36 protein-coding genes and 4 pseudogenes are annotated in these 49,449 nt (G+C 72.9%); 25 read left to right on the top strand and 15 right to left on the bottom strand.

The features are described from left to right. Positions 1–219 precede the first annotated feature (219 nt). Positions 220–1,425: a hypothetical protein gene (locus ACGF12_RS22365; protein WP_393032717.1), complete on the bottom strand. Its 1,206-nt coding sequence runs from the start codon at positions 1,423–1,425 to the stop codon at positions 220–222. Then, positions 1,422–1,694: a hypothetical protein gene (locus ACGF12_RS22370; RefSeq protein WP_393032720.1), complete on the bottom strand. Its 273-nt coding sequence runs from the start codon at positions 1,692–1,694 to the stop codon at positions 1,422–1,424. Before ACGF12_RS22370 ends, ACGF12_RS22365 begins: the two co-directional genes overlap by 4 nt. 210 nt (positions 1,695–1,904) lie before the next feature. Between ACGF12_RS22370 and ACGF12_RS22375 the strand changes: the two genes are divergently transcribed. Beyond that, positions 1,905–2,504, top strand: a complete 600-nt coding sequence (locus tag ACGF12_RS22375; RefSeq protein ID WP_393032723.1) for a hypothetical protein — start codon at positions 1,905–1,907, stop codon at positions 2,502–2,504. 10 nt (positions 2,505–2,514) lie between these two features. On the opposite strand, the gene ACGF12_RS22380 is transcribed toward ACGF12_RS22375, so the two are convergent. After that, on the bottom strand, positions 2,515–5,277 hold the full coding sequence (locus tag ACGF12_RS22380; RefSeq protein ID WP_393032726.1) for a BTAD domain-containing putative transcriptional regulator: 2,763 nt from the start codon (positions 5,275–5,277) through the stop codon (positions 2,515–2,517). Positions 5,278–5,415: 138 nt separating this feature from the next. Here ACGF12_RS22380 and ACGF12_RS22385 point away from each other — a divergent pair, with 138 nt between their 5' ends. Further along, complete coding sequence (locus tag ACGF12_RS22385) at positions 5,416–6,756, top strand: GH1 family beta-glucosidase (protein WP_393032729.1); 1,341 nt, start codon at positions 5,416–5,418, stop codon at positions 6,754–6,756. A gap of 137 nt (positions 6,757–6,893) precedes the next feature. Continuing rightward, positions 6,894–7,130: a hypothetical protein gene (locus tag ACGF12_RS22390; protein ID WP_393032732.1), complete on the top strand. Its 237-nt coding sequence runs from the start codon at positions 6,894–6,896 to the stop codon at positions 7,128–7,130. A gap of 331 nt (positions 7,131–7,461) precedes the next feature. Here the strand turns inward: ACGF12_RS22390 and ACGF12_RS22395 are convergent, their stop codons facing one another. Continuing rightward, a complete protein-coding gene (locus ACGF12_RS22395; protein WP_393032735.1) occupies positions 7,462–8,073 on the bottom strand; it encodes a GntR family transcriptional regulator in 612 nt (203 codons plus the stop codon). 224 nt (positions 8,074–8,297) lie between these two features. Next, on the bottom strand, positions 8,298–9,056 hold the full coding sequence (locus ACGF12_RS22400) for an oleate hydratase (protein WP_393032806.1): 759 nt from the start codon (positions 9,054–9,056) through the stop codon (positions 8,298–8,300). 43 nt (positions 9,057–9,099) lie between these two features. On the opposite strand from ACGF12_RS22400, the pseudogene ACGF12_RS22405 reads away from it, so the two are divergent. The 3 genes and pseudogenes from ACGF12_RS22405 to ACGF12_RS22415 all read left to right on the top strand — a co-directional run. Then, positions 9,100–9,288, top strand: a pseudogene (locus ACGF12_RS22405) (hypothetical protein); the annotation flags it as partial. Between the two features lie 38 nt (positions 9,289–9,326). Continuing rightward, complete coding sequence (locus tag ACGF12_RS22410) at positions 9,327–9,455, top strand: hypothetical protein (RefSeq protein WP_393032738.1); 129 nt, start codon at positions 9,327–9,329, stop codon at positions 9,453–9,455. A 256-nt stretch (positions 9,456–9,711) separates the two neighbouring features. Then, positions 9,712–9,948: pseudogene (locus ACGF12_RS22415) on the top strand (universal stress protein); the annotation flags it as partial. An 84-nt stretch (positions 9,949–10,032) separates the two neighbouring features. On the opposite strand, the gene ACGF12_RS22420 reads toward ACGF12_RS22415, so the two are convergent. After that, positions 10,033–10,890 (bottom strand): helix-turn-helix transcriptional regulator, encoded by an 858-nt coding sequence (locus tag ACGF12_RS22420; protein ID WP_393032740.1) that lies wholly within the window; start codon positions 10,888–10,890, stop codon positions 10,033–10,035. A gap of 146 nt (positions 10,891–11,036) precedes the next feature. Between ACGF12_RS22420 and ACGF12_RS22425 the strand changes: the two genes are divergently transcribed. The 4 genes and pseudogenes from ACGF12_RS22425 to ACGF12_RS22440 all read left to right on the top strand — a co-directional run bounded on the left by ACGF12_RS22425 (position 11,037) and on the right by ACGF12_RS22440 (position 14,779). Beyond that, positions 11,037–11,963: an NAD-dependent epimerase/dehydratase family protein gene (locus ACGF12_RS22425; RefSeq protein ID WP_393032743.1), complete on the top strand. Its 927-nt coding sequence runs from the start codon at positions 11,037–11,039 to the stop codon at positions 11,961–11,963. Between the two features lie 150 nt (positions 11,964–12,113). Beyond that, a complete protein-coding gene (locus ACGF12_RS22430) occupies positions 12,114–12,950 on the top strand; it encodes a polysaccharide lyase family 7 protein (protein WP_393032746.1) in 837 nt (278 codons plus the stop codon). A gap of 86 nt (positions 12,951–13,036) precedes the next feature. Beyond that, positions 13,037–13,348 (top strand): annotated as a pseudogene (locus ACGF12_RS22435) (FAD-dependent oxidoreductase); the annotation flags it as partial. Between the two features lie 150 nt (positions 13,349–13,498). Further along, complete coding sequence (locus tag ACGF12_RS22440; RefSeq protein WP_393032809.1) at positions 13,499–14,779, top strand: FAD-dependent oxidoreductase; 1,281 nt, start codon at positions 13,499–13,501, stop codon at positions 14,777–14,779. A 32-nt stretch (positions 14,780–14,811) separates the two neighbouring features. Here the strand turns inward: ACGF12_RS22440 and ACGF12_RS22445 are convergent, their stop codons facing one another. The 6 genes from ACGF12_RS22445 to ACGF12_RS22470 form a co-directional block, all read right to left on the bottom strand. Next, positions 14,812–15,843: a polyprenyl synthetase family protein gene (locus ACGF12_RS22445; protein WP_393032812.1), complete on the bottom strand. Its 1,032-nt coding sequence runs from the start codon at positions 15,841–15,843 to the stop codon at positions 14,812–14,814. A gap of 12 nt (positions 15,844–15,855) precedes the next feature. Further along, positions 15,856–16,533, bottom strand: a complete 678-nt coding sequence (locus ACGF12_RS22450) for a YbhB/YbcL family Raf kinase inhibitor-like protein (protein WP_393032749.1) — start codon at positions 16,531–16,533, stop codon at positions 15,856–15,858. 420 nt (positions 16,534–16,953) lie between these two features. Continuing rightward, positions 16,954–17,379, bottom strand: coding sequence for an SRPBCC domain-containing protein (locus tag ACGF12_RS22455; RefSeq protein ID WP_393032752.1), 426 nt, complete (start codon positions 17,377–17,379; stop codon positions 16,954–16,956). Positions 17,380–17,389: 10 nt separating this feature from the next. Beyond that, positions 17,390–17,839, bottom strand: coding sequence for an SRPBCC family protein (locus ACGF12_RS22460; RefSeq protein WP_393032755.1), 450 nt, complete (start codon positions 17,837–17,839; stop codon positions 17,390–17,392). A 35-nt stretch (positions 17,840–17,874) separates the two neighbouring features. After that, positions 17,875–18,417 (bottom strand): TIGR03086 family metal-binding protein, encoded by a 543-nt coding sequence (locus ACGF12_RS22465; RefSeq protein ID WP_393032758.1) that lies wholly within the window; start codon positions 18,415–18,417, stop codon positions 17,875–17,877. 45 nt (positions 18,418–18,462) lie between these two features. Beyond that, complete coding sequence (locus ACGF12_RS22470) at positions 18,463–18,885, bottom strand: SRPBCC domain-containing protein (RefSeq protein WP_393032761.1); 423 nt, start codon at positions 18,883–18,885, stop codon at positions 18,463–18,465. 87 nt (positions 18,886–18,972) lie between these two features. Here ACGF12_RS22470 and ACGF12_RS22475 point away from each other — a divergent pair, with 87 nt between their 5' ends. Together ACGF12_RS22475 and ACGF12_RS22480 are read left to right on the top strand one after the other, a co-directional pair. Then, complete coding sequence (locus ACGF12_RS22475; RefSeq protein ID WP_393032764.1) at positions 18,973–19,305, top strand: ArsR/SmtB family transcription factor; 333 nt, start codon at positions 18,973–18,975, stop codon at positions 19,303–19,305. Further along, complete coding sequence (locus ACGF12_RS22480) at positions 19,302–19,751, top strand: SRPBCC domain-containing protein (RefSeq protein ID WP_393032767.1); 450 nt, start codon at positions 19,302–19,304, stop codon at positions 19,749–19,751. The genes ACGF12_RS22475 and ACGF12_RS22480 overlap by 4 nt, the downstream gene beginning before the upstream one ends. Positions 19,752–19,871: 120 nt before the next feature. On the opposite strand, the gene ACGF12_RS22485 is transcribed toward ACGF12_RS22480, so the two are convergent. Continuing rightward, entirely contained in the window at positions 19,872–20,879 is a 1,008-nt protein-coding gene (locus ACGF12_RS22485) for a chitosanase (RefSeq protein WP_393032815.1), read from the bottom strand. Between the two features lie 552 nt (positions 20,880–21,431). Between ACGF12_RS22485 and ddaH the strand changes: the two genes are divergently transcribed. The 11 genes from ddaH to ACGF12_RS22540 all read left to right on the top strand — a co-directional run bounded on the left by ddaH (position 21,432) and on the right by ACGF12_RS22540 (position 38,983). After that, on the top strand, positions 21,432–22,250 hold the full coding sequence (ddaH, locus tag ACGF12_RS22490; RefSeq protein WP_393032770.1) for a dimethylargininase: 819 nt from the start codon (positions 21,432–21,434) through the stop codon (positions 22,248–22,250). Positions 22,251–23,045: 795 nt separating this feature from the next. Next, positions 23,046–24,140 carry a BTAD domain-containing putative transcriptional regulator gene (locus ACGF12_RS22495; RefSeq protein WP_393032772.1) on the top strand — a complete coding sequence of 365 codons (1,095 nt, stop codon included), beginning with the start codon at positions 23,046–23,048 and terminating at the stop codon, positions 24,138–24,140. Between the two features lie 5 nt (positions 24,141–24,145). Further along, positions 24,146–26,371: a TOMM precursor leader peptide-binding protein gene (locus ACGF12_RS22500; RefSeq protein ID WP_393032818.1), complete on the top strand. Its 2,226-nt coding sequence runs from the start codon at positions 24,146–24,148 to the stop codon at positions 26,369–26,371. After that, entirely contained in the window at positions 26,364–28,364 is a 2,001-nt protein-coding gene (locus ACGF12_RS22505; RefSeq protein ID WP_393032774.1) for a TOMM precursor leader peptide-binding protein, read from the top strand. Before ACGF12_RS22500 ends, ACGF12_RS22505 begins: the two co-directional genes overlap by 8 nt. Positions 28,365–28,435: 71 nt before the next feature. Then, the gene (locus tag ACGF12_RS22510; protein WP_393032777.1) at positions 28,436–30,046 is read left to right on the top strand and encodes a nitroreductase family protein; all 1,611 of its coding nucleotides are present in this window, start codon (positions 28,436–28,438) and stop codon (positions 30,044–30,046) included. Between the two features lie 15 nt (positions 30,047–30,061). Next, positions 30,062–32,932 carry a lantibiotic dehydratase gene (locus tag ACGF12_RS22515; RefSeq protein WP_393032780.1) on the top strand — a complete coding sequence of 957 codons (2,871 nt, stop codon included), beginning with the start codon at positions 30,062–30,064 and terminating at the stop codon, positions 32,930–32,932. Next, on the top strand, positions 32,925–33,992 hold the full coding sequence (locus tag ACGF12_RS22520) for a lantibiotic dehydratase C-terminal domain-containing protein (RefSeq protein ID WP_393032783.1): 1,068 nt from the start codon (positions 32,925–32,927) through the stop codon (positions 33,990–33,992). Before ACGF12_RS22515 ends, ACGF12_RS22520 begins: the two co-directional genes overlap by 8 nt. Further along, the gene (locus tag ACGF12_RS22525; protein WP_393032786.1) at positions 33,989–35,212 is read left to right on the top strand and encodes a peptidase M50; all 1,224 of its coding nucleotides are present in this window, start codon (positions 33,989–33,991) and stop codon (positions 35,210–35,212) included. Before ACGF12_RS22520 ends, ACGF12_RS22525 begins: the two co-directional genes overlap by 4 nt. Positions 35,213–35,258: 46 nt before the next feature. Continuing rightward, positions 35,259–36,176 (top strand): ABC transporter ATP-binding protein, encoded by a 918-nt coding sequence (locus tag ACGF12_RS22530; RefSeq protein WP_393032789.1) that lies wholly within the window; start codon positions 35,259–35,261, stop codon positions 36,174–36,176. Positions 36,177–36,178: 2 nt separating this feature from the next. Continuing rightward, complete coding sequence (locus tag ACGF12_RS22535; protein WP_393032792.1) at positions 36,179–36,928, top strand: ABC transporter permease; 750 nt, start codon at positions 36,179–36,181, stop codon at positions 36,926–36,928. 114 nt (positions 36,929–37,042) lie between these two features. Further along, entirely contained in the window at positions 37,043–38,983 is a 1,941-nt protein-coding gene (locus ACGF12_RS22540) for a TOMM precursor leader peptide-binding protein (RefSeq protein ID WP_393032795.1), read from the top strand. 81 nt (positions 38,984–39,064) lie between these two features. On the opposite strand, the gene ACGF12_RS22545 is transcribed toward ACGF12_RS22540, so the two are convergent. Further along, a complete protein-coding gene (locus tag ACGF12_RS22545; protein ID WP_035858840.1) occupies positions 39,065–39,238 on the bottom strand; it encodes a thiazolylpeptide-type bacteriocin in 174 nt (57 codons plus the stop codon). Positions 39,239–39,426: 188 nt separating this feature from the next. Between ACGF12_RS22545 and ACGF12_RS22550 the strand changes: the two genes are divergently transcribed. Next, entirely contained in the window at positions 39,427–40,701 is a 1,275-nt protein-coding gene (locus tag ACGF12_RS22550; protein WP_393032800.1) for an amidohydrolase, read from the top strand. A gap of 140 nt (positions 40,702–40,841) precedes the next feature. On the opposite strand, the gene ACGF12_RS22555 is transcribed toward ACGF12_RS22550, so the two are convergent. Then, positions 40,842–48,464, bottom strand: coding sequence for a LamG-like jellyroll fold domain-containing protein (locus ACGF12_RS22555; protein WP_393032803.1), 7,623 nt, complete (start codon positions 48,462–48,464; stop codon positions 40,842–40,844). Between the two features lie 491 nt (positions 48,465–48,955). On the opposite strand from ACGF12_RS22555, the pseudogene ACGF12_RS22560 reads away from it, so the two are divergent. Further along, positions 48,956–49,084, top strand: a pseudogene (locus tag ACGF12_RS22560) (family 1 glycosylhydrolase); the annotation flags it as partial. Between the last annotated feature and the right edge of the window lie 365 nt (positions 49,085–49,449).

The following is a 49,449-nucleotide window of genomic DNA, read 5'->3' on the forward strand; positions in this document are numbered from 1 at the left end:
GCCGCCCCCCCGCCGGCCCCCCCCGGGCGGCCCGGGGCCCCCCCCCCCCCGTGGGGGGGGGGGGGGGCGGCCGGGGGGGCCCCCGGCCCCCCCCACGGCCCCGGTCGGGTGCGCAGACCTCGCGCGTCGGCGGGCAACCCCGCGCCGGGACCATCTGACCTGATACGACAAGGCGAACCGCCCCGGCCGGCCGGGGCGGTTCGCCTTGGTGCGGGAGCGTCAGGGGCGGCAGGTGAGGCGGATGGGGGCGGCCGCGATGTGGGCGTGGGTGGGTTGGCCGGAGCCGGTCCAGTCCTGGCCGCGGTTGTGGAGGCGGACGACCAGCGGGCCGCCCGTCGGTCGGAAGGTGCCGGCGTCGACCCAGCTGCCGGGGTGGCCGACCTGGTCGACGGTGAAGGAGCCCAGGTCGGCGCCGGAGGCCCCGGCCACCGTGTAGTAGGCGGGCGCGCCGCCGACCTGCTGGATCGAGCCGGAGGCGGGGACGTACACCGAGACACCGCAACTCGCCGGGCCCGCGCCGACGTCGAAGGTCCACAGGGCGTAGGTACTGGAGTCGTCCTTGTTCTTGTCGCCGGACATCGGCACGGCCTCGTAGCGACCGTCGCAGGAGTCGCCGGTGTCGCCACCGCTGTTGACGGTCACCCAGCCGTCCGTGCCCTGACGGAACGCCCCCACCTCCTGGAAGTGGCCGCCCGGTCCCGAGCAGCCGAACCCGGCCACCGCCTGGAAGACGGGCTGCGGGGCCGGCGGAGCGGGCGCAGGCTGCGCCGGTGCGGTGGATGGTGCGGCGGGCGGTGCGGACGGAGCCGGGGCGGGAGCGGCCGGGGCCGTGGTGGGCGTGGCCCGGGCGGCGGTGGGTGTGGCCGTGGTGCGGTCGGCCGCGGGGGAGGGCGGCGTCGACTCGGTGGCCGTCGCGGTGGGGCCGGCGGACTCCGACGGCGTGGCGCTCGCCGAGGACGGCTGGTCGGTCGGCGAGTCCGTGGCCGTGGGGCGGTGCCGGCCGTGGGTGCCCAGCGGCGAACGGCCGTCGGGGGCCGTCGCGGCGGCCGGATCACCGGGGGCGGCGTCCGGCTTCAGGAACGGCGCGAGCAGTAGGAGCACCGCGCCGCAGCCCATCGCCGCCACCATGGTGATGCGCCGGGCGTCCCAGCGCGCCCGGGCGCCCGGTCCGAGCCGACGGCGGGCCGGGAGCCGGATGCCGCCGCCGCGCGGGAACGCCGGCCGGGCGGCGACCCGACGGGCGGCCGCCGCACGAGCGGTCGCGCCCAGCACGGTGGCGCGCGCCCGGGCCCGGCGCAGGGCCGTCCGCAGCCGCTCGGCGGCGCCCGGCGCCGAGGGGAGGACCGGTTCGGCGCTCACCCAGGGCAGTTGCAGGCCGGTGGCGGGCTGCGGGGCGTCGGGCGAGCCGCCCTGCTGCTCGGTCACCGCAGGTCCTGCCCGTCCGCCAGCAGGGCCGCATCGGCCGGCGCGGCCGCGCCGGGCAGCAGCAGCCGGATCCCGCTGCGCGAGGTGTCCGACGGCCGCAGGGCAGGCTCGTACGCCACCGCGGGCCGCGTCCGCTCCACCGGGTGTGCCCGGACGGGGCTGTGCGCGGGCGGTGGGACCCACACCGTGAGTGCTCCCGCCGCGACGAGCCCGAGGGCCGCCGCGGTGCAGACCAGAGCCGTCCGCCGCCGTGTCGCCGTGCTGGTCACGTGGGTCTCTCCCAGGAGCTGTCGCCGGTTCGGGCCGGATGCGGACGGCCGCAGCGGTGTGCGGGCCGAGAATCGCCCCGTTGAACGGATGCCGTGCGCCGAGGGGTTCAGACCGGGCCCGGACGGGTCGAACCCCGGGGGGTGTGCCGTCCGTGCTACCTGCCGAGGTCGGCCGGCAGCCGGCCCGAGGACGGATGCGGGAGGACAGCGATGGCCTGGTACCAGGGGCCGAGCCGGATCACGGTGACGGCGGTGGAGGGGCGGTTGCCGCAGCGGGTGGTGGTGACCGCCCGGGGCGCCGCGCCAGTGGAGATCCCCGGCGAGGTCGGCGTGGTCCACATCGTCGAGGCGGAGCGCTGGCAGCTCGACCTGGAGCACCGAGACCAGGCCCAGTGGTTCCCCAACGTGCGTGCCGTGCAGGGCCGTTGGCAGGAGATCCGGGGTGTGCTGACGCAGGTCGTGCACAGCCGCAACCGCGACCGGGCCGGCGACCGCCAGGACCGCAACCTGGTGCTGCGGATCGAGCGGGTCCTGCCGGACGGTGACGGGCCCCCGGCCGTGACCGCCGCCCCCGCCGCGCGCCGGACCACCGTCGCGCACGACGTTCCGGCGGTCTCGACGGGCCCGGCCGCGCCGCGCACCTCGGCCGGACCGGCGGGCGGCACGGCGGCCCCGGGCGTGCGGACGACCGTCTCGGGCGCCCGGTCCGACTTCCTGCGGCCCGCCGCCCCGGGTGGCCGGCTCACCGGGTCGGGCGGTGCGACCCGGACGACCGTCTCGACCACCTCGACCACCTCCTGGAGCGGCTGACCGGGGCCGGTCACGTCGGACAGCGCGCCAGCCGGGCCTGCACCAGCTCCACCTGGCGGGTCATCCGCCCCTGCTCGGCGGCGATCTCCACGGCCCGCTCCCAGTGCCTGCGTGCCTCGGCCGCCAGCCCCCGGTCGTACATCACCTGACCGATGAAGTCGGCGAAGTCGAACTCCGCGTGGGCCTGGTTGCCCTGCGCCCGGCCGAGCTCCAGCACCCGGTGGATCTGCTCCACGGCCGCGTCGGTGCGGCCCAGCGCGCGCAGGACCTGGGCGTGGGTCTTGGTGGAGATCACCAGGTAGGGATCCGACTCGCGCCCGGCCAGCAGGGCCAGTGACTCCTCGATCGGCGCCAGCCCCTCCGCGGCCCGGCCCGCCCGGTACAGGGTGTGCGCCAGGTTGTTGAGCGCCTGGGAGAGCAGCCGGGGATCGCCCAGCTCCCGCGCGTGGGCCACCGTCTCGGCGAAGCCCTCCAGGGCTCTGCCGGGCTCCCCGTAGTCGTCCGCGAAGCTCGTCCGCATGCTGAGGTAGCGGTGTCTCAGGACCGGCAGGCTCTCCGGGTCGGCGACGGCGACGGCGCGCTCGGACTGCTCCAGGGCCTCCCCGCGCCGGCCCAGCCAGCCCAGCGAGAGGCTGTGGTTGGAGTACAGGTGCGGCCAGTGCGCGGCGGTGCCGGCGGCCTCGGCGGCTGTCAGCGCCTGCCGGGCCGCCTCCTCCCAGGCACGGAACAGGCCCGCGTCGAGGTAGAGGTAGCCGGCGTTCTCGACCATCCGGCAGGCGTGTTCGTGGGCGCCCCACTGGCAGGCCAGGGCGATCAGGGCACGGACGGTCGGCTCCTCGGCCCGGAACCAGGCCAGGGCGTCCGTCGGGGTCGCGAACTCCGGTGTGCCGCCGGCCGGTCGGTGGGCCGGGCGGTGGTGGCGGGCCTCCGGCCGGGCGAGGACGAGCCCGGCGGCGGTCGCCGCCAGGTAGTGGTCGAAGAGCCGGGCCAGGGCCGCCTCCCGGGTGGCGGCCGGCAGTTCCTCGGCCGCGTGCCGGGCGTGGAGCCGCACCAGGTCGTGGCGCTCGAAGCGGCCCGGCGTGCCCTCCTCGACCAGGTGCGCCAGGTGCAGCAGCTCCAGCGAGGCGGCCGCCGCCCGCAGGTCGGTGCCGGCCAGGGCGGCCGCCGCCGCGGTGTCGACCTGCTGGCCCGGGTGGACGCCGAGCAGCCGGAACAGTGCGACGGCCGGCTCGGGCAGGGTACGGACCGTCAGCTCCAGGGCCGCCGCCACGCTCAGCGCGCCCTGGGTGGCGAGCGTGGCCAGCCGGGAGCGCTCGTCGGACAGCTCGCCGGCCAGGGCGGCGACCCGCCAGTGCGGCCGGGTCGCCAGCCGCGAGCCGGCGATCCGCAGCGCCAGCGGCAGCCCCTCGCAGAGGCCGACCACCCGGTCCGCCGCCTCCCGTTCGGCCTCCAGCCGTGGCCGGCCGACGACCCCGGCCAGGACGCCGAAAGCCTCCTCGGCGGCGAGCCTGTCCAGCGACAGCGCCCGCGCGCCCTCGACCGCGAGCAGCCCGGTGAGCCGCTGCCGACTGGTCACCACCACCACGCAGCCCGGCTCGACCGGCAGCAGGGGGGACACCTGCTCGGCGTCCCGCGCGTTCTCCAGCACGAGCAGCACCCGGCGGCCGGCCAGCAGGGTCCGGTAGGCGGCGGTGAGCTCCTCCCGGTCGGCCGGGAGGGCGCCGTCCTCGGCGCCGAGGCCCCGCAGCAGTTCGGCGAGCGCCTCCTCGGGGCTCAGCGGCTCGGTCTCGTCGAAGCCCCGGAGGTTGACACCGATCCGCCCGTCCGGGAACGCGGTGGCGTTGCGGTGCGCCCAGCGCAGCACCAGCGCCGTCTTACCGACCCCGGCCGGGCCGGTCACCACCAGCAGCCGCTGCCCGCCGCCGGACGCCGCGCCCGGTCCGCCGTCCGCGCCGCTCTGCTTGCCCAGCCAGGCCAGTTCGGCCTCGCGCCCGACGAAGCGGCCGGGCTCGCGCGGCAGCCGCGCCGGGGCGGCGGCGGGTCGCGCGCGGGGGACGGACCGGATCCGGGCCAGGGCCTCCTGGAGGCCGGTGCCGGGGTCGATCCCGGTCTCCTCGGCCAGCCGCCGGCGGGTCGCCTCGTACACGGCCTCGGCCTCGGCGGGTCTGCCCTCCTGGTGCAGGCAGAGCACGGCGAGGCGGACCAGGGACTCGCGCAGCGGGTGTTCGGGCAGCGCCTCGGTGAGTGCGGCGGTCACCGTGTGGCCCCGCCCGGTGCGCAGCAGCCGTTCGGCGAGCTGCTCCAGGGCCTCGATCCGGAGGGTCCCCAGCCGGACGGCGGCGCTCTCGCACAGTGCGGTGGAGCCGCAGTCGGCGAGCGCGGGGCCGCGCCGGAGCGCGACGGCCTCGCGTAGCAGCGGTACGGCCGCCTCGTCGGTGGCCTCGGTGCGGGCGCGGTCGAGCAGCCGGTCCAGCCGGTGGGCGTCGATCAGGTCCGGGTCGGCGCGCAGTACGTAGCCGGGGGCGCGGGTCTCCAGGACGAGGCCGTCGTCGAGCAGGGCGCGCAGTCTGGCGATGTGGCCCTGCAGGGCGGCGCGGGCGGTGGGCGGTGGGGCGTGGTCCCAGGCGAGGTCGAGCAGCCGCTCGACCGGGACGATGCGGTTGGCCTCCAGGGCGAGCGCGGCCAGCACGGCGCGGCGCCGGGCGCCTCCGATGTGGACGGTCGTGTCCTCGGCGGTCCGCAGCTCCAAGGGTCCCAGCAGCAGAATCCGCACGCCGCTCCTGTGCTCTCGTCCGTCCTCGTCCTCCGGGCCTGCACCTTATCGGGCCGGCGGCGGGGGCCGATCTCCTCTGGTGTTTCGGCGCGACGCCAGTAACATGAGTGCTCCTCACGTTTCTGTCAGGAGGCTGCCATGCCGGATCGTTTCGACCTGCCGGCGGGGTTCCGCTGGGGTGCCGCCACCGCCGCCTACCAGATCGAGGGGGCGGTGGACGAGGACGGCCGCGGCCCCTCCGTCTGGGACACCTTCTCGGCGCGCCCGGGCGCCGTCCGCGACGGGCACACCGGCGCGGTCGCCTGCGACCACTACCACCGGTACCCCGAGGACATCGCGCTGATGAAGGACCTCGGGCTGGACGGCTACCGCTTCTCCATCGCCTGGCCCCGCGTCCTGCCCACCGGCGCCGGCAAGGTCAATGAGGCCGGCCTCGCCTTCTACGACCGCCTCGTCGACGCCCTGCTGGAGGCGGGCATCACGCCGCTGCCCACCCTCTTCCACTGGGACCTCCCGCAGGCCCTGGAGGACGAGGGCGGCTGGCTCAACCGTGACACCGCGTACCGCTTCGCCGAGTACGCGAGCGTGGTGGCGGACCGGCTCGGGGACCGTATCCCGACGTGGATCACCCTCAACGAGCCCTTCGTCCACACCGTCTTCGGCTACGCCCTCGGCACCCACGCCCCCGGCCACACCCTGATGTTCGAGGCCCTCCCGGCCGCCCACCACCAGCTCCTCGCCCACGGCCTCGCCGCCTCGCTGTTCCACGAGCGCGGCCTGGAGGTCATGCTCTCCAACAACCTCACCCCGGTGTGGCCGGCCTCCTCCTCACCCGAGGACGCGGCCGCCGCCGCGACCTACGACGCCCTGCACAACCGCCTGTTCACCGACCCCGTCCTCCTCGGCCGCTACCCCGACCTCTCCGCCCTCGGCGTCCCCGACGACATCTTCGGCGCGGTCCAGCCCGGCGACACCGACCTCATCCACGCCCCCGGCCTCGACGGCCTCGGCCTCAACTACTACAACCCCACCCGCGTCGCCGCCCCCAGCAGCCCGGACCTCCCCTTCGACCTGGTCGCCATCCCCGACGTCCCCCACACCGCCTTCGGCTGGCCCGTCGTCCCCGATGCCCTGCGCCAACTCCTGATCGGTTTGAGGGAGTTGTACGGAAAGGCCCTCCCGCCCATCACGATCACCGAGAACGGCTGCTCCGTCGAGGAGACCACCGACCCCGACCAGCCCCGCATCGACTACCTTGCCACCCACCTCGACGCCCTCGCCCAGGCCATCGCCGAGGGCGTCGACGTCCGCGGCTACTACACGTGGTCCCTGCTCGACAACTACGAATGGGCCGAGGGGTTCCATCAAAGGTTCGGTCTGGTCCATGTCGACTTCGCGACGCAGCGGCGGACGCCGAAGGCGTCGTACGCCTGGTACCGCGACCTGATCTCTACTCATCGGGTTTGCCATGCAGGGTAGTTGGGCGCAGCGGCGGAGCTGACATCTGGCAGGCCCGATGTCGGTTGGAGGGCGTTGTGAAATGAGGACGCTCACAGCTGCGCACCGCAGTTGGAGGGGAATGACAGGGTGTTCAACAAGTCCAGAGGCTGTCGCCAATGGTCCACGTGTTCCGCCTCAACCGCACCCGAGTGGAGGCCTTCTCGGGCGTCGCCCGGGAAGGCCTCTTCGACCACCTCGCGAACCAGCGGCTCACCCGCTACCGCGACGAGGCCCACGCCCGTCGAGCTTCATGGCCGACCGACTCCTGGGACGACGACTGGGACGGGCCCGTCTCCGTCCACCAGGACGGATCCGTGCTCGCCCTGCGCGTTCTCCCGGCCAAGGACCACTGACTCCGCCGCTGCCAGGTCTGCCTGGACTCCCGGCAGCGACGCACGTCCGGAGCTGCTGGGCAAGGGATGACGCGGTGGGGATGGACGGCGGGCCCCACCGGTATGTCAGCTGGCGGCCTGCTGGCGTTGGAGGAGGACGGTGGTGAGCTCGACCGTGGCGAGGTACCACCAGAAGATCCAGTCGAGGAAGGCCGGGTCGTAGCCCTCCTGCTGGCTGGCGTCGCGGTGGCGGATCTCGAAGCGGTTGGCGATCCGAAGCCCTCGCCGAGGTCGGCGTTGAGGTCCATCACGGGCGACTCGGCGCTCGTCCGCCCCATGTCACTGCGCTCGCTCACTGTCCGACCTCTCGCATGGCATCCACGATGAGGTCCCGCGCATCGTGCAGATAGCAGGTCAACTCATCCTCCAACCGTGCGATTTCGCCGTGCTCGAGCAGGCTGAGCAGTTTTCGGTTGCGATGCAGGAACGGCTCGTGCAGGTGGTGCGCGGACGGCGTGGCGCCCCACGCCAGACGCAGTTCGGCGAGCAGCCTGCGCATTGCGTCGTCGATCCGTCCGCTGCCGGCAAGTGCCGCGAGGGCCTGGTGGAAGTGCAGGTCGGCGGTGCCGACGCCGAGCCAGTCGCCGCGTTGCTCGGCGGCGTCCGCTTCGGCCAGCGCCTCGCGCACGACCGCGAGCTGTCCGGGGGCCGCAGGAGGCGTAGCGCGCACGCCTGCGGTCTCCAGCGCAAGCCGCATGGTGTAGACGTCGGCCGGCGTCAGGACGCGGACGAAGACCTCGCGGTTCATCTCGCGCACCACCAGCCGCTCGTCCGCCAGCCGCTGGAAGGCCTCGCGCAGCGTGTTACGGGACACCGCGAGCACCTCGCCGAGCGCCTCCTCCGAGAGCCGGGTGCCAGGCGTGAGCTGGCCTTCGATGATGCGGTCGCGCAGGATCTGCGCCACCCGCTGGGCAGCCCCGGCGTGGGAAGGGCCCTACTTTCCATTGCTCGGGACTGTCCGGGCACAGCCGTCCGAGGTCGGGGACCAGCCTCGCCGAGGGCGATCCTGCGTCCCAGGGTCTGCCGGGTCCGCAGGCGGGGCCCAAGGTCCCGAATGGCCGAGGGCGCGCACCCGAGACATCTCGGGTGCGCGCCCTCGGCCATTCGGCTGGGGGTGCTGTCGCGCGCTCAGCCGAAGGCGGTCTTCAGCGCCCGGAACGCCGTCTTCGGATCAGCGAGGGCGTGGTGGACGGGCGGAATCGGCTTGTCGAGGCCGAGCAGCCGGTACACGGCGTGCATGGCGCCGCGCACCGAGTACTCGACGGTGAACACGACGTCCTCGGGGATCTCGACGTACTGGCCGAGGAAGGCGAAGTTCCGGGCACCGTGCGGGATCACCCGGGGCCGGTCGTGGACCGAGCGGCGGGCGAACTGGCTGGTGATGTAGGGCATCATCACCGTGGTGACGGTGGTGGTGGCGCGGACCTCGTCGGCGATGTCGTCGAAGCCGAGCTGACCGAGGAGTTCGGTGAGGATCTGCTGCCCGGTGGACTCGGCCATCGCCTTGCCGGTGTGCTCGCCGGGCGTGTCGACGAACAGGCCGTAGCCCCAGAGGGTGAGGACGTCCTCGGGCTGGCCCTCGAAGTGCGGCGGACGGGGCACGACGATCGACATCAGCCAGGGGGAGTCCTTGAAGGTCATCAGCGCGCCGGTGCCCGGGGTGTTGCCGCTGAACTCCTCGATGCGCTTGAGTAGCGCGGGGCTTCGCATGGTCAACGTGAAGGACTCCCAGGCGGCTTCGCCGACGTTGCCGTTGAAGATCGCCGGCTGGCCGAAGTCCGGTGCCTTGCGGGAGAGGGTCTCCCACAGTGTCCAGTTGCCGTCCCGCTTGTCCCGGATCAGCTCCGGTGCGGTGTCGTCGTCGCCGTAGGCGGCGTCGGCGGTCATCGAGCCGAGCGTGATGAAGGCCAGGTCCAGGTCCGCCAGTTCGATGGTCGTCCGCAACGACCTCGACCGCTACCGCCTGGTCATGGACGTCATCGACCGCGTCCCCGGCCTGGCCGTGCGCGCCGCCGCCCTGTGCCAGGAGATGGCCGACCGGCGCACCCGCCACCACGACTGGATCCGCGAGCACGGCACCGACCTGCCCGAGGTCACCGACTGGACCTGGCAGGGCTGATCCGAAACCAGGGGGCCGACCGTCAGGAGACCAGCACCATGGACCTGCCCGTCACCGTCGGAGTCGACGGCTCCGAAGCCGGCCTGACCGACGCCGGCTGGGCCGCCCGCGAGGCACTGCTGCGCGGCTTCCCGCTGATCGTCGTTCCCCCGCGCAAGGGGCGCTGAGGGGCGTGGCGTGGATCCCGGCCGCGGCCGCTCACACGGTTTGGGCGGGACCGGCAGGCCCGAGACCGCACCGCACGGCATTCCCTTCGGCAAGGAACCCGAATCCCTGTGCCGGGCAGGGGTCGGGCTGAAGGTCCCGGCCCTCGGGACCCGTTCGGTCCTTCGCAACAGCCGCTGCAATGCCGATGGTTGAGACCAACGAGAACACGAAGGAGAAGAACAGGTGAGCGAGAAGACCGGACCGGAGCAGCGGATCGTGGTCGGTGTCGACGGATCGCCGGCCTCGGTCGACGCACTCCGGTGGGCCGTCGCCCAGGCCCGCATGCAGGGCGCCGCGGTGGAGGCCCTGATCGCGTGGCAGCACCCGGTTACCACCGGGTGGACGCTGCCGATCGAGGCCTACGAGGACCTTCCGGGCATCGCGCGGAAGATCCTCGACGACAGCGTCACGGAGGCGACCGGCTCCGGCGCCCCGGTCGAGGTCAGGAGCAGGATGCAGGAGGGCGGCGCCGCCGCTGTAGGGGGCAGGCCCTGGCGGATCGCGTCCTCGGTGAAGTGGGGATGTGCCCGGACGGGCTCAGGCGGGTGCGTCCATCCGCTGAGTGCCGATGACCTTGAGGAGTTGCAGGTCCCGGTAGGCGCTGGAGCCCGGTTCGGCGGTGAAGATCACCACCTGCTGGTCGCGGTCGGGGACGGTCAGGATGTCGAAGTCCAGCTCGATCGGGCCCACCTGCGGGTGGTGGATGACCTGCCTGGCGTGGTGGTCGATCTGGACCTGCTGGGTCTCCCAGAGCTCCGCGAACTCCCGACTGCCGACGTTGAGTTCGGCGATCAGTGCGCGGAGCTCGGGGTGGTCCGGGTACTTGGTGGCGGCCACCCGCAGGTAGCTGACGGCGCCGGTCAGCAGCCGTCGGCGGTCGGAGATCCCGTACGCGGCACGGTCGCCCTCGGGCCGCAGGAAGATCCGGCGCAGCAGGTTGCGGTCGGTTCCGGGCAGGGCCGAGAAGTCCTCGAACAGGGCGGCGGCCAGTGGGTTCCAGGCGAGCACCCGGCAGGTGTTGTCCACCACGAACGCGGGCGTGTCGGTGAGGCGGTCCAGCAGCGCGGTGGTGGCGGGGGCGACCCTGCGGGCCGGCGACCGGCCCCGGTCCCGGTCCCGCTCCAACTCGCCTGCCAGCGTGAAGAGGTGGGACCGTTCCTGGTCGGACAGCCGGAGCGCCCGGGCGATGCCATGGAGCACCTGCTGTGAGGGGTGCCGGCCGCGCGCCTGCTCCAGGCGGCTGTAGTGGTCGGTGGAGATGTGGGCGAGCTGGGCGACCTCCTCGCGGCGCAGCCCCGGAGTGCGTCGCCTCGGGCCGTGCGGCAGGCCCACGTCCTTTGGTTGGATCTGCTCTCTCCTGCTGCGCAGGAAGGCCGCCAGCGCGTGCTTGTCCATGGCCCAACCCTACGGCCCGGTCCGGGTGGGGACCGGCCGCCAGCCACGGACCGTCGGTCCCTGGATAAGCCCTCACCGCGCCGGAACGCTGGTCGATGGGCGGCCCGGGAACCGAACGGCCGCCGTCGACAGCGAAGGACATGATCATGCGGATCTTTCTGACCGGCGCGAGCGGCTACCTCGGCGGGGTGGTCACCGAGCACCTGATCGCCGCCGGCCACCGGGTGACCGCGCTGGCCCGCTCCGGTGCGGCACAGGAACGAGTCACGGAGCTGGGTGCGGAGCCGTTGCCGGGCAGTCTCGCGGACACCGAGACGCTGCGGCAGGCCGCCGAGGACGCCGACGCCGTGGTGCACACGGCGGTGGACTTCACCCACCCCGCCATGCACGAGGTGGAGCAGCCCGCACTGGCGGCCATGCTCTCCGGGCTGAAGCCGGGCAGCCCGTTCGTCTACACCAGCACCGGGCTCGTCTACCCCGACGGAGCTGGCGCCGCGATCGACGAGGACACCCCGGTGGCCCCCGAGACCTCCGCGCAGCCGTACAAGGTGCTGGGCGAGAGTCAGGTGCTGGCCGCCGAGGGGCCCGCGGTGACGGTGGTCCGCGCCGCGCTGATCTACGGGCGCGGCGGGACAGCGCTGCTGCAGGGCATGATCGCGGGCGCCAGGGAACGGAAGGTCACCGCCTACATCGGCGACGGCACCCACGAGTGGAGCTCGGTGCACGTCGACGACCTCGCCCGGCTGTACCTCGCCGCGCTGACCCGGGCCGAGCAGCGGCTCGTCGTCAACGCCGCATCCCGCAGCCGCAGCTCGATGCGTGAAATCGCCGAGGCAGTGGCCGCGATCTCCGACGCCCAATCGCTGTCGATCACCATCGAGCAGGCCCAGCAGAGCATGGGCCCTCTCGCCGGGGTACTCATCCGCTCCTCGCTGCTCGACCCCACCCGCGCCGAGCAACTGCTCGGCTGGAAGCCGGCCGAGCCGAGCCTCCTGGACGAGCTGCGCACCGGGTCCTACGCAGCCGCCGCGACCCCCGCGCGGCCGTTCAGGTTCAGGAGCCGGCCCAGCTGAGCTCGGTACGGGGATCCCGGCCGGGTGTCTCGTCAGCACCCGGCCGACCGTCCGGCCCGGTCCGAGATCGGAGAAATGAGGCAGGGATGGCGGACGACCGGCGACGACTTGCCACCAGCAGAACCCGCGACGGCCGTGGGGACGGTCGCTGTGCTGAGCGCTCTGCTGCTCTCCGGCTGCGCGTCCTCGGGCAAGCGTGACAGCGGCCACGACTCGGCCAAGGCCAAGGCCCCCAACGGTGCACCGGCGGCTCCGGCTTCGTCCGGCCCGCCACCGGCGGTGAAATGGCGGGGGGTGCCGCTGCTGTCAGCGGCACCCCGTCCTCCGGAGGCCGATTTCGTTCGACGCTGGAAGCTCACGCTGCCCGTCAACCAGGTCGGCGCTCCTTCCGGTACGGCCGTCGAACTGCCCGTCGCCGCGCCGACCGCACCCTGGCTGAGTCGCGCAGCGGACGGCAGCCTGACCTTCTGGGCGCCTGTCGCCGGAGCCAGGACCGCCAACTCCGAGCACGCCCGCACCGAGCTGGTCTCCACCCGCGACTTCTCCTTCGGTAGCGCCGTGCACATGCTGAGTGCGTTGCTGAGCGTCGCCCAGGCGCCTTCCGAGACCAACGATGTCTGCGTCGGCCAGGTCCACGGCGGCGGCCCGATCCGCTCGGTCGCCTTCGTGATGCTGCACTGGCGCGACGGCAACATCGTCGCCGTCGTGAAACAGGCTCTGCAGGGCTCCGACTCACGGACCGTGACCGTCTTCGCCGGAGTCCCGCTCGGTGCGAGGTTCGGGTACACCATCACCGACCAGGGCAACGGCAGTGTCGCGATCACCGTCACGTACAACGGAGAGACCCGGCAGGTCACCCGGCACGCCAAGGCGGTCTTCCTCGGGACCGACGAGCGCTTTCAGGCCGGCGACTACCAGCAGGCGGTCACCAGTGGCTCGCCGGCCGACGGTGGCCGGGTGACGTTCTACGGCCTCACCGCTTCCTGACCGGAACCTGGGCCACCAGTCGAGCCTCTTGGTGCCGTATCACCGGGCGGTTGGAATTGTCATGCTCCTGCTCCTGCTCCTGCACAATGGGATGGAAGCAGAATCGGGGTCTGGTTCAGGGCACAGGACTGGGGAGGGCTGTGGCGGTGTCGGGGCGTTCGGGTCGGGTGGTTGCGGTGTTGGGGGGCGGGGTGGCCGGGCTGACGGCGGCGATGGAGCTGGCGGAGCGCGGGTTTGCGGTGACCGTGGTGGAGCCGGCCGGGTGGGGTGGCAAGGCCCGTAGTGCCTCGGTTCCCGGAACCGGCACTGGTGGGCGGCTCGATCTGCCCAGTGAGCACGGGTTCCGGTTCTTCCCCGGCTTCTACCGGAGTCTGCCGGACACGATGCGGCGGATTCCTTTTCCAGGCTCGCCGTCGGGCGTGGAGGGCAATCTGCGGGAGGCGCCGCAGATGCTGTCCGCCCGCTCGGGGCGGATCGGGGAGACGGTTGTCGACGTGTCCCTGGCCGCTGGCGCGAGGACGCCCTTGCAGATCTTGCGGGCCAGGGGCATGAGGCTGGGCGCCGAGGGCGAACTGAACGAGGAACTGCTGTACTTCGCCAACCGGATGCTGGTCTACATGACGAGCAGTACGGAGCGGCGCCTGGGGCAGTGGGAGCAGACGTCGTGGTGGGACTTCACGGCCGCCGACGGCGCGTCCGAGGAGTACCGGAAGGTGTGCGTCGTCGGGGCGACGCGCACGGTGGTGGCGGCGAGGGCGGAGGTGTGCAGCACGTACACCATCGGGGGGTTCCTGGAGGCGTTCGGCTACGGCTTCCTCGGCCGGGGCGAGGTCCAGGCAGCCGACCGGGTACTGAACGCCCCGACCAGCGCTGCCTGGATCGACCCCTGGGTGCGGCACCTGGAGACGCTGGGGGTGCGGCTCGAACTCGGTTGGCGGGTGGAGCGCCTGACGGTGCGAGGTCGCACCGTCACCGGCGCTATCCTGCGTGGACCGGACGGAGGGCAGCGGGAGTTGACCGCCGACTGGTACGTGTGCGCGCTCCCGGTCGACCGGATCGGGGCGCTGCTGGAGCGCGGTCTGGCCGAGGCGGACCCCGAACTGAAGAGAACGACGGGCCTGCGCATGGACTGGATGGTCGGCCTGCAGTTCTACCTCACCGAACCCACCCCGATCACCCGCGGCCACGTCATCTACCAGGACTCCCCGTGGGCCCCGACCTCCATCAGCCAGGCACAGTTCTGGGACACCGACTTCCGCGCCACCTACGGCGACGGGAGGGTGGCCGACTGCCTGTCGGTCGACATCTCCTCCTGGGACACCCCCGGCATCCTCTACGGCAAACCGGCCCGCGACTGCACCCGGGCCGAGGTCGCCGCCGAGGTCTGGGCCCAACTCGCCGACGCCCTCAACGACAACCACCGGCAAACCCTCCACGAGGGCCTGCTCCACTCCTGGCACCTGGACCCGGCTGTCAAGAACCTCGACGGCCCCGGAGAGGCCACCAACGACGAACCCCTGCTCATCAACACCACCGGCTCCTGGGCACTGCGCCCGCGCGCGGTGACGGCCGCGGGGAACCTGTTCATGGCCGGGGACTTCGTACGGTGCCCGGTGAACCTGGCGACCATGGAGGGTGCGAACCAGAGCGGCCGGGCAGCGGCGAACGCCCTGCTGGAAGCCGACGGACACCCAGCCGAGCCCGCCGTGGTGCACGCCCTGTACGAGCCTGAGGAACTGCGCCGGTTGAAGGAGGTGGACGCCGAGCTCTACCGCCAGGGCCGCGCGCACATCCTCGACACCCCACCGCCCTGGGCCCACGCCCGGTAGCCCCGCTACCTCCCGGAGGCGGGATGTCTGCTTCAGTGCGAGCGGTTGACGATCAGGCTGCGGAGCGCGTCGAGGTCGGCGACGGCTTCGGGGACAGTTCCGGTGCTGCTCGCGAGGTTCTGCAGACGGTGCCGGGCGGCGTCCGCGTGCTCGGCGGCGCGCTCCATCACCCAGCGCCGGCCGCCGGCTTCGTCCACCAGGCTGGCCAGCTCCACCTCTTCGGCCGTGTCCGGGCCGGCCGGCAGTGCGTAGCGGCGGGCGAGTTCGTCGCCTGCCATGGTGTTCGAGGACATCGCGGCCGCCACGGGTGCCGAGAGCTTGCGCGCGCGCAGGTCCGCGAAGACCGGCTTGCCCGTGACCGCCGGATCTCCCCAGATCCCGAGCAGGTCGTCCACCAGCTGAAATGCCATGCCCAGGTCGTGTCCGAATGCGGCCAGGGCGTCGACCTCGGCCGGTCCGCCGCCGCCGTACAGGGCGCCCAGCCGGCACGCGCAGTCGAACAGGGATGCCGTCTTGCCCGACACCATCTCCAGGCACTCGGCCAGCTCGATGTGCGGCTTGGCCTCGAACAGCACGTCCAGACTCTCACCCACCGCAAGCTGAATCAGCGTGTCCAGCAGGACCGCCGACGCCTCACCCACGAGGGGTTCGGGCATGTCGGAGGCGTTGAGCATCTCGAACGCCAGCATGAGCAGCGCGTCGGCGGACCGGGTGGCGGTAGCGGGGCCGAACACCTTCCAGGCGGAGGCCCGGTGGCGGCGCACCGCGTCGCGGTCCAGGACGTCGTCGTACAGCAACGACAGGTTGTGCACCATTTCCACCACCGCCGCTGCGGGCGCTGCCCGCCCTGGATCTCCCCCCACCGCCCGGGCGCAGGTCAGCGTCAACGCCGCCCGAACGTACTTGCCGCCATGCCGCTGCCCGGAAGACCCGTCGCCGGCCGCGCCGAACTGATACGCGGCCACCTCGCCGACCGCGCCCCCGAGCAGGCCCATCCGCAAACGCAGCTGTGCATGACACGCGGCAGCTGCCAGCCCCAGGACCGCTTCCGCGCGTGTCCCCACATCTGCCAACGTTCACCCCTCCCAATACCTCCAGCTGCGCCTCAAGCCGCACGGCGTGAGCGCAACCCCCGCTACTCCACTGCGACCTGGCGAGCCTATGCGACCGCGCGGATTCGCAGAGTCGAAACGTGGGCAATGCCCGGACGATGTGGTGACGTCGTGGATCCTCCGGGCGGAGTCCGGACGACTGTGCAGGGGCAGCGGCTCGGAGACGGCGGACAGGCGGAAGACGTAGCGGTGCGGGCGGCCGGGAGGCGGCATCGGGCCGCCCCAGCCGGACCTTCCGAAGTCGTTGGGCCACTGCTGTGCGCCCTGGGGTTTCGTGCCCTCCGGCACGCCGGAGCTGGCCGGGTCGATGCCCGTGACCAGCCAGTGAAGGAAGGTGCCGCCGGGCGCGTCGGGGTCCTCGCAGAGCAGGACCAGTTCCACGGCATCGTCCGGTACCCCCGACCAGGTCAGCGGGGGCGACACGTTGTCACCCTCCATGCTGTGGCGGCGGGGGATGCCCCCGCGGTCGTCGAAGGCTGTGCTCATGAGTGCGATTCCGGTCATGCGCAGCGCCGTACCCGAAGCAGCCCCGTACGCCACGGATGCTTCGCTTGTGCCACCCGAGCAGCCGACACGGAGGATCGACCCGCGGTACGGCGACGGACAGCGCCTCCGTCGGCCCGGCGCCGTGCGGTCGGCCATCCGGCATGGACGAGCCGACCCCCACGTTATGTTGACGAAACGTCATCGATTACGGAGGGGGTGGCCGGATCGCCAAAGAGCGACCGCGCCAACTGGGTTGAACCGTTGTGCTCGACGGATCCGCTGGCTGGGCGTCGTGGCCGGTGTTCAGATCGTCTTGGTGGCGGGGCAGGAAGGCGACCACAGCCGCGGTGCCGGCAATCACCACTGGTCGCGGCGCTGCAACGAGACCTTGGAGAGCCGGCCTCGGGAGCGCCGGACAGTCACGTCAACTCCCGCGGAACTGCCCCAGCCCGCAAGGATCACGCGGCCAGGAGATCAGCTGGCCGCGCTCCTCCGCGCAGGCGGACGAACCGGGGCTGTGCAGGCTTACGTCGTGCTTTGCCGGGGACACGGGGCTCTCGGGCCGCGAGTGGCCGGTCAGGCGATGAACAGGGGCTGGGCGGCCCCGGTTTCGGCATAGTCCTTCAGCCGGGTCATCAGTTGGCCCCAGGTGTAGGCGGCCGGTGGCAGGCCCGGGTCGCCCTCCTGCCAGCCGCGGTGGTGGAACAGGACCCGGGTGCCGCCGGCAAGCTCATGGCTGTCGGACAGGTCCCAGGTGATCGTGGTGCCGGACCAGTGCGGTGGGAAGGCTCCCACCGAGGTCCAGGCGATCCGCTGCTCGGTCGCCTCGTCCCGCCGCAGCCGGAACGGCTCGGGGACCTTCGGGAAGTCGAAGAGCAGGATCTCGCCGTTGCGGTCCACCCCAGTGGTCCACCAACGGGTGAGCCCGTCACGGGTGTTGAGCGCATTGTGGACGGCGTTGCGGCCCGCCGCGATGTCTACCTGGAAGGCGATCTCGGACATCTGGTACTCCTCAGTGTGAAGAACGGAGCCGGCGGTCGAGGTCGCGCAGGTCCTTGCCGATGGACGAGCGGACCTTGCGCGCCATGATCGGCGCGGCCAGCCGGTAGTAGCCTCCGGCGTCGCCCCGCACCCGGATGCGGGCGAGGGTGCCGCCGGGGTGCGGGGCGAAGCTGTAGGTGACGTGCATCGGCATCGGGCCGGCGACAGAGATCATGTCCAGCAGCCGCAGCGGCTCGTGCTCCGCCACGCGCAGCACGTAGTCGATGCGCTTGCCGAGGAAGTACGCCGTGCGGGTGACCTCCGCGCCGACGCCGAACCCGCCCTCGTCGGCCTCACGGGTCAGCCGGGCCTCGCGGATGCCCTGGGTCCACTCGGAGTCGTGGCGCCAGTCCATCGCATAGCCGGCCACCTCGTCGGGCGGCAGCGGGATCACCCGTTCGGCGGTCTCGTCAATCGTCATGATGCTGATTCGGCCCTCTCTGGATCGCGGTGTGCTCAGGCGTCCCAACCAGGGTTGCGTCCACTGGCTGCCAGCGCACGGTCGAAAGCGCTCGCCCCGGCCGGCACGGCGACCGGCGGACCGTAGCCGCCGTTGGCGCGGGCAGCCTCGGCGAGCTGCTCCACCACAGCGAGCACCGCCTTCGAGGCGTTCTCACCGGCGCCGAACGGCTGCCCGGTGGCCCGGGCGAGGTCCCAGCCGTGCAGGGCGAGCTCCTGGAGGGTGACGGCGGCGGCGAAGTCGGCCGGCATCTCGCCGGGGCCGAACTCGGTGGTGCCCTGGTACGCGGTTGGCTCCGCCCAGGCCGCGACGGCCCTCCTGGCCGTCTCGGCCACCTCGGCCGGAGCGGCCGGGGCTGCGGCCGACTGCGGCTGCTTGCGCGCCGCGCGCTCGGACGAGGCCAGCACCTGGCCGACGTGGCCGAGCAGTTCGGCGACGGTGAAGCTCTGGCAGGGGGTGCGGTGGCCGAGCTGGTCGTCGCGGATCGCCGCGGCGGTGTGGGCGAAGGCGGTGGCGAATTCCTGCATGGCGGTCTGCATGATGGTCTGCTCTCGGTGAGTCGGGGTGAGCCGGGGTGAGTCGGGTCAGGAGGTGAAGAGCGGCGCCGGTTCGCCGCTCTCCGCATAGCGCTTGAGCTGGGTGAACTTGGTGGCCCAGCCGTAGGTGAAGTTGCGGTAGTCGTCGTCCACGGCCGGGAAGCCGCTGTGCGTGAAGCGCAGGATGATGCCGCCCGCCGGCGCGGCCAGCAGCTCGTAGGTCTGCTCGGTGCCGGTCCAGGGGCCGTTCTCGCCGGCCAGGACCAGCCGCTTGCCGGGCTCGGCCTCGGCGACGCGCAGCCGCCAGGGCTCGGGCACCCCCGGGAACGACAGGTCGTGCCAGGCGTCCACGCCTTCGCCCGCAGTGCCGGTGCTGGTGAACCAGCCCTGAATGCCCTCGGTGGTGGAGATCGCCGCGTACACGGTGTCCGCGGCGGCCTCGATGTGCAGCTGCATCGCGATGTCGGTCATGCCGGCTGCTCCTCTCTCATTGCTTTAGTGGAGACTAAAACGATGCTCTGGGTGAACGCAAGTTCAAGCCATGACTAAAATGACGGCATGGAAGCGGTGCAAGCGATCGCCGAGCCCCGACGGCGCGAGATCCTGCGGCTGGTCTGGGACGACGAGATGTCGGCCGGCGAGATCGCCGAGCGGTTCGACGTCACCTTCGGCGCGGTCTCCCAGCACCTCAAGGTGCTCAGGGACACCGGCCTGGTTACCCTGCGGCAGGAGGGCCGCAAGCGCTTCTACCGGGCCGATCGCACCGCGCTGGGGCCGCTTGCCGACTATCTGCAGACCATGTGGGCCGGTCGGCTGGACGCCCTCGCCGCCCTCGCCGAGCAGGCGGAACGGGCCGAACAGGACGCGCAACAGGAGGAACCGACCAGATGAACGGCGAACTGGTGACCCTCGAACGGCGGATCGCCGCCCGCCCCGAGACGGTGTTCTCGTTCTTCACCGACCGCGACCGCTGGCTGTCCTGGATGGGCCGTGACGGCGAGTTCTCCTTCCGGCCCGACGGCCCGTACCGGACCAACGTGACCGGCGACAACCACGCCTCCGGCCGCTTCCTGGAGTTCGACCCGCCCAACCGCGTGGTCTTCACCTGGGGCTGGGAGACCGGCGACATGCCCGTGCCGCCCGGCTCCAGCACCGTGGAGATCACTCTGCGGCCCGACGGCGACGGCACCCTGCTCCGCCTGGTCCACCGCGACCTTCCGCCGGTCGCACGGGAACCGCACGCCCAGGGGTGGGGGCACTACCTCGACCGGCTCACGGCCCGCGCGGAAGGCCGCGACCCCGGTCCCGACCGCTGGATGAACCACGGCCCGGCGTGAACCACCCGCTGGTGTCGGCACCGGAAGGTTTCGGCGTCGACCCCAGAGGGTCGACGGGGCCGGTGGTCAGGAGTGGGCGGCGTGAGCGCACCGACGACGATTGCTCGGCCCGTGGCGCCGTCAGCCCGTGATGCTGTACGAGTCGCCGTAGATGGTCCACCGCAGCGGAGTGGCCAGGGTGAGGTTGCCGGCCTTCAGGAACACCCGTTGGACGGTGTCGACCCGGCTGGTGTCCTGGTGCGAGGGGTCGGCCTTCATGGCGGCCCGGCGAGCGTCGAGGAACGCGTTCAGGTACGCGGTCTCGTCACCGCCCCCGGACGGCGGTTTGGCCTTGCCCAGCGCTGCCGCGCGGATTCCGCCGAAGCTCAGCCGGTCGCTGCCGGGGCCGTGCATGACGATCGCGTCGTAGTAGACGAACTGGCCGAGTGCGTGCAGCCCGTCCGCCTTGGCCTGGGCGACGGCGGGGTTGAAGTAGACCCGGTCGCGTCCGTCGTTCTGGGCCTGCTGGAAGGCCGGGTCCTGGGCCGCCTTGCGCCAGTCGCCGACGAAGGACGGGTCCAGGCCTGCGTGTGAGTCGGAGCCGTTCACCTTTTCCAGCGCCGGGATGTACGGCGCCAGCACGTTGCCCGGCTTGAGCGTCTGGTAGCGCTTGACGAGCTGGAGCATGTCGCTGGTGCCCGAGGTGAACCCGATGATCCCGCCGGTGTAGCCGCGGCCGTCGTGGATGTCCTCGATGTACCTGTACTGGGCGCGCCAGTCGAGCGAGGAGTTCTCGGCGCTGGAGACCAGCTGCTGCGCGATGTCCTTCATCCGGGGAGTGTCCAGGTCGGCGCCGCCCACGGTGACGGGAGTGCCGGTGGCCGGGGCGGTGCCACCGCCGTTCCCGGGACCGGTCGGGCTGCCCGGGCCGGTCGTACCCGTCCCGGTCGGGGAGCCGAGGCCGGGCTGGGGCGGCCGGCCGGCGCCTGCCTCCGGCTGACCGGGCTCGGCCCCCGGGGTGGCCGCCGTCGGCGCGGCACCGCGGACGCCGGTCGCCGTCCAGGCGGCGGCGGTGGGCGAGCCGCTCGGTGTGTCGGTGGGTGGCTCCGTCGCTGTGGGCGAGGCGGAGGCCGGGTCCGTGGCCGTCACGGCCGCGCCGCCGGCGAAGACCCCGGGGCGGGCCGCCGCCCCGGGATCGGCCGACCCACCGCCGGTGAAGGCGGCGGCGCCCGCCGCTGCGCCCAGCCCACCCACGACCAGCGCGGCGATGCCCGCCCGCCGCCGGACCGTCCGACTGATCACCGTGCGCTTCTCCGCCATGGCTCCCGCCCCTCGCCCGCCGCGCCGGCCCCGTGGGCCCGGTCGGCTCCTCCTGCCGTCACCGGCCCCCTGCCGGCTGTCGTCGAGCAGGGGAACGGACCGCGCCGGTCCGGGGGTTCAGCCCGGGCGGTGGTCCGGTCCGGCCGCCGACCCCGGCTGGACCGCCGCCGTCCGACCGCCGTGCAGATCGCGGCCATGTGCACGATCGCCGAACCCGGCACGCTCGGGGCCGACGACAACCACCCGGGACGCCGACCGAGCACCGCGCGATCCGCGCCGGGCCGGCGCCGTCCCGGTCCCGGGAACCCGCCCGGGCGCGAGCGCAACCAGGCCCCGCCCGGCTCCCCTCCGCACCACCCCGCCGGAAGGAAGAGACCGCCCTTGTCCCGCACCGCCCGCCCGCGCCGCTACTTGATGTGCCGTCCGTCGCACTTCACGGTGGACTACTCGATCAATCCGTGGATGGAGCCGGCGAAGCCGACCGACGCCGACCGGGCCGTCGCCCAGTGGGAACGGCTGTACACGTTGTTCCGGGAGCTCGGCCACACCGTCGAGCTGATCACCCCGATCCCGGGCCTGCCCGACATGGTGTTCGCGGCCAACGGCGCGACCGTGATCGACGGCACCGCCCTGGTGGCGCGGTTCCGGCACCAGGAGCGCGTCGACGAGGCCCCGGCCTACGTCGAGTGGTTCCGCTCCCGGGGCTACCGGACCGTGCACCGCGCCGAGTTCACCAACGAGGGCGAGGGCGACTACCTGCTGGTCGGAGAGCGCGTGCTGGCCGGCACAGGGTTCCGCACCGACCGCCGCGCGCACGCTGAGGCGGAGCGGGTGCTCGGCCGCCCGGTGGTCACCCTGGAGCTGGTCGACCCGCGCTACTACCACCTGGACACGGCACTCGCGGTGCTGAGCGAGACCGAGGTCATGTACTACCCGGCCGCCTTCTCGCCGGACAGTCGCCGCACCCTCGCCGAGTTGTACCCGGACGCCGTGATCGCCACCGACGAAGACGCCGCCGTCTTCGGTCTGAACGCGGTCTCGGACGGCCTCCGGGTGGTCCTGCCGGAGGCGGCGGTGGGCCTGGCGGCGCAGCTGCGCGCGCGGGGGTTCGAACCGATCGGGATCGACGTCACCGAGCTGCTCAAGGCCGGCGGCAGCGTCAAGTGCTGCACCCTTGAGCTGCGCGGCGCCCCGGCCTGACCCCGCCACCCGGCCGCCGTCCGGAGGGCCCCGCCCCCGACGGCGGTCGGCGTCGGCCCGTCCGGCTGTCGCCGTCGGCGCCCGATGCGAGCAGCTCGGCGGTGGCCTGCCAGGTGGCCAGGGCATTGGCGAAGGGGGCCAGGTAGCCGGTCGCGGCGGTGGCCCGGAGCCCGGCGACGAGGTCGTCGGCGAGCGCGGGCGGCGACGCAGCGCCGCACGCCGAGGGCGTCGTACGCCTGGTACCGCGATCTGATCGCCGCGCACCGGGAGCGTTCGGTCTCCGAGGAGGGGTGCGCAGCTCTGGCGAAATGGTTGACCGCGCGCAATCATGGGCTGTCACCGCCAGGGGCCTCGGCCGTGTGCTGTCGACGGTGTCGGTCCGGGGATGTCGGTACCGGCGCCGATGACTTGCGTCGGCGTTGGCCCATCCATTGCTCTCCCGTTACCTCCCGTGTGCCCTGCGCTCATCATTGCGACGTCGTCGTGGATGTGGGTGAGGACCGCTGTTGAGTGTGGAGTCCGTATGCGGATGGCCCTTGCCGGAACGTGGTGTGACGTGGTCCGGAATGGTTGTCGGCGGGTCATGGAAAGTTTTTGAAAGCAAAGCAACACCATTGACTTGAATGATCGTCAGCCCATACGGTCTGGCCCTGTCAAACCGGGCGTGTCGACGAACTGGCTCATCCGGCAGGCGCGCCGCGTCGTTCGGAGCTGTTTCGGGTCGGTGTCAACCCTTCGTCAGTGTGCGCCTTCGGCGTGCCCGGAGGCGGTGGTTGAGAGGGAGGCGGGGTGGGCGTGGCGGCGGAAACCGGGCAGGGCGGCGGTGTCAGGTTCACCGTGCTCGGGCTGCTGGCCATCGCGGACCGCCGGGAGACGGCGGTGCTCCAGCCGTCCAAGCCGGCCTCGCTGCTGGCGGCGCTGCTGACGCGCCCCAACGCGGTCGTGCCCGTGGAGTCGCTCCAGCGCGCGATCTGGGGCGAGGAGATTCCGGCCACGGCCAAGGCGGCCCTGCACTCCTGTGTGCTGAGGTTACGACGGCTCTTCGCCAAGTACGGCATCTCCGGCAGCACCATCGAGGCGCTGCCCGGCGGCTACCGGATGGCCGTCGACGCGCGCACCCTCGACCTGCTGGAGTTCCGCGAGTTACTCGGGCGAGCCGACGGTGCCGCCGAGCCGGTGGCCGAACTCGCCCTGCTGCGAGCCGCATTGAAGTTGTGGCAGCCGCCCGTGCTCGGCAATGTGCACTCCGACGTCCTGCATCGCGAGGAGGTCCCGCGGCTGGCGGAGGAGTGGCTGCGGACCGTCGAACGCGTCTACGACATCGAACTCCTCCTGGGGCGATGTCGCGAAGTCCTGGCCGAACTCTGGCCGCTGGCCAGATCGCACCCGGCCCATGAGCGGTTCTGGGAACAGCTCATCGAGGCGCTGTACCGGACCGGCCGGCGCGCCGACGCCCTCGCCGAGTACCGCCGGGTCCGCGACCACCTGCACGACGAGCTCGGCGTCGAGCCGGGACCGGCCCTGCGGCGCCTCCAGCTCGCGGTGCTGCGCGGCCAGTCGCTGGGACCCTGGCGGGCTCCAGGTGCCGATTCCGATCCCGCCCAGGCCCCGGGGGCGGACGCGATGACCGGATCCGCCACCGGAGAAACCGGAGAAACCGGAGAAACCGGAGAAGTGGTCCTGGCGGGCCTGGTGCGGGCCGGGTTGCTGCAGGAGGGCCCGTGCGGCCGCTACCGCGTGCACGAGCTGCTCCGCGCCTTCACCCGTGCGGCGGCGGGCAGTTGGGCTCGTGCCCCGGGAGGGCCGGGCCCGGCACAGCCAGGTGCCTGTGCCGATCCGCTCCCATCCGTGCGGCAGTCAGCCGCCCCGTTGCGTACCACTGAGGTGTGAGGGACATGCCCCCGTACGAGGAGATCGCCGACAGCCGTCCACGGATCCGTCGCGACGTGCTGTACACCCAGACCCCGGACGGGGTGCTGTTCCACAACGCCCACGGCGGCTTCGGTCTCACGGCGAAGGACGCCTACCGCTTCGCCTCGCTGATCGTGCCGCACCTGAACGGCCGTCACACCGTGGCCCAGATCAGCCAGGGATTCGGCGAGCACCACCGCACCATGCTCACCGAGTTGGTCCGCACCCTCTACGGTCGCGGCTTCGCCCGCGACGCCGGACCGGCACCCGAGGGCCCCTCGATGCTCGCACCCGAGGTCACCGCCCGGTTCGGTCCGCAGATCGAGTACATCGACCACTACGTGGGCGAGGCCGAGGAGCGCTTCCGCCGGTTCCGGGACACCCGTGTCGCCGTCCTCGGCGACGACGAGCTCGCCCGGTGGAGCGTGCTCAGCCTGGTGCGCAACGGCTGCGCCGCGGTCGGCGTCCTGCCGGGCCTGGCCGAACTGACCGGCTTCGCCGAGGTCGAGGCGGAGGTTGCCGCGCTCGTCAAGGCCGGCTGCCCGGCGACGGTCACCACCCTGATGACCGGTGCCGCCGGCCGGCCCGGCGCCGGATGGGGGGAGCTCGACGGGTTCGACGTGGTGCTGGTGACCGGGCCGACCGGTACCCTGCGGATCAACCGGCTGCTGGAGGCGGGGATCCCGGCGGGCCGACTGCTGCTGTCGGCCTGGACGATCGGCGGCAGTGCGGTGATCGGTCCGCTGATGTCCGCCGACCGCACCGGATGCTGGATGTGCGCGGCACTGCGCCTCGGCACGGCCGGGCTCCCGGGTGACGCGGCCGAGCTGTGGAGCGGCCTCGCACCGCTGGCGCCGCTGGCCCCTGGCGACCGAGAGCCCCGAGGGCCGCTCGCCGCGATGCTCGGCAACCTGCTCGGCTACGAGGTCTTCCGGCTCACCACCGGCGCGCTGCCGGCCGAGACCGACGGTCGGCTGCTGGTACAGGACTTGGATTCGCTGGACGTGGTCGGCGAGCCGCTGCTGCCCCACCCTCGGTGCCCGCGCTGCGCCGATCTCGCCGTGACCGAGGCGGACGTCACCGAGGCCGACGTCACCGAGGCGGACCTCGCCGGGTACGGGCGGGAGCAGAGCTGGTCGGGCGAGCAGGGCGAGTCGGAGGCGGCGCTGTCCGAGCTGGACGCCCGCGCGGTTCTGGTCGGCCCGTACGCCGGGGTGTTCGCCCGCTACGCCGACGACTCCTGGCGGCAGACCCCGCTGAAGGTCGGCACCGTGAGCCTGAACCTGGCCCCCGGCCGGCGACGGCACATCTCCGCGGCCGACGTGCACCACGTGGCGGGGGCGCGGCTGCGCGCCCTGTACCGGGCCGCCGAGGTCTACACCGAGCACGTGGTCCCACCCGTGTCGGCCGGCCGGGGCGGCGCGGAGCTCGCAAAGGCGCGTCCGGAGTCGCTGAGCACCGCCAGTGGTGTGCCGCTCGGCACCGTCCGGGACTGGAGTCCGGCGACATCGCTGCTGACGGGCGAGCGGATGCTGGTCCCGGTGGCCGCGCTGCGCACCTTCGGCCCGCACAACCGGGACCGGGCCTTCGAGGCCACCTCCGCGGGCACCGGCGCCGGCGGCTCGCTCGCCGAGGCGGCCGCGCGCGGTCTGCGCACGGCGCTCGGGTACGACGCGCTGCGCCGGACGCTGCGCGGGCGGCTCGCGCCGGTCGCCGTTCCGCCGGAGCTGTTCCAGCAGGACGTGCAGCTCACCTTCCTCGCCCGATCGGCCCGGAACCACGGCCTGGAGCTGGAGTTGCTGCGGCTCGGCGGCGCCGGGGAGCCGCTGCCAGTGGTGCTGGCCAGGGCCGTGGACCCCGGCGCGGACCGGTACCGCTGGGCGCTCGGCAGCGGCCTCGGCGTGCGGGACGCCGCGCTGGAGGCGGTCCGCGACCTGCTCGGTGCGGTGCAGCTCGACCGTGACCCGGCTGCCGAGGACGGTAACGATTTCGGCGACCCGCTGATCGGCGAACTGGACCCGGCCGTGCTGCTGCCCGTCGGCGAAGCCGAGGCCGTGCTCGGTGCGGACCTCGACTGGGCGCGGGTGCTGGAGCGGCTCCGGGCCGGTGGACGGGACGTCCTGCTGGCCCCGTGCGGGCCGGCCGACCTGCGGGCCGGTCGGGTCGAGGTGGTCAAGGTGCTCCTCACGGACGGGACTTCGGATGTCTGACGACATCCCGGGCCGTCCACTCGGCACCGGCCTGCTCGGGGGCTCGCCCACGGTGGGCGTGGCGTACGTCGGCCCTTGGAGCGAGTTCTTCGACGCCCTGGCAGTCGAATTGACGGAGCGCCAGGTCGGTCCGGTCGAGCTGGCGATACTTGGTGCCCGCGACGAGCTCACGGTCGGCGAGGGCGGCCCCCGGGGCGCCGGGTGGCCGGTGCCCGTGCACGTCTACAGCCACCACGCCATCGTCGGTCCGGACAGTCCGGACAGCCCACCCACCGACGATGGTGCGGCATCGCCCTGTCCGCGCTGCCTCGCCCGGCGCTGGCAGGCGGTCCGCTCCGGGCCGCTCCGCGAAGCGCTCGAACTGGGCTCCGGCACCAGAGCGGCGGGCAGTCCGCCGTGGGCGGTGCCGTTCCTCACCGACGCGCTGGCCGCCCTGCTGGCGGCCCGCGCGGAGCGCCGCCCGGCCAACGGGAACGGCCGCCCGGGCGAGCAGCAGTTGCCCGTCGTCCACCTGCTCGACCTGGAGACGCTGCGCGTGAGCGGATTCCCGCTGCTCACCGACGCGGAGTGCCCGCGGTGTGACCACCGTACGGAGGACGGCGCCGAGGCCGCCCGGATCGAGCCGGTGAGCCGGCCGAAGCGTTCACCGGACGACTTCCGGCTGCGCGCGATCGAGGAGTACCGGCTGTCGCTGCCGGCGTTCGTCAACCCGGTGGCCGGGATGCTCGGCCCCTCGGTGGTCCCCGATCTGGTCTCCGCCTCCACCTCGTCGACGGTCGGTTGCTTCACCATGCGCTCCGGCGACTACCTGCGGGAGTGCTTCTGGGGCGGCCACACCGCCGGCTACCGCGCCAGTACCGATGTCGGCCTGCTGGAGGGGCTGGAGCGGTTCGCCGGGATGCGGGCGCGCGGCAAGCGGACCACGGTGGTCGCGGCCTTCGACGACCTCGGGGACCAGGCGCTCGATCCCCGGGTCTGCGGGCTCTACACGGAGGAGTTCCACCGCGAGGCCGCGGTGCGACCGTTCTCGCCGAGCCGGCCGATCCCCTGGGTGTGGGGCTGGTCGCTGCGTGACCGACGGCCCCTGCTGGTGCCGGAGATCCTGGCCTACTACCACGCGCCCGGCGGGCTCGAGAACCGCTTCGTCCAGGAGAGCTCCAACGGCTGCGCCTCAGGCGGCTGTCTGGAGGAGGCGATCTACTTCGGGCTCATGGAGGCGGTCGAGCGGGACGCCTTCCTGCTCGCCTGGTACGGCCGGCTCGCCCTGCCCGAGCTGGACGGCAGGAGCAGCACCAGGCCGCAGACCCGAGCGATGGTGGACAGGCTGGAGATGTACGGCTACCGGGCCCGTTTCTTCGACACCCGGATCAGCTTCCCGATCCCGGTGGTGACCGCCGTCGCCGAACGGATCGACGGCGGGCCGGGCCGGCTCTGCTTCGGGGCGGGCGCGAGCCTGGACCCGGAGGCGGCGCTGTGGGCCGGTCTGTGCGAGATCGCCACCGACGCGGTCAACCTGCGCAGCCGCACCGCCCGTGAGGAGCCCCGGCTGCGGGCGATGGCCGAGGACTTCGACCAGGTGCGGGTGCTGCACGACCACCCGCTGCTGTACGGGTTGCCCGAGATGGCGCGGTACGCCGACTTCCTGCTGGACAGGCCGGACGGGCAGGGCGAACCCGCCCCGCCGGGACGGCTCGCCGAGGGGTCGCTCGGTCCCTCCGACGACCTGCGAGAGGACCTGCGTCGCTGCGTCGACGCGGTGGCGGCGGCCGGTTTCGACGTCGTCGTGGTCGACCAGACCATGCCCGAGCAGCGCGCGTCGGGCCTGCACACAGCGTCGGTGCTGGTTCCCGGTCTGCTGCCGATCGACTTCGGCTGGCGGCGCCAGCGGGCGCTGACCATGCCCCGGCTGCGGACCGCGCCGCGCGCGGCCGGCCTGCGCGAGCGCGACTTGCGGGCGGACGAGCTCAACCCCGCCCCGCACCCCTTCCCCTGAGCCCCGCCCAGCCCGGGCACCGGCGACAACGGACCGCCGAGACGTGCCAGGCGTACGAGAGAGGAACGACCATGGGCTACGCCCGCGAGTACGCGTCCGCGGTGCTGTGGCGGGGCCGGGTCCCGATGGAGCCCGCCGACTTCGTGCCCGACTGGGCCGACCGGCCCAGGAAGGACAAGTACTTCCCCGCCGCACCGCACTTCCCCCTGCCCGACTGCCCGCCCGACCCGTCGGCGGGAGTCCGTCGCGGACTGTTCGGACCACGCGGCGAGGACGGCTTCACCCTGCCGCTGCTCGGCGGGATGCTCCGGGACTCCTACGGGCTGACCGGCCGGCGGCTCGCCGTGCAGGCCAACTCGGACCTCGGCACGCTGCCCCGCTACCCGCACGCCAACTTCTCGCGGGGCACCGCGTCGGGCGGTGGCTTGTACCCGATCGGCATCCACTGGGTCAGCGGGGCGAGCGGCCCGCTGACCCCCGGTGTCCACCACTACGCGACACCGCACCACTCGATGCGGCGGCTGCTGACCGGCGACGTGACGGTCGACGTACGCGCGGCGCTGGGCGGCTTCGCCGAGGACTGCGACCAGTTCCTGGTGCTGACGGTCAAGTTCTGGCAGAACGCCTTCAAGTACAACAGCTTCGCCTACCACGTGGTCACCATGGACATCGGCGCGCTGCTGGAGACCTGGCGGATCTGGGCCGGTGCGCAGGGCCTGCACCTCGGTGCCGCGCTCTGGTTCGACGAGGAGCGGATCGGTCGGCTGCTCGGACTGCGGCCGGAGCAGGAGGGCGTGTTCGCCGTCGTTCCGCTGCGCTGGGCCCGGCCGAGGACCGGGCCGCTGCCGAGCGCGCCCACCGGGGCCCGGGTCCGGGCGGCCGACCAGGAGCGTTCGCGGACGGTCATCGCCTTCGACACCGTCCGGCGCATCCACGAGGCGACCCTCGCCGGTGCCGTCGACCGCCCGGCGGCGGGCGTTCTGGACGCGGCTCTGGAGACGGCCTGGGCCCGCGTCCGGGCGGCCGCCGAGCCGGAGCACCCGGTCGGTGCGCCGATCCCGCTGCCCGCGCCGCAGGAACCGGCGCTGGGCGTCCGGGAGGCGCTGCGCGCCAGACGCAGCAGCTTCGGACGGTTCACCGGAAAGCCGGCGATGACCGCCGCGCAGCTGTCGACCGCGCTCGCCGCCGCCGCTTCGGCGGGCCGGCTGACGGGCTGTGCGGAAGGCCCCGGCGAGGCGTCGCTGACCCGGCTCCACGTGTTCGTCAACCACGTCGCCGATGTACCCGCCGGTGCCTACGCGTACGAGCCGGCCGACCGCTCGCTGCGGCCGGTGAAGCCCGGCCCGCAGGGCTGGTTCCTGCAGCGGAACTACTTCCTGGACAACTACAACCTGGAGCAGGCCGGCGCGGTGATCGTGGTCACCGCACCCACCCCGGCCGTGCTTGACGCCGTCGGGGACCGGGGCCTGCGGCTGGTGAACGCCGCCGTGGGCGCGAGTTCGCAGGCCCTCTACACGGTCGCCCCGGCGGCCGGGCTGGCCTGCGGGGTGGCACTCGGCTTCGACTCCGTCTCCTACACCGAGCACTTGGGCCTCGCGGACGGCGAGGAACTGCCTCTGCTGATCATGATGATCGGACAGGAACACCGCAGCCCGGCCGACTTCGACCACGCGATCGTCTGACTGGGCGGAGGAACGTTGACCACCACGGAATCCCCGGTGACTCCGGAGGGCGCTGCGCCCGCCGCCGGGCAGCAGGGACTGCCCGGCACCCTGACCGGACCACGGTACGGCCTCGGGCCCCGCTTCATGCTGCGCGCCGGCGGGCTGCCCGTCGAAGCCGTGCACGGCCTGCGATCGGCCGAGGCCTTCGGCTGGGCCGAGGAGCTGGTGGCCGAGGAGGAGCGCGTCGCCGAACTGGGCTCCCGGCTCAGCGAACCGCTCTCGGCGCTCGTCAAGGCCGCCCCCGACGCCGGCCTGCGTCGTCGACTGCTGGAGCTGCGTCGAGGGGTGTTCAACAGCCGGATGCCCGACCGGCCCGCAGAGGCCCTCGACCTGGTCGGCCGACTGGACACCGGGACCGGTGAGTTGCTGGCCCAGTGGCTGCCGGCCCGTCGCCGCCTGGCGCAGCTGCGGGACACTGGGTCCACCCTCTTCGAACGGGAACTCGTGCGCACCCGGGCCGAGTTGCGCCGCCTCGCCGACCTGGACGAGCTGCGGCTCGGCCTGCTGCTCGCCTCGCCGTCCCTGGAGGGGCGCCTGGACGGCATCGGTGCGCCGAGCGCGGCACCGGACAAGCGGACCCGCAAGATGGAGCGGTCGCTGCTGTCGTACCTGTACCGGACGGCCTGCAAGACCAGCCCGTTCAGTACCTTCACGCCGGTGGCGGCCGGTACTTTCCGAGTTGGGGCGGGCGCGGGCCGGGCCGAGGTGCTGCTGGGCGCCGAGCGCGGCAGCCACCCCAGGCTGAACGTCGTGGTCCTCGCCCGGCTGGCCGAACTCATCGCGGCCGACCCGGCGCGCAGGAGCGACCTGCCGGTGGCTCCCGCCTCCGGCATGGAGCTGACCGAGGACCGGGTCCGCTACGTTCGGCGCTCGGTGACCGCGGGTGACGACAGGGCCTCGGTGAGCTTCGACGCGGCCCGGGACCGGCTGTTCTTCCTGAGACTCAGCGGAGTTCTGGAGCGCCTGCTGGAACTCTTCCGGCAGCGGCCGCTGATCCGCTACGGCGAACTCGCGGCCGCGCTCGGCTCCGACTCCGGCTCGAAGTCCGGTTTTGACCCCAACTCCGGCTCCGGCCGCGAGGACGCCGAGCGCTACCTGGTCGCCCTGCTGGAGGTCGGCATCCTGCAACTGCCCCTACTCGCCACCGATGTGCACACCGGCGACCCGCTGCGCTCCTTCCAGCAGGCCCTGCGCTCGCTCGACCGCCCGTGGGCGGAGGCGGTCGCCGACCGGCTCGCCGCACCGCTGGCCGCGATCGAGCGCTACCCGTCGGGCGACGTCCCGACCCGACGGGCGCTGCTGGCCGAGATCCGCCGTGAACTCCTCGCCATCCAGCGCGACCTGGGCGAGCAGCAGGCGTCCGTACCGCAGACCCTGCTCTACGAGGACGTCTCCGCGGGGGAGGTGGAAGCCGACGCGCAGCTGTGGGCTGGGTTGGCGGCCCGACCGCTGGCGGAGCTCACCCGGATCCTGCCGGTCTTCGACCTCGGCCTGGCCCAACGGCTCACCCTGAAGGGCTTCTTCCTCGCCCGCCACGGTCGGGGCGGCCGCAGCGACGACCTGCTGCAGCTGGTGCACGACTTCCACGAGGACATCTTCAACCAGTACCTCCAGTTCACCGCGGCCAAGCCGGCCGAGGCCGAACACGGCGGCTACCCGCCGGAGGAGAACTGGCTCGGCCTGCCGGAGCTCACCGCCCTCGACCGCGCCCGTGCCGAACTGGTGCGGCGGATGCGCGGGTTGTGGGAGCAGCTCCCGGAGGGTGCCGAGGAGCTGACGCTCGACGGTGCCGACCTCGCCTCCGTGGCCACCGAACTCGGCTCGCTCGGCGGTGACTTCACGCCGCACAGTCACTTCGTGCAGCTGTCCGGGGGGTTCGGCGAGGACGATCCGCGGGTGGTGCTCAACCACTCCTACGGTGGCCTCTGCTTCCCCTTCACCCGCTTCACTCACTGCTTCGAGGGCGCCGACACCGACGCCGACACCGACACCGACGCCGGCACCGCCGGCGGCGGCCTGCCCGCCGCGCTGCGCGCCACCCTGCGGGAGGTGCGGCCCGAGCAGGCGGTTCTCGCCGAGGTCACCGCCGGATCGGCCACCACGAACCTGAACCTGCACGCCCGCCTGACCGACTACGAGCTCGTCTGCCCGGGCGAGACCAGCACCGCACCCGACACCGCGCAGATCCACCTCGACGACCTGTACGTCGAGCACGACCCGGACGCCGACCGGCTGGTCCTGCGCTCGCGCCGACTGGGCGCCGAGGTGATCCCGGTCTACCTCGGCTACCTCGTCCCGATGGTGCTGCCCGAGATCCCGCGCAGCCTGCTGCTCTTCTCGCCCACCTCGCGGGTGACCCCCGAGCTGTGGCGCGGGGTGCCCGCGGGACCGGCGGTTTCCGGTGTCACCCGCCGCCCCAGGGTCCGGTACGGCAGTCTCGTGCTGCACCGGCGCAGCTGGACCGCCACCGCCGCGGCGCTGCCCCAACTCCCGCCGGGAACACCCGAGTCGGAGAGGTTCCTGGAGTGGCAGCGCTGGCGCCGCCGGCACGCCCTGCCGGCGACGGTCTTCGCCAGGGCGTACCCCGAAGGGGCCGGCGCCCCCCTCGGGGCCGCCAAACCGCAGTACGTGGACTTCGCCAGCCCGCTCTCGCTGACAGCGCTGGAGGGGCTGCTGGCCGGCGGGCCCGGGCGGCTCGTGCTGGAGGAGATGCTGCCGGGCGAGGACGCCCTGCACGTGCGCTCCGCCCACGGGCACCACGTCGCTGAGCTGGCCCTGGAGATCATCCCCCGCGCGGAGGCCGCCGCGCCCGAGCAGCAGCAAGGAGAGCCGAACCATGACTGACGCGCGAACGCCGCAGACCACCCCCGAGGCCGCCCCGGGCGACTGGCTCGCGCTGCACGTCTTCTATGCCGCCAGCCCGCGCCCGCTGCTGCTCCAGTGCGTCCGTCCGCTGATCGCGGAGCTGACCGAAGAGGGCCTGCTCGCAGGGTACTTCTTCATCAACTACTGGGTGGAGGGCCCACACCTGCGGCTACGGCTGCGGCCCGCCGGCGCGCACGCCGCCGAGCAGGTGCGGCAGCGGGCCGAGGCGGCCGTCGCGGAGTTCCTGCGCCGCCGCCCGGCCCTCTACGAGGTGAAGGACAGCTTCTTCGCCGAGCTCTACAACACCATGTTCGAGCTGGAGTACCGGGAGGAGGAGCGCGAGCGCCTGCTCGGCCCGGACGGTCGGATGAGGCTGCGCGAGAACAACACCTTCAGCCACGAGCCGTACGAGCCCGAGTACGGCAAGTACGGCGGCCCCGACGGGATCGACCTCGCCGAGTGGCACTTCCAGCACTCCAGCGATCTGGTCGTCGAGGCCACCCGGACCATGAACCTGCATCTGCGCACGGTGGTGCTGGGCCTCGCCGCTCAGCTGATGATGACCGCGGCCGCCTGCTTCCTGCCCGAGGAGGGGGACCTGCTGGCCTTCCTCGACCGCTACCACGCCTTCTGGAACGGCGCGTTCGAGGGCACCAACTACACCGCCCAGCAGGGGTACGACCGCGCCTACCGGAGCATGGGCGACGCCCTGCCGACCCGGTTCCGGGCGATCCGCGCGGCGATCGTGGAGCAGGCACCGCAGCGGCTGCCGAGCCGACTGCGCGGCTGGGCCGAGCACTGCCTGGAGCTGCGCGAACGGGCGAGCGGCCTGGCCCGCCGAGGCGAGCTGGTCTTCCGCTCCTGGGACGGCGAACGCGACCTGACCGTCACGGACCCGGCGCAGGCCCTGCCGATGCTGCTCTTCCCGTACGTGCACATGACCAACAACCGGCTCTCGGTCACGGTCCGCGACGAGGCCTTCCTCTCGTACATCCTGGCCCGCGCCCTGCGCGAGCCGCAGCCCTCGGTGATACCGTGAGCAGCCGTCAACTCATCGCCCTCCGGCCCAAGGTGCGCTCCGAGCTGCGGTTCGGCCGACCGCTGTGGCGCGGCGCAGCCGAGGTCCACCTGGTGCTGGACCCGACGAGTGGACGCCAGTTGGAGCTCGGGGCGAAGGAGCACTTCATCATCACCCGGCTGGACGGCACCCGGTCCCTGGCCGAGATCGGCGAGCAGTACGCCGTGCGGTTCCGGGCCCGGCTCGGTGAGCCCCAGTGGCAGCAGATGCTGGGGCTGCTGTACACCCGGGGACTGCTCGACGACGCTCCGCCGCCGGCTCCTCGGCAGGCCCCCGAGCCCACCCGCTCGACCGTGCTCGCCGGACGGGTCCGGATGGTCGCCGACGCACCTGCGCTGCTGGACCGGCTGCACCCGGCCACCGGCTTCGCCCGCCGCCGCCGGTTCCTCCTCCCGCTGCTGGCCCTGGTTGCGGCGCTGCCGGTCGGTGTCGCCGTCAACCTCGCCACCCTCGTCGACGAGACCGTGCGGCTCACCGGGAACCCCGTCGCCCTGCTGGCGGTCGGCACCCTGCTGTGGGCGAGTCTCGCGCTGCACGAACTGGCCCACGGACTGGTCGGACGGGCCTTCGGCGGACGGGTCGGCGAGATCGGTCTGCGCTGGGTGCTGCCGATGACCTACCTGTACTGCGAGGTGGAGGACGTACGGTTCTTCGCCCGCCGCCGCGAGCAGATCGCCACCGCCATGGCCGGGGCCGTGATGAACCTGGCCTTCCTGCTGCCGTTCTACCCCGTCTGGATGCTGCTGCCCGCACACGCCCAGGCCAGGCCCTTCCTGGGCGCACTGCTGCTGCTCGGCACCGCGCTCGCGCTCGGCAACCTGCTTCCGCTGCCCCCGCTGGACGGCTACAAGGCTCTCGGGTACGCCCTGGACTGCCTCCAACTGGCCACTGAGAGCCGCCGGTTCGTCGTCCTGCTGGCCCGTTCCGCGGTACGCCGCGACGCCACCGCGCTGCGCGGCCACCCGGTGCGGGCGAGGCTGGTCCTCGGCGGCTACGCGCTCGGCTGCGCGGTGCTGGCCGCCGGGCTGCTCGCCGCCCTCGGCGGGCTGCTGGCGGCAGCGTTCGGCCCGCTCGCCGGGTACCTGCCGGTGCTGGCGGTGCTGGCGGCGCTGGTGCTGTGGGCGGGCGGCCGGGCGGTTCGGGCCTACCGCGAGCAGCGGGCGAAGCGAGCGGACGAGTGAGCGGGTGACGTGATGTCGGCATGTCGGCAAGGAGAAGAGAGCACTGATGAGCACAGGTGACAGCCGCCCGGACGCGGCGGTGGCGCTGACCGGCGTTCGCAAGCGGTACGGCACGGTCCAGGCACTCGACGGGGTGTCACTGACGGTGGAGAGAGGCGAGTTCTTCGGCATCCTCGGCCCCAACGGCGCGGGCAAGACCACCCTGGTCGAAATCGTCGAGGGACTGCGGACACCGGACGCCGGCAGCGTCAGCGTGCTCGGCGAAAGCCCCTGGCCCAGGAACACCGCCCTGCTGCGGCGCCTCGGCATCCAGACCCAGAGCTCGGCCTTCTTCACCCGGCTGACCGCGCTGGAGCACCTGCGGACCGTCGCCGCGCTCTACCGCCTGGATGCGGCCGCAGCCCTACGCGCCCTCGACCTGGTGGACCTCGGGGAGCAGTCCGACCGCCGGGTGGACCAGCTGTCCGGAGGCCAGCGCCAGCGCCTGGCCCTGGCCACCGCGCTCATCCACGAGCCGGAGCTGATCTTCCTGGACGAGCCGACCGCCGCCCTCGACCCGGCGGCCCGACGCTCCCTCTGGGACGTTCTGCGGGCCCTGAAGGGCGACGGCCGGACCATCGTCTACACCACCCACCACCTGGACGAGGCCGAGGCGCTGTGCGACCGGGTGGCGATCATCGCGCGGGGCGCCGTGCTCGCCGTGGACAGCCCCCGCCACCTGATCAGGTCGCTCGACGCCCCCACCAGGCTGCTGGTCCCGGCCGACCGGATCGACGCCGAGGACGCGCGGCGCCTGGTCGGTGTCGACCAGGTGACCGTCGAGGGCGGTGAGGTGGTGATCTCCACCAGGTCCGCCAACCAGGTGCTGGTCGCCCTCGGCGACCTGGTCGCCCTGGAGGAGATCACCACCCGCACGGCGACCCTCGAGGACGCCTACCTCGAACTGACCGCAACGGAGCACTGACCGTGAACGCCTACACCGCCATGACCAGGGCCAGTTACCTCGCCTACATCCGCGACCGCACCTCGGTGATCTTCACCTTCGCGTTCCCGCTGCTCTTCCTGGTCGTCTTCGGGATGATCTTCCGGGGACAGTCCGTCGACGGCGGCCTGTCGTACATCAACTACATCGCGCCCGGCGTGCTGTCCTGGGGCATCGGCAACGCCGCCCTGTTCGGGGTCGCCTTCACCCTGATGCACTGGCGCCGCGACGACCTGCTGCGGCTGATCTGGCGCACCCCCACCCCGCTGCCCACCGTGCTGGGCGCCCGCTACGCGGTGGCCCTCGGCACCGGGCTGGTCCAGGCCGTGCTCTTCGCCACCGTCGCGCTGGCCGCGTTCGGCCTGCACCTCGCGGGCTCCTGGCCGCTCGCACTGCCGGTGCTGGTGTTCGGGATCACCGCCTTCGCCGCCCTCGGCCTGGTGGTCGGCGCCCTGGCCAACACCCCCGAGGCGGTGGCCGCGATCGCCAACTGCGTGATGGTCCCGATGGCATTCCTCTCCGGCGCGTTCTACCCGATCGACCTGATGCCGGGCTGGCTGCGGGGCCTCTCCCGCGCACTGCCCCTGCGCTACTTCGACGAAGGCGTCACCGACGCCATCGGCGGGCGCGGCGGCGTCACCCACCCGCTCCTGGACTGCGCCGCGCTGGCCGGCTTCACCCTGGTCTTCGCCCTGGTCGCGGCCAGGACCTTCCGCTGGAGCAACCGCTCCTGACCTCCTCCGTCCGCCTTGCCGGCGAACCACGGCGAACCACCCTCCCCTGACCCGCCGCGCGGGCAGTCCGTTCCCTCCCCGGCCCGAAAGTCGGGGTCTCCTCGGAGGCACCAGATGACCACGCCCGCCACCGCCGCGGCCTCCTTCGAGGCGGCCAGGGAGCGGATGGAGCGCCGTCTCGCCGAGCGCGCCGCGACCTGCGCGACACCCGCCCCCCTGGTGGCCGTGCTCGGCGGCACCGACCTGCTGCGTCCCGAACCCGCCGAGGCGGCGCGCCGACGGGCCCGGGCCACCGTCCACCTCACCGCGCAGACGGTCCTGGTCGGCCCCTGGGGCGGGGACCCGGACGCCCCGCAGGCCTGCGGCACCTGCCTGGCCATGCGCTGGCAGCGCCTGCGCAGCCGCACCGAACGCGAGGCCCTGGAGACCGGCCTGGCGAGCACCCTGGCCGGCCCCGGCCTGCCACCTCTGCCGGATCACGCCGTCGACGCGGTCTGGGCCCTGCACCAGCTCACCACCGGGGCGAGTGGGCGATCCACCGCGCTGCCCCAGGTCTCCCGGCTCGACCTGGAGACCCTCCGGGTGCAGACGGTGCCGCTGCTCGCCGAGCCGCTCTGCCCGTCCTGCGCCGCCGCGCGCGGCGACGAGCCGGGGGAGGAGCGGGGGGAGCAGCCGGTGCTGCCGCTCGTCTCCCGGCCCAAGCCGGCCCCCGACAGCCGCCGGCTGCGCCCGGCGGACTCCTACCACCTGCCCGAGGCGGCACTGGCCAACCCGGTCTGCGGCGTGCTCGGCGCGGGCACCTGGTCCGACGTCGTCTCGCCGACCACCGCGCCCGTGGCCGGCAGCGTCTTCATGCGCGGCTACGCGGGACTCACCGACGTCACCTGGAGCGGACAGGCCAACTCCTTCCGGGCCAGCCGCGCCCTGGCCTTCCTGGAGGGCCTGGAGCGCTACGCCGGCACCCACCGCCGCAGCGGCGCACCGATGCTGACCGACTCCTACGACAACCTGGGTGACGCCGCGCTCGACCCGCGCGCATGCGGACTGTACGAGCCCCGGACCTACCGCGAGGACCCCATGCTCGGGCCCTTCGACCCCGGCCGGCCGATCCCCTGGGTCCAGGGCTGGTCGCTGCGGGACGAGGCCCCCGTCCTGGTCCCCGCCCGGCTCTGCTACTACAGCGCGGGACTGGCGGCCGACAACTTCGTCTTCGAGTGCTCCAACGGCTGCGCCATCGGCAGCTGCCTGGAGGAGGCGATCCTCTTCGGCCTGCTCGAACTGATCGAGCGGGACGCCTTCCTGCTCGGCTGGTACGGCAACGCGGCGCTGCCCGAGATCGACCTGGCCGCCAGCACCGGCCCGGCCCTGCGGGCCATGCTGCTGCGGGCCACCCTGCTGGGCTACGACGTGCACGCCTTCGACAACCGGGTGGACCTGGCCGTCCCGGTGGTGACCGCGCTCGCGGTGCGCCGCGACGGCGGCCCCGGCACGCTGGCCTTCGCGGCCTCCGCGGGCTTCGACCCGGAGGACACCGTCGAGTCCGCCGTCTCCGAGATCCTCACCTACATCCCGCACCTGCCCGGCCAGGTGCGCGAGCGGCCGGCCGAACTGGCCGCGATGGCCGAGGACTTCGACCTGGTGCGCAGACTTCCCGACCATGCGGCACTCTTCGGCCTGCCGCAGATGGCCCGCCACGCCCGCAGCTACCTGGAGCCGTCCGCACCCGCCCGGCCCGCCGCCGAGCTGTACGCCGACTGGGCCGAGCGGTGCCCGCGCGGGTCGGACCTGCTCGACGATCTGCTGTTCTGCCGCGACGAGTTGGTCAGGGCCGGGTTCGACGTGATCGTGGTCGACCAGACCTCGCCGGAGCAGCGGCGCCTCGGCCTGCGCACGGTCTGCACCCTGGTGCCCGGCCTGCTGCCGATCGACTTCGGCTGGTCGCGCCAGCGCGCCCTGCGACTGCCCCGGCTGCGCACCGCCCTGCGGCGCGGCGGTCTGCGGGCCACCGACCTGGCCGAGGACGAACTGCGCCTGGTCCCGCACCCGTTCCCGTGACCGCGCCTGTCACGGTTCCCGGAACGGCCGGTGGCCCCCCGCCCGAGAGGACGGAGGGCCACCGGTGAAGCGCCCGCGGGATCAGGCGGTGCAGCTGGTGGTGCTGGTGGTGCTGGAGCAGGTGCTGGTGCTGGAACAGCTGGTGGACGAGCCCAGCATGACCTCGCTGGTGTCCGAGTAGTCGCTGATCTCGAAGGTCTCCGACTCGAGGTTCAGGATCTCCTCGGCGAGCGACGCGAGCGAAGTGTCAGCCATGGCACTCCTCCTTCCGGTGAGGGAGCGGCCCGGCCGCTGCGGCCGGACCGACGGGGACGGAGTGGCCGGCGCCCGTACGAACCCCCGCCACTCACACGCCAGTTCTACCGAGTGCCGCTGGCGGCTCCGGGCGCACCGTACTGACAACTCACTGACAACCCGACGCACCGCACGAGGAGCCCCGGCCGATGACCACCTTCGTCCCCACCACCGCCGAGCTCGCCCGGGCCGCCGAGTTCTACCTGGACCTGCACCGCCACCCGGAGCTCTCGGGCGCCGAGGAACGAACCGCGGCCCGCTTCGCCGACCGGCTGGCCGACGCGGGCTACCGGGTGATCCGGGGCATCGGCGGCCACGGCGTGGCGGCCGTGCTGCGCAACGGTGCCGGCCCGGTGGTGATGCTCCGCGCGGAGCTGGACGCGCTCCCGGTGGCCGAGCGCACCGGCCTGCCCTACGCCAGCACCGTCACGGGCCGGACGGCCGACGGACGGCAGGTCCCGGTGATGCACGCCTGCGGCCACGACGTCCATCTGGCCTGCGCCGCCGGGGCCGCGGCCGCCCTGGCCGAGGCCCGGACCGGGTGGCGCGGTACCGTCCTGGTGGTCGGCCAGCCGGCCGAGGAGACCCTGTCCGGTGCCCGGGCGATGCTGGCGGACGGGCTCTACCGACGCTTCGAGCCGCCCTCGGTGGTCCTCGCCCAGCACACCGCGCCACTGCCGGCCGGGATGGTCGCCCACGGGCGGGGTCCGGTGACGGCCGGCAGCCGCACCCTGCGCGTGGTGATCCACGGCCGGGGCGGGCACGCCGGAGCACCCCAGCTGGCGGTCGACCCGGTGGTGGCCGCCGCCGCGGTCGTGCTGCGGCTCCAGTCGATCGTCTCCCAGGAGACCTCCCCGGCCGAGCAGCTGGTGGTCACCGTGGGATCCCTGGAAGCCGGTGGCCAGGGCAATGTGATCCCCGACCGGGCCACCCTGAACGTGACCGTACGAGGCTTCACCGAACAGGCCCTGGAGCGGGCCGCGGCGGCCGTGCGGCGGATCGTCCGGGGCGAGGCGGTGGCCTCGGGCTGCCCCCGGGAGCCGGAGTTCGACGAGGTCTCCCGTTCGGGCGTCAACACCCCCGATCCCGCGCTCTCCCAGCAGGTGCGGACGGCGCACCGGCAGCTGTTCGGGGCGGAGCGGGTCGCCGACTGGCCGCCGGCCCTGGCCACTGAGGACTTCCCGCTGTTCGGGGACGCGGGAGCGGAGCTGCACGGGGTGCCCGGCATCCGCACGGCGTACTGGATGCTCGGCATGGTCGGCCCCGACCAGTGGGCGGCGGCCCCCGGCACCGGAGCGGCGCAGAAGCTGGCCGCCCTGCCCGCCAACCACTCGCCCGAGTTCCGGCCCCAGGTCGGCATGACCCTCAGGACGGGCATCTCCGCCCTCTTCTCGGCGGCCACCGCCTGCCTCGCCCGGCCTTAGGGCCCCGTCGGGCGCCGGGCCGTGGGCCGGGCGGGCGTCACAGGCCGCGCGGTCCTTGACGGCAGCCGCCTCGTACCGGCTCCGCCCGGTCAGGGGAGCGGGCCCCTGACCGGGCGGCGTGTCACGCCGGTCCCGGAGCGTCAGTCCTCCACGCCGTAGTACTGCGCGAGGAACTCGATCACCTCCTCGGTATGCGGAGCCAGCTGCGGCAGGTGGGTGGACAGGGCGGTGCGCACGGCGTCGGCGAGTTCGGTGCGGCCGGTGGCCGAGGCCTTGACGTAGGGGTCGAGGCGGCGGACGAGCTCGTAGTTGCTCTCCAGGTCGAGCTCCCGCATGGCGCGCTGGAGCGGCGGGGCACCGGTGGGCGGTACGGGGGGCAGGAGCCGGCTGACGAAGGTGACGCGGTGCATGACCCGCCAGCACGGAGGCTTGCGGTCGGTCCGACGGACCTCGCGCAGTGCGGCCGCGTTCGGGTCGGTGCCGTTGTCCAGCCACCGCTGGTCGACGACCTTGTGGAAGAAGGCGTCGAAGTGCTCGGTGTCCTCGCCCAGGTAGAAGCTGAGGAACCGGTACGCGTCGACCTTGCCGGGGGCGTTGACGGGATTGCCGTCGGCGTCGTAGACGGGCTTGCGGCCGGTGTCGTACTTCTGGAGGTTCCCGGAGGGCGCGCAGGCCACCTTGAGCCCGAAGGAGCGGGTGGCCTGCCTGCCCCGGGCCCTCGTGGCGGTCATGCCGCCGCCGATGGAGGCGTCGAGCTGGGCGTTGATGCCGACGCCCATGATGTCGAAGGACGTGCCGACGGAGGTGCCGACGGAACCGGAGAACGAGTACGAGCCGGAGGTCGTCTCGCTCACCGCGTCGGTGGTCTCGGTGGTCTCGGCGAAGAAGCCGCCGTCCGCCGTCCACACGTAGGTGTTGACCAGGTCGCGGCGGGAGAAACCGGCTCCGGTGGTGCTGTCGGCGGCGTCCCTGCCCTTGCCGGGCGAGGCGTCGCTCCCGATCGCGCCGCCGAGCACCCTTCCCGCCCGTTCGGCCGTGGGGTCGGGCGCGTGCGTCTCGGTGGAGACGGTCTCGTAGTAACTGCGCAGCCGCTGCTGCTCGCGCTGGATGCGGCGCTTGATCGCGTAGGCCTCGCGCGGCTTGTAGTAGCTGTACTCGCCGTTGTCCCGGGCGCCGGTGTAGTCCGGGTCGAGGACCTTGCCGCGCTCGTCGTAACCGACGGCGCCGTCGAGCGTGCCCTGCTTGGTGTAGCGGGGGTTGACGGGGAACGGGATGACGTTCCAGTCCTTCGGGATGTCCGGGTTCGGCTGGATCCGGTAGGCGACCAGGGCGCCGCTGTGGGCCAGGCGCAGCGCGAAGACGTCGGCGGTCTGGGACTGGACCAGGGCGAAGCCCGTGTTGGCGGGCACGTAGCGGCGGCCGAGTGCCGCGTTGAGCGGCTTGAGCGGGTCCTCCCAGCTACCGGCGAGCTCCACCTTCATGGCGCGGGTGGTGTTCTCGCCCTGGGAGACGGCGGTCTCCTCGGCCCAGCTGTTGGAGAACTCCAGGGTGCCGCGCACCCCCGCCGACACCTTGGCCTTGGCCATGGACTTCGCGATGCCGAAGCCCAACGGCGCGGTGATCATCCACATGTCGACGTCGACCTCGTTCGACAGGGCGAAACCGAAGGCCGCGTCGACGCTGCGCTCCTTGGCCGACGACAGGGAGTGGACGACCTCCTCCGCCTCGGTGAACTCCACCGACGCGATGCTGTCGTAGGTGGAGCGGTCGGGGTCGACGGTGTTGGGGGTGAGGTTCTCCGACGGTACGGGCGGCGCGCCCTCGACGTAGCCGATCAGCTGGGGGTCGAACTGCACCTGGCCGACCCACTCGCTGACCAGGTTGCCGACCTTGTAGCCGGTGACCAGGTGCCAGCGTCCTTCGCGCAGGTAGCCGTAGGCCCGCTTGAGCACGCCGAAGGCCTCGCCCTTGGCCGAGTACTGCATGTCGGCGTACTCGGCGACGGACGGGGCGCCGGTGATCCGCTCGTGGAAGGGCGTGCGCATGGCCGCGAGCGCCGACCGGACCTGCGCGGTGTCGCTGGAGACGGGCGCGGTGGACAGCACGGTGGCCGGACGGCGCGGGGCCTCGGGCAGCGTCAGGTGGTTGCCGCGCAGGCCCTCGTCCTGGACGAGCCGGGTGCCCGCGTCGGTGGAGGCGTCGTCGAAGGACCAGTAGGCGATCAGGTCCTCCTTCTCGCCCTTGAGACGGGTGAACAGGTTGTCGAGGACCTGCTCCTGGGTGCGGGCGGTGCGCCAGACGCGGACCTCCTCCAGGACGCCGTGGAACGCCTGGGTGGCCCGGCCGCCGTCGAGCCGCGCGCCGAGGGCGAACGCTCCGTCGCCGTAGCCCGCGAAGGCCGCGTCCTCCAGCGGGTCGCAGGCCACCGCGACCCCGTTGCGGTACAGGCGGAAGAGGCTGCCGCGCGGGTCGGGGTTGCGGGTCCAGCGGGCGCCGCGCAGCCGTGCGGTGTGCGAACCGGTGGCGTCGGCCGCGGTGTTGCCGGCGTTCTCCTCGAAGCGCCAGTGCGCGGTCAGGCCGCGGTCGCGGGCGGAGACGGACGTGCCCAGCCGGGCCGCGTCCCGCGCGGTGCCCCACAGCCGGATCTCGGAGACGACCCCGGTCAGGGCGTGGGTCTGCAGGCCCTCGCGGGCCCGGCCGATGTCGAGCGGGCCGGAGTTGCCCCTGGCGCCGGGCCCCTCGTAGCGGGCGGTGCCGGCCTCACGGCCGTCGATGAAGAAGCGGATGTCCTGCCAGTCCCGGACGTCGACGGACTCCACCAGTTCGACGTTCTGCTTGACGGGCTTGCCGTCGGCGCCGGTGGCCGTGATCTCCTTGCTGCCCTTGCGCTCCTGCATCGACCGGCCGCTCTTGCGGACGACGGCGAGGCGGTGGAACGCACCGGCGCGCACGGCCTCGGTGGAGGTGAACCGCACCAGCCTGCCGTCGGGTTCCTCGAAGCCGAACTCCAGCTTGCCGTCGGGCAGGACCAGCAGTCGGTAGGGGACGCTGCCGCCGGCCCCGTCGGCCGCGCGGCCCTTGGACACCAGGCCCTGGGGCGCGCCGAGGGCGTCGACGCGGCAGAAGACCTCCAGGGTGAGGTCGTCGGTGATGTCGAGGGCGTCGTCGTCGGGCACGTCGAGGTACGCGCCGTCGGTCAGTTCGACCGCCCAGGACTGTTCGTAGGCGACGGCGAGGTGGACCCACTCGTGCGGCGGGAAGGTGGCGCGGGTGGCCACCAGACGGTCGCCGACGCCGGCGACGACGTGGTAGTCCGTTCCCGCCGCCGCCACGACCGCGGCGGGGGCCGGCGCCGTGGTGACGCCGCCGCGCAGGACGACGTGCCGGTTCTGGCCGGAGCGGTCCAGGACACCGGGCTTGCCGTTCACCTGGTCGACCGGGTCGGCGCACGGCCAGTAGCCGGTCAGACCCGCTTCCTCGCCGGTCAGCCGCCGGTTCTTCAGCTCCCGGACCTGTGCCGCGGTGCGGGCGGTGCCCCAGAGCCGGACCTCGTCCATCTCGACGGCCGCGTACTCGGGTACCCAGCCGGCGAAGTGGCTGCCGAAGCTGAAGGTTCCGTCGCCGAGGTAGGTGCCCGTCGCGGTGCGGCGGGCCTCCTCGACGCCGTCGCGGTAGATCACCTGCTCCCGGGTGGCCGCGTTGAAGACGCAGGCCCAGTGGTGCCAGTCGGTGTCGTCGTACCCGTACCGGGTGGTGAGGTCGTCGCCGTAGAAGGCGAAGGTGAAGTCGCTGGTCTTTCGGAAGCCGATGTGCAGGCTGCTCCTGGTGGTCCCGTTCGAGGCGCCGTGGCCGACGAGGAACTGCGCCCGGCCGTCCCACGCGGTCGTGCGCCGTGCCCAGAACTCCACCGTGAAGTCCTGGCCGGCGAGGCTGAACCCGCGTTCGGTCAGGGCGACACCGCTCCGGCCGTCGAAGGCGAGGGCGGGCACGACGGGGGCGGCCGGGGCGAGGAGGCCCAGGGTGTAGGGCGCGTCGCCCGTGCCGGCGTGGACGATCCTGGCGGCGCCGGACACCTCCTCGGGGTTGACCCACGCCTCCATCGTCAGGTCGCGGGCCGCCGTCACCCGGTCCAGCTGCGCCTCTGGCAGGGTGAGGACGGTGGCCTGCCCGTCGAAGGAGTAGGCCCGGCCCGGGGTATCGGCGCGCCACTGGCAGCCCTGCCCGGTGACCAGGTCCGTCACCTCGCCGAGGGGGACCTCACGCGCCGCCCCCGGGTCCGCGAGCACCAGGCGGGAGCCCGCGGCGAGCGGGCTGCCGGGACGGTTGGAGGAGGCCCGGCGGTGGTCGTAGCGCAGGCGCCGGACGACGTCGCCCGGCTGGGGCTCGGGACCGCCCTCGCCGTCGCCCAGGCGCACGGTTACGGCTCCCGCTGCATGGGCGGTCTCCGTGACGTAGAGGTGGCCGCCGACCGTGACGGGCGTCCCGGCCGGGAGGGCGGCGGGGAGGGGCTCGGCGAGCTGGAGCACGCCGCCGGCGACATCGCCGGACCGGCCGCCGGACAGGAGCCGGAGGTTCGCGTCGAAGGACTTCACCGCGCCGATCCGGACCGGCTCCTCCGGCGCGCCGTTGACGATCGCCGCGAAGTCGGCTGCACGGCGGGGAAGTTGCTCCCAGGTCTCGGTCTCCTCGCCGTGCTCCACGGTGAGGTCGCACAGTTCGGGCCGGGCGCCCGGTGTGATGCGGATGTGCACCGAGTCCAGCCGGGTGCCGGCGTCGCGGGCGGTGAAGGTGATCGCCTTGCCGTCACCCGCCGTCAGGCGGCGCGAGGAGCGGGCGACCGAGGTGTCGTAGTAGGCGGCGAAGAACTGCCCGTTGGAGCCCCGGAAGTACAGCACGACGTTGCCGGTGGCGCTGTCGAGCAGGTACGGGCGGTCGGCCGAGCGGGCGAAGGCCAGCAGGGCGCCGGAGCAGCTCAGGCCGGTGCGGTCGAGGGAGAGCCGCGGGACGGGCAGCGCGATGTCGTTCGCCCCCTGGAGACCGCCGGTGAGCCGGGCGAGCTCCTCCCGCTTCGCGGTCAGTTCCGCCTGGTGAGCGGCGATCTCGCGCTGTCGCTGCTCCAACAGCTCCCGCTGGGGCCGCAGTTCGGCGAGCTGCTGGTCGAGCGCTGCCACCCGCTGGGCCGCGTCGCGGATGTCCGGGTGCCCGAGGTCGTGGAGGGACACCCGCTCGATGGCGATCAGGCCTTCGCCGGACTCGGTGACCGCATCGGAGTCGTACTGGACCACGCGGTCGCCGAGCCGGTCGGGGGCGCAGACGGTCCGCTCGCTGTACCGGTTGACCAGGGTGCAGAGGCCGTCGCCGCGTTCGTAGATGCCGAAGAGCGTGTTCCAGTGCCCGGCCTGGCGCGGCCAGATGATCAGCGGGGCGTCGTTGTCCTGTCGCTCAGCGGCGACGTTCATGTCCTTGCCGGAGTTCAGGTTCTGCAGGTAGTAGAGCATGGAGCCGTTCCAGGACGACCCCGGGGGCATCACGGCGGCCCACAGCGCGGACTTAGCCTCCGGGCTGGAGGTCCGCACCAGCGGCGCTTCGTTGCCAGTCCCGTCACCCCGCACGGCGAGGTACTGCGGCTTGCCGTCCCGGGCGTTCTTGAATCGCAGCCGGAACGCCCAGCCGGTGATGTCCTGCGACCTGGAGTAGAAGATCTCGCGCTGGCGTTCCAACTCCGGCACGTCGGCGGTCTGTCGGGTGAGTTCGGCGGCCTCGGCCTCCTTGGCCGTGACGTCCTGGACCAACTGGCGGATCCGGGCGTCCAGTTCGCTGATCGTCTCGACGTCGGCGGTGCCGTCCGGCGCGGCGAGCACCGGCAGCGCCAGCTCGTCCGGGATCTCGGCGAGCCGCCCGTCGCGACCCACCCCGAAGTCGACCGTCGCCAGGTACGCCTCGTCGCTCGCCCCACCGGTCTTCGGGTCCGGCCCGGAGGTCGCGTACGACAACAGCACCCGGGCCTGGCGCTTCGCGGGCTTGGGATCCTTGTCGTAGCCCGCGCTGGTCGCCTCCTGCTGGTGGTAGAGGACGGCGGAGAGCCCCGAGGCGGTCGCCCGGCCGGCGACGGTGAAGCTGTCCCGGCGCACGCCCGGGTGGTCGCCGACGGGGGCCTCGGACGTCACCCACCGCGGGTCGCCGATGAGTTCGCCGTGGTGGGCGTGGTCGGTCTGGTCGTGCAGGCGGGTGCCGGAGCCCTCGTCGAAGCGGTAGTACGCGATGAGCCCCGGGTCGTTGCCGATCAGGCGCACGCCCTGGTCGCGCTTGAGCTCCTCGGCGGTGCGGGCACGGTCCCAGATCCGTACCTCGTCCAGCTCGGCGCGGGCGCTGCCGAGCCGCAGGGCCTTGCCCAGCAGCAGCGGCCCGGTTCCGGCGTAGGTGCCGTCGGCGGTGCGGGTGGCGACCTGCTCACCGTCGCGGTAGACGCTCTGGCGGCGCGTCGTGTGCTCGAAGACGCAGGCCCAGTGGTGCCAGCTGGTGCCGTCGGCCCGCACGTCGGTGTTCACGTCGTCACCGTAGAAGGCGAAGGTGAAGCGGTCGTCCGAACGGAAGCCGATGTGCAGGGAGTTGCGGGTGCTGCCGCCGGGGTCGCCGTGGCCCAGGACGTACTCCTCGCGGCCGGTCGCCGTACGCCGGGCCCAGAACTCGACGGTGAAGTCGCGGCCGGCCAGCTCCGGAGCGTCCGCGACCCGGACGTGGGCGTCGCCCTCGCCGAAGGCGAGCGCCGTTTCCGCGTGACCCTCGGTGCTCACCACGGGGACCAGCGGCTGCCCGGTGAACGGGCAGGTCCCCGGGGTCGATTCGTAGACGGCGTCGCGGTGCGCCGGGTCGGGGCTGGTCCAGGCCTGGGTGCCCTGGAGGTTGAACAGGCCGTCGCGGCCCTGCTCGACGCTGAAGGAGTCGATGCGGCCGGTCGCGTCGTTGTGCGCAAAGATCTGCCAGCGCTGCTGTCCGTGCACGGCGGTGGGGACGAGCAGGGCGGTGAAGCGTCCGCCGGACAGACGCCGGACGAAGGAGAGCTGCTGGGTCGGTTCGTGGAAGGGGCGGCCTTCCATGTCGGTCGTGCCCAGACTGTCCTTGGCCGAATCCGGCCGGGTCTTGTGACGGCTGCGGCGGAAGCGTGCCTCCAGGACGGGTTTGAGCTCCCCGCCCACGAGGAGGAACCGGTCGCACAGCAGAGTGTCCGCGGCCAGTGGCACCCTGGCGCCCGAACTGTCCGTGGCGAAGCCGCCGCGCTCCCGGTCGCCGGAGGAGCCGCCCGCCGTCAGCCGGTGGACGGCATCCGGGTGGTCGTCACCGATGGACTGCCGCAGCACGACGATGTGCGTGCCGTCCGACAGGGCGTGGAAGGGGACGGAGGCCGTGAGCCGGGCCGTGGTGGACAGGAAGGGGTCCACCTCGTCCTCGTCCAGTCGTTCGCCCGGAGCCGCCTCGACCCGACCGCCGCTCTTGACCACTGGTAAAGCAGTGGCCCCCGCGACCGCGTAACCGGTGTCCGTGACCTCGGAGGGGAATCGCAGCGGGAGCGGGTTCTCGGACCAGTAGGCGGTGTCCAGCTCGCCCTTGGTCTCGTCGTGCCGGGACAGGTCCAGCACGCTGTAGACGATCCGCCGCTGGTCGTCCATGGACAGGGCCACCGTGGTGCCCTGGTGTCGGACCGTGGTGGTGTGGACGTAGGTGCGGTCGCTGTAGACCTTGAGCAGGTGCTGCTCGCCAGACAAGGAGTCTCCTCCGGAAATCTCGGTGCCAGAGAGGCGGATCACAGAACGAAGGGCGGGACGCGGCGGGTATCACCGTTGGTCGCCGTGCCGATGACGCACTGGTTGGTGATCACACCATTGACCGGAACCTGACATGCCGTCAAGTGGGGCTATCGGGTTTGGGGGCGGATGAGCCATTTCCTCCCCGGGCGGGCTCTCGCAGTTCGCCGACCGGTTCGGTGGGCATGTCGTGGCCGACGACCAGCGACAGTCATCCAACCGCCGATCCCGGCCCGGCGCGCCACTCGTCCGGCGAAACTCACCTGTACGAGTGGTCATCGGCTATGCGGTCCCCCGCGTGCCCGCTCCACGGCCACAATGGGCTCGCCATCCGGCGCGGCAGACGGTAGGGAGGTTCGGCAGGATTTCCAACTCACCCTCGGAGTCGGCCACTTGTCGTGCGGCCAGGCTTTGTGATCCAGGCCTCGTGACAATGACAGCCTGTTCGACGGGCCGAGGGGTTCCATCAAAGGTTCGGGTTGGTCCACGTCGACTTCGAGACACAGAGGCGGACGCCGAGGGCCTCGTACGACTGGTACCGGGACCTGATCGCCACCCACCATGCCTATCGTCCAAGGTAGTTGACTTCCAATCGCTGCGGGATGGATGGCCTCTTGGCAACGGATGAGGGGCCATCCGGACGGCGCGGCCCGCAGCAGCCGAGTACCAGATCCTGCGCAAAAGACAGGGTGTTCGAAGAGTCAACAGCCCATTGCCAGTGATTCAACCGCCGGCCGGTCGCGCGGGGACGGGCCGTCTCGCAGTTCCGGGGACGCGCACCACCGCGTCGACCGCGATGGGAGTTTCGCGCCAGGCGACTCCCGCAGTGTGACGGGGCCCGGTCACAGTATTGAAGTTCCCCCCTGATCTTGGACAGCGGTTGCTTACGCTGCGGGGGTGAAGTCGCGCTGCAGTCTGGCTCGGGTTTCGAGTGGGGTGAGGTACC

The organism is Kitasatospora sp. NPDC048296 (assembly GCF_043201815.1).
Lineage (GTDB): Bacteria > Actinomycetota > Actinomycetes > Streptomycetales > Streptomycetaceae > Kitasatospora.

Coding starts and splice junctions, on each gene's coding strand:
- ACGF12_RS22375 (WP_393032723.1), top strand. CDS start 1,905: ATGGCCTGGTACCAGGGGCCGAGCCGGATCACGGTGACGGCGGTGGAG.
- ACGF12_RS22385 (WP_393032729.1), top strand. CDS start 5,416: ATGCCGGATCGTTTCGACCTGCCGGCGGGGTTCCGCTGGGGTGCCGCC.
- ACGF12_RS22390 (WP_393032732.1), top strand. CDS start 6,894: ATGGTCCACGTGTTCCGCCTCAACCGCACCCGAGTGGAGGCCTTCTCG.
- ACGF12_RS22400 (WP_393032806.1), bottom strand. CDS start 9,056: ATGACCGCCGACGCCGCCTACGGCGACGACGACACCGCACCGGAGCTG.
- ACGF12_RS22410 (WP_393032738.1), top strand. CDS start 9,327: ATGGACCTGCCCGTCACCGTCGGAGTCGACGGCTCCGAAGCCGGCCTG.
- ACGF12_RS22420 (WP_393032740.1), bottom strand. CDS start 10,890: ATGGACAAGCACGCGCTGGCGGCCTTCCTGCGCAGCAGGAGAGAGCAG.
- ACGF12_RS22425 (WP_393032743.1), top strand. CDS start 11,037: ATGCGGATCTTTCTGACCGGCGCGAGCGGCTACCTCGGCGGGGTGGTC.
- ACGF12_RS22440 (WP_393032809.1), top strand. CDS start 13,499: ATGAGGCTGGGCGCCGAGGGCGAACTGAACGAGGAACTGCTGTACTTC.
- ACGF12_RS22450 (WP_393032749.1), bottom strand. CDS start 16,533: ATGGCCGACCGCACGGCGCCGGGCCGACGGAGGCGCTGTCCGTCGCCG.
- ACGF12_RS22455 (WP_393032752.1), bottom strand. CDS start 17,379: ATGTCCGAGATCGCCTTCCAGGTAGACATCGCGGCGGGCCGCAACGCC.
- ACGF12_RS22460 (WP_393032755.1), bottom strand. CDS start 17,839: ATGACGATTGACGAGACCGCCGAACGGGTGATCCCGCTGCCGCCCGAC.
- ACGF12_RS22465 (WP_393032758.1), bottom strand. CDS start 18,417: ATGCAGACCGCCATGCAGGAATTCGCCACCGCCTTCGCCCACACCGCC.
- ACGF12_RS22470 (WP_393032761.1), bottom strand. CDS start 18,885: ATGACCGACATCGCGATGCAGCTGCACATCGAGGCCGCCGCGGACACC.
- ACGF12_RS22475 (WP_393032764.1), top strand. CDS start 18,973: ATGGAAGCGGTGCAAGCGATCGCCGAGCCCCGACGGCGCGAGATCCTG.
- ACGF12_RS22480 (WP_393032767.1), top strand. CDS start 19,302: ATGAACGGCGAACTGGTGACCCTCGAACGGCGGATCGCCGCCCGCCCC.
- ACGF12_RS22500 (WP_393032818.1), top strand. CDS start 24,146: ATGCCCCCGTACGAGGAGATCGCCGACAGCCGTCCACGGATCCGTCGC.
- ACGF12_RS22505 (WP_393032774.1), top strand. CDS start 26,364: ATGTCTGACGACATCCCGGGCCGTCCACTCGGCACCGGCCTGCTCGGG.
- ACGF12_RS22510 (WP_393032777.1), top strand. CDS start 28,436: ATGGGCTACGCCCGCGAGTACGCGTCCGCGGTGCTGTGGCGGGGCCGG.
- ACGF12_RS22520 (WP_393032783.1), top strand. CDS start 32,925: ATGACTGACGCGCGAACGCCGCAGACCACCCCCGAGGCCGCCCCGGGC.
- ACGF12_RS22530 (WP_393032789.1), top strand. CDS start 35,259: ATGAGCACAGGTGACAGCCGCCCGGACGCGGCGGTGGCGCTGACCGGC.
- ACGF12_RS22540 (WP_393032795.1), top strand. CDS start 37,043: ATGACCACGCCCGCCACCGCCGCGGCCTCCTTCGAGGCGGCCAGGGAG.
- ACGF12_RS22545 (WP_035858840.1), bottom strand. CDS start 39,238: ATGGCTGACACTTCGCTCGCGTCGCTCGCCGAGGAGATCCTGAACCTC.
- ACGF12_RS22550 (WP_393032800.1), top strand. CDS start 39,427: ATGACCACCTTCGTCCCCACCACCGCCGAGCTCGCCCGGGCCGCCGAG.